We start from the raw sequence: 56,788 nt of genomic DNA, 5'->3' as shown, positions 1-56,788 counted from the left end.
GCTGCGGTGACTACGCGGTCCTCGCGGCCGTGCAGGGCTTCATGCCCGAACTGGGGCTGGCCAAGGAGAACATCACGTTCGTCTCCGGCATCGGCTGCTCGTCCCGCTTCCCGTACTACATGAACACCTACGGGATGCACTCCATCCACGGACGCGCCCCCTCCATCGCGACGGGCCTGGCCACCTCCCGCCGCGACCTGTCCGTCTGGGTCGTCACCGGCGACGGCGACGCGTTGTCCATCGGCGGGAACCACCTCATCCACGCCCTGCGCCGCAACGTCAACCTCAAGATCCTGCTGTTCAACAACCGGATCTACGGGCTCACCAAGGGGCAGTACAGCCCCACCTCCGAGGTCGGCAAGATCACCAAGTCGACGCCGATGGGCTCCCTCGACGCCCCCTTCAACCCTGTCTCCCTCGCCCTGGGCGCCGAAGCTTCCTTCGTCGCCCGCACCGTCGACTCCGACCGCAAGCACCTCACGAGCGTGCTGCGCGCGGCCGCCGACCACCCCGGCACCGCGCTGGTGGAGATCTACCAGAACTGCAACATCTTCAACGACGGCGCCTTCGAGGTGCTCAAGGACAGGGAACGGGCCGAGGATGCGGTGATCCGCCTCGAACACGGCAAGCCGATCCGTTTCGGCGCCGAAAGCTCGAAGGGCGTCGTCCGCGACCCCCTCACGGGCGATCTGGCCGTCGTCGCGGTCACCGAGGAGAACCAGTCGCAGATCCTGGTCCACGACGCCCACAACCCCAGCCCCACGACCGCGTTCGCGCTGTCCCGGCTGGCCGACGCCGACACCCTGCACCACACCCCCATCGGTGTCCTGCGCAGCGTGGAGCGTCCGGTCTACGACTCCCTCATGTCGGACCAGCTCGATACCGCGATCGAGCAGCACGGCAAGGGTGATCTGAGCACCCTGCTGGCCGGCAACGACACGTGGACCGTGGTCGGCTGACCCGCGTCACCGCTGTTCTGCGAGGCCCGGAGCCGGCCGGCTCCGGGCCTCGTCGTACGTCTCGCGGGCGCTCTCCACCACGTCCAGGCGCCGCTCCGCCCACCGGGCCAGGCCCCAGACCTGCTCCGCGGCCTCCTTGCCGAGCGGGGTGAGGGAGTAGTCCACCCTCGGCGGGATCACGGGCTTGGCGTCCCGGTGCACCATTCCGTCCCGCTCCAGCGTCTGCAGGGTCTGGGCCAGCATCTTCTCGCTGACACCGCCCACGGTGCGGCGCAGCTCGCTGAAACGGTACGAGCGCTCCAGCAGCGCGGCGAGCACCAGCACCCCCCAGCGGCTGGTGACGTGCTCCAGCACCAGCCGGGAGGGGCACATCGGCTGGTTGACGCCCGGGAACCTGATGCTGCTTACGTTCATACCAGTACCTTACTTCAAAGTGGGTACTTTCGTTATGAAAGTGCACCTCCTAGGGTGAGTGGAAAGAGTCCGAGCCCCAGGATCGGCGCACCAGCCGGCGGACCGGCCGGCACACCAGGAGGAACCCCATGAGCATCGTTGTCACCGGAGCCACCGGCCAGCTCGGCCGTCTCGTCATCGAGAGTCTGCTCGCCGCGGTCCCCGCGGAGTCGGTCGCGGCGGTCGTCCGCGACAAGGAGAAGGCCGCACCGCTCGCCGCCCTGGGCGTGGAGCTCCGCATCGCCGACTACGACCGGCCCGAGACCCTCAGCGGCGCGTTCCGGGCGGGTGACCGTGTGCTGCTGATCTCGGCGAACGAGGTCGGCAGGCGCATCGCTCAGCACACCGCACTGATCGACGCCGCCAAGGCGGCGGGCGTGGCCCAGCTCGCGTACACGGGCGTGCTGGGCGGGCCGGACGCGGACTTCCGGCTGGCCGCCGAGCACAAGGTGACCGAACAGCTGATCCTGGATTCCGGCCTCCCCCACACCTTCCTGCGCAACGGCTGGTACACCGAGAACTACACCGCGAATCTCGCGCCCGTGCTGGAGCACGGTGCCGTCGTCGCGAACGCGGGCGACGGCCGCATCGCCTCCGCCACTCGGGCCGACTACGCGGACGCGGCTGCCGCCGTGCTGACCGGCGAGGGCCACCTCGGCGCGGCGTACGAGCTGAGCGGCGACGTGGCGTGGTCGCTGGCGGAGTACGCCGCCGTGGTGGCGGAGGCGACCGGCAAGGAGATCACCTACAAGAACGTGCCGGCCGCGGTGCACCAGGAGATCCTCACCGGGGCCGGACTGCCCGAGCCCTTCCCCGCGATCCTCGTCGATGTGGACGAGGCCATCGCGCGTGGCCTGCTCGCGGGGACGAGCGGCGACCTGGCCCGCCTGATCGGCCGGCCGACCACTCCCCTGGCCGACACGGTCGCCGCGGCGGTCGCCGCCGCCTGAACGGGCACCCTCGACACCTGTCATGACCGTTTCCATGAGACGGCAATGACAGAGGGCCCTTCCGGCGCTACCGTCGTGCAGTCGGCCGATCGTCGACGTCAGGAGCGCCGGGAGGGCCCGTGAAGGGGAAGAACGAGCAGCGGGCAGGCCTGCTGTACGGAATCGGTGCGTACGGGATGTGGGGTCTCGTACCCCTCTTCTGGCCGCTGCTGGAACCGTCCGGAGCGGTGGAGATCCTCGCGCACCGGATGGTGTGGTCGCTGGGCGTCGTCGCCATCGCCCTGCTGGTCCTGCGCCGCTGGGCCTGGATCGGCGAGCTCCTGCGGCAGCCCCGGCGGCTGGGCCTGATCGCGATAGCCGCGACCGTGATCTCCATCAACTGGGGCCTCTACATCTGGTCCGTCAACAACGGCCATGTCGTCGAGGCGTCGCTCGGCTACTTCATCAACCCGCTGGTCACGATCGCCATGGGCGTCCTGCTGCTCGGTGAACGGCTGAGGCCCGTGCAGTGGACCGCGGTGGCGACCGGGTTCGCCGCGGTCCTCGTGCTGGCGATCGGCTACGGGCAGCCGCCGTGGATCTCACTGGTGCTGGCGTTCTCGTTCGCGACGTACGGCCTGGCCAAGAAGAAGGTCAACATGGGCGGCCTGGAGTCCCTGGCCGCCGAGACCGCCGTGCTGTTCGTGCCCGCGCTCGGCTTCCTGCTGTGGCTCGGGGCGAGCGGCGACGCGACGTTCCTGGCCGGGGGCGCGGGCCACGGGGCCCTCCTCGCCGCGACGGGACTCGTCACCGCGATCCCGCTCGTCTGCTTCGGCGCCGCGGCGATCCGGGTGCCGCTGTCCGTCCTCGGCCTGCTGCAGTACCTGGCACCGGTGTTCCAGTTCGCCCTGGGCATCCTCTACTTCCACGAGGCGATGCCGCCCGAGCGCTGGGCCGGCTTCGCGCTCGTCTGGGTGGCACTGATCCTGCTGACCTGGGACGCGCTGCGGACGGCACGGCGCACGAGGGCGGAGGCCTTGCGTCTGGCCGTGCGGGCGGCGGAGGCCGCGGCGCCCGTCGGGACGGCTTCCGCTTCCGCGCCGGATGCGAGCACCCCGGTCCAGAAATAGTTACTGAGTTGCTTTATTGACTCGGTTGCGTTTTCCTTTCGGTCAGGAGAACGCGAACCGAGGAGCAGGCATGACCGACGTACTGATCGTGGGCGCGGGCCCGACCGGACTGACGCTGGCCTGCGATCTGGCCAGACGCGGCGTCCCCGTACGGATCGTGGACAAATCGCCCGAGTATCCGCGCAGTTCACGGTCCAAGGGCCCCAACCCCCGCTCCCTGGAGGTCCTGGAGGACCTGGGTGTCGTCGAAGCGGTGCTGGCGGCGGGCTCGCCGCCGCTCCCGATGCGCAAGTACCGCGACGGCGTGGCGGTCGCCGACGCCGACCCGTACGCCGGTTCCACGCCGACGCCGGACGCGCCCTACGACCGGGGCCGGCTGATCGCGCAGTGGCGGCTGGAGGAGATCCTGCGCGACCGCCTCGCCGGATTCGGCGTGGCCGTGGAGACGGGCACCGAGGTCGTGGGCCTCACCGACGGCGACGCCTCGGTGGCCGTCGCCTTCGCCGACGGCTCCGGCGCCGACGCGCGCTACGTGGTGGGCTGCGACGGCGCCCACAGCCGCGTACGGAAGCTGCTCGGCGTCGCGTTCGACGGGGAGACCGACGAGGAACAGCTGATGGTCTGCGGCGACGTCGAGATCACCCCGGGCGTCCTGGACCGGGGCATCTGGCACCAGTGGTTCGACGAGGACGGGGCCGTCATGCTCTGTCCCATCCCCGGCACGCGGACGGGCTGGTGGTACCAGTCGGGCCCGGAGCGGGACGCGGAGGGCCGTCCCCTCGCCCCCTCCCCCGACGGCTTCAGGCGGCTCTTCGCCCACCACACCCGGCTGCCTGCCGGCCACCTCACGGAGGCCACGCTCCTCTCGACGTACCGCGTCAACGTGCGCATGGCGGACCGCTACCGCGTGGGCCGGGTCCTCCTCGCCGGGGACGCCGCCCATGTGCACGCGATCGCGGGCGGGCTGGGCATGAACACCGGCATCCAGGACGCTTTCAACCTCGGCTGGAAGCTCGCCCAGGTGCTGCGGGGGCGGGCGGACACCGAGCTGCTGGACACCTACGAGGAGGAGCGGCTGCCGGTCGCCGCGTGGACGCTGGACCTCACCTCGGAGAGGCTGCGGGCCACGCTGGAGGCGATCAGGAAGCCGGGCGGCGGACTCGACAGCGCGATCACCCCGTCGACGACGGGACTCGACCGCGGCTACCGGTGGAGTTCCCTCGCCCACCCCGGGGGCGGGGGCGACGTACGGTCCGGCGACCGCGCCCCGGACGCCCCCTGCGTCGACGCCACGACCGGTGCGCCCACCCGCCTGTTCCGTGTCCTCGCCGGCCCGCACATCACGGTGCTGGGCTTCGGGGCGGGAGCGGAGCCCGCGCTGCGGGAGGCGGCCGCGGCCCACGGCGACGCGGTACGGGCCTTCCGGGTGTACGGCGCCGAGGCCCCCGAGCCCGCGACGGCCGCCGCCCTGCCGAAGGCCCTGCACGACCTGGACGGGCACGCCCACGCGGCGTACGGCATCGGCGGGGACACCGTCGTCGTGGTCCGGCCCGACAACCACGTGGGGCTGATCTCGGACGCGGACGACCGCGACGCCGTACGGCTGTATCTGGACGCGCTGGACGGGAGGCGGGAGCCGGATCCGATGAGTGTGGCAGGCATGGTGGACGGCATCCGCAAAGGCTGATTGAGTGCCCGGATGGGGACGATCCTGAGGGACATGAGGCACGTTCAGTGGCATGAGCTGCGCCATGCCCAGGGCTCCGCGTCCCAGGTCCCCGGGATGCTGTCGCGGATAGCCTGGGGCGACAGCGAGTCGGCCGAGGACGCGCTGAGCGATCTGGGGCAGTGGATAGGCGCCATGGCCGTGTTCGACGCGACCGTCGCCACGGTGCCGTTCCTCTGGGAACTCGCCGCCATGGAGACCGTGAAGGACCGCGCGGGGGTGCTCGGCCTGCTGGGGACGATCCTCGCCCATGACCACGCGCACCACCCGGAGTGGACCAGGGACGCGCATCTCGCGGTCCTGGCCGGCCGGGCGACCGCCGAGCGGCTGGCCGCGGACGGTGATCCGGCGGTGAGCGCGGCGGCCGGAAAACTCCTGACCGCGTGCGGCGGCCACGTCTGCGCGGTCTGCGCGCCCCGGTGAGAACCGCGGGCCGGCCGGCTGCGGTCCCGGCCCGGCCCGCCACCCCCCGCCGCCGGCCGGCGGGGCGCGCGGCGTACGAAGAAGAAGTCCCGGTTCCGGCGTGCCCGTTGCCGCACCATTCACGCAACCAGTACAAACGGCTTTTATGACTCTGCACTGGAAGGTCGTCATCGATGCCAGCGACCCGCACGCCCAGGCCGACTTCTGGGCCGAGACCCTCGGCTACCTCGTGGAGGACAACAGCGCCCTGATCGAAGAACTGCTCGGCGTGGGAGCGGTGACCGAAGCCGCCACCGTCGAGCCGCACGGGCGCCGCGCCTGGCGCGATCTGGCCGCGGTGCGGCATCCGGACGATCCGTACGAGGAGAAGAGCGGGACCGGACTCGGACGCCGGCTGCTCTTCCAGCGTGTGCCGGAGCCCAAGACGGTGAAGAACCGCATCCACCTGGACGTCCACACGGCCCCCGGGCAGCGCGAGGCGGAGGTGGAACGGCTGGTGGGGCTGGGTGCGAGCGTGCTGCGGATGGTCGAGGTGCCGGGCGGGTCGTGGCAGGTGCTCCTGGACCCGGAGAGCAACGAATTCTGCGTCCACTGACGGAGCCGACCGTCCGCGCAGGTCAGCGGCGTACGGCGGGAAAGCGATCTCTCTAGGCTGACCTCATGTTCACGCCACCCGCCGCATACACCCTCGTCGCCACGGATCTGGACGGCACACTGCTGCGTTCCGACGACACCGTGAGCCCCCGCTCCCGCGCCGCCCTCGCCCGTGCCGCGTCGGCCGGCGCTCAGCATCTGATCGTCACGGGCAGGCCGGTGCCCGGCATACGCACCCTGCTCACGGACCTCGCCTACGACGGCCTCGTGGTCTGCGGGCAGGGCGCACAGGTGTACGACGCCGGATCGGCCCGCATGCTGAGCTCGGTGACGCTGGACCGGGACCTGGCCGACACCGCGCTCGGCAAGATCGAGGCCGAGGTGGGGCAGGTCTTCGCCGCGGTGGACCAGGACGGCGCCGACGGCCGGACCCTGATCGAGCCGGGTTACCGCATGCCGCACCCCTCCCTCCCCGCCCAGCGGGCCGGGCGCCGGGCGGAGCTGTGGGCCGCGCCGGTCATCAAGGTCCTGATACGCCACCCCGAGCTGACCGACGACGAACTGGCCGCGGCCGCCCGTGGGGCGGTGGGCGATCTGGCGTCCGTCACGATGGCGGGCCCGGGGACGGTGGAGCTGGCGCCGTACGGCGTGGACAAGGGCACCGGGGTCACCCTGGCCGCCGGGCTGCTGGGCCGCGACCCCGCCGACGCGGTGGCGTTCGGCGACATGCCCAACGACCTGCCCATGTTCCGCCTCGTGGGTCACCGGGTGGCGATGGCCGACGCGCACGCGGAACTGCGTGCCGCGGCCGACGAGATCACGTTCTCGAACGAGGACGACGGGGTCGCGGTGGTCCTCGACCGGCTCTTCCCCTGAGAACACGCCGCCATCCGAGACCTGGCGACCGGAAAACACCTCCCCCAAATTGCATGCACATGCATATGATGCGTACGCAGGTAAAAGTCGTATGCATTTAATTGGGGGGCCACCATGACCGAGCGCAACTTCCTCTTCCTGCTCGGCAGCAGTCGCGCCGACGGCAACACCGAGCTGCTCGCCCGGCTCGCGGCCGAGCAGCTCCCGGCCGGCACGGACCAGCGGTGGCTGGACCTGCGAGACCTTCCGCTGCCCGACTTCGAGGACCGGAGGCACTCGGACGGCCACCACGCCCCCACCGGACACGCCGCGACCTTGCTGGAGGCGACACTCGCCGCCACCGACGTGGTCATCGCCTCACCGCTGTACTGGTACGCGGTCTCCACCTCCACCAAGCGCTACCTGGACCACTGGTCGGGGTGGCTGGAGACCCCCGGTGCCGACTTCCAGCGGCGGATGGCCGGCAAGACCCTGTGGGGGGTCACCGCACTGGCGGACGACGACCCGTCCGTCGCCGAGCCGCTCGCGGGGACCCTGCGGAATTCGGCGCGTTACCTCGGGATGCGATGGGGCGGGGTGCTGCTGGGCAACGGCAGCAAGCCCGGTGACGTGCTGTCCGACACCGGTGCCGCGGCCCGGGCGAAGGACTTCTTCAGCTGAGACGTCCCGGGGCGGGGCCGCCGCCCGGAGCGGACCCGTCGCCCGCCGTGCCCGTCGGACCACTGCCGCCGCCGGCGGTCAGTGACCGCAGGACATGGTCCACCAGCGCGGCGACCGTCGCCTCGTCCTGGGCCGGCTTCCGCAGCACGTGGCGGTAGTAGACGGGGCCGTAGAGCATCTCCACCGCGAGCGGAAGATCGGCGCCGGCCGGTATCTGCCCCTGCTCCTGGGCCCGGCGCAGGCGTCCCACGGCGGCCTCGAAACGGGGGCCGACCAGCTGTTCGCGTACGGCCCGGGCGAGGGCGTCGTCGTGATGCATCTCCGACAGGATCCCGGCGTAGGCAGGGCCGTAGGGCGCCGTGGAGACCACCTTCACCGCGCCGTTGATGTGCCTCCGCAGGTCGGCGGCGACGTCACCGGTGTCGACGAACGGTGTGGCGCCGACGAACACGTCGGCGAACGCCTCCAGCATCACCGCGCCCTTCGACGGCCACCAGCGGTAGATCGTCTTCTTGCTCACGCCGGCGCGGGCGGCGATGGCCTCGACGGTGACCCGGCCGTACCCCTTCTCCGTACACAGCTCCAGAGCGGCGTCCAGCGTCGCCCGTCGTGACCTCTCGCTGCGGCGCAGGGAACTCGGCGATGTGATCATTCGGTGAGCATAGGGGGATTCCGCCCACCGCTTATTGACAGGTCGTCGCCAAAAGTCGAACAATGACCAGGCTGGAAACGGAACGTACCGTGTCGTGACGTTCCGTGCTGTACACCGTTCGTGCCGTTCGTGCCGCGACGAGCCGATCGGGGGACGGCTCGACCGGCCGACGGTACGGACGGCCGGTGCCGGCCCCTCAGACGCTGATGTCCTTCGTCGTGAAGCGCGCCCAGGCCGCAGAGCCGAACACCGCCGCGTACAGCGCCTGCAGACCCAGATTCCTGGTCAATTCGTCCCAGTAGACCGGCTCGCGCAGCAGGTCCGTGAAGGACAGCCAGTAGTGCGGGAAGAGATACGGATGGATCCCGTCCAGCTGCGGCATCGTGTCCAGGATCTGCACGGTGATCAGCACCCCGACGGTGGCCGCCATCGCCGCGATCCCGCTGTTGGTGAGGGTCGAGACGAAGAGACCCAGTGCCGCGAAGCCGATGAGGGACGCCGCCACCGCGACCGCGACCAGTCCGGCCCGCAGGAGTCCCTCGCCGAAGCCGATCCGGGTCCCCGAGATCGTCGTGACGTCCCCGACGGGGAAGAGCAGCGCTCCGACCGCGAGCGCCGATGCCGCCACGACCAGGGTGGCGACCAGGCAGAACACCAGCACGGACGCGTACTTCGCGAGCAGCAGCCGGGTGCGGCCCGCCGGTGCGACCAGAAGGTAGCGCAGGGTGCCGCCGCTCGCCTCACCCGCGACGGAGTCCCCCGCGATGACGCCTACGGCCATCGGGAGGAAGACGGGAAGCGTCGCGGAGAGCGCCGCGAAGACCAGGAACAGACCGTTGTTGGTGACCTGGGAGAGGAAGGCGGGGCCTCCTTCGCCGCCACCGGACCCTCCGCGCGAGCCGTCGCCCGTCTCGATCCGGACGGCGATCCCGATGAGGACGGGCACGGCCGCCAGCACACCGAGCAGGGCCAGGGTGCGCCACCGGCGGAGCGTGGTGGTCAGTTCGGAGCGGAGGATCCCCAGGGTCCACAGCGCGCGGCGCGGTGCGCGGGGTGCGGGGACCGCCGTGAGTTCAGCCTGCGACATCGAATCCCTCTCCGGTGAGTGCGACGAAGGCGTCCTCCAGCGAGGCGCTTTCGACGCCGAAGGCGCGTACGCGGACACCGCCGCGCACCAGGGCGGCGTTGAGGTCCGCGAGTTCCACCTCGCCCGGCGGCGCGTCGGCGCTCACCCGCTCCCCGTCGGTCACGAGGCCCGTCACCCCGTGTGCCGTGAGGATGCGGGCCGCTTCACCGGGGTCGGGGGTGGTGACGGCGAGCCGGCCCCGGGCGCCCGCTGCGAGCGCGGCGACCGGGCCCTGGACGAGGAGCCGGCCGCGGGCCATCACCGCCGCGTGGGTGCAGACCTGTTCGATCTCGTCGAGCAGGTGGGAGGAGAGGAAGACGGTGGTGCCCTCGGCCGCGAGCTCCCGGACCAGGGAGCGGATCTCGCGCATGCCCTGCGGGTCGAGACCGTTGGTCGGTTCGTCCAGCACGAGCAGCCTGCGCGGTTGGAGAAGGGCGGCGGCCAGACCGAGACGCTGCTTCATCCCGAGTGAGTATGCCTTGGCCTTCTTGCCGGCCGCCGCTGCGAGCCCGACCCGGTCCAGGGCGTTCTCCACCCGCGCGCGCCGGGTGCGCGGATCGGCCGACGGGTCGGCGGAGTCGAAGCGTACGAGATTGTCGCGGCCTGTCAGGAACCCGTACAGTGCGGGCCCTTCGATGAGCGCGCCGACCTGCGGGAGCACCGTGCGGGCCGCTGCCGGCATGGGGCGGCCCAGGACGTGTGCGGTGCCGGAGGTCGGGTCGATGAGCCCCATGAGCATCCGGATCGTGGTGGTCTTGCCGGAGCCGTTGGGCCCCAGGAAGCCGAAGACGCTGCCGGCGGGGACGGCGAGGTCCAGGCCGTCGACGGCCAACTGCCCGCCCCGGTAGCGCTTGGTGAGCCCGCGCGTCTCGATCACCGCGCCGGGCTCCGGCTCCGTCTCCGGCCCCGCCGTCGCGGCCGCTGTGTCGGTCATGCGCACTCCCGGTCCTGTCCCGCCGTTTCCCGGCGCCCGCCACGGCCCGTCGCGCGAGCCGCCCCGCCGTACGGAGCGTACGACGGGGCGGGTTGCACGGTGCGTCCTACTTGGCGGTGTCGGCCGCCTTCACCAGCGCGTCCTTGGTGACCGCGCCGACGTAGACCTTGCCGTCGTCCGTCAGCAGCGCGTTGACCAGGCGCGTCTTGAAGACCGTGCCCGAGCCGAAGTCGCCGGTGACCTTGTCGCCGAGCGCGTCCAGGAACTGCTGCGCCTGCGCGGGTACGTCGCCGGAGCCCTGGGCGGGCAGCCCCGCCCCGCCCGGGACCTCGATCTCGGCGACGGCGTTCCAGCCCTCGCCGATGACGTTGAGGCCCTGGAAGTCCTCCAGCGCGCCCAGGTCCTTCCGCACCTTGTCCGCCGCGCCCTTCTTCTCCGCGTCGGCCTCCAGCTCGTCGGCCTCGGTCACCTTCGCGCCCTTGGGCGGGGTGAAGGAGAAGGAGGAGGCATCGGGCTTCGCGAAGTCGACCTTCGTGAAGCCGGCGTCGACCGCGGCCTTGCCGCCGCTGCTCGGGGCCAGCGTGAACTTCAGCGGTACGCCGGTCGAGGCGTCGACGGCGACCGTGACGGAGCCGATCGTCGAACCCGACTGCTTCGGCTTGATCACGAGCTTGTAGGCGTCGCGCCCCGCCACCTGCGCCGTGCCGTCGACGGTGACGGACGTGGTGTCGTCCGCGGCGGCGAGCGCCTCCTCGGCGAGCTCCTTCGGAGTGGCCGGCACTCCCTCGGCCGCCTTGCGCTCCCCGGCCTTGCCGCCCGCAGGCCCGTTCCCGTCGGACTGCGCGTGGTAGACCTCGTCGCTCGCGCTGTCGTATCCCCAGATGTCGTCCCCGTTGTGGACGAGGCTGTACTCCGAGCCCTCGCCGAGGATCGAGAGGCGCTGCTTGTCGGGGCCGTCGACAGCGACGCGGAGCGTGTGCGTCCCGGAGGCGAGCTCCGTCAGCTTGGCTTCGGGGGCCGCGCTCGACTCCCCCGATCCCCCGTCCGGCGCGAAGGAGCCCGCAAGCCCGCCGAGCGACGGGATGCCGAGGTCGGTGCTGACCTTCACCGTGCCGGAGAGCTGCTCCTCGTCCGACGCGGCGATCTTCTCGATGAGTTCCTGCGCGGTGATGTCCGGCAGCTCCGGGTCACCGGAGTCCGCGAGCGCCGGGACGAGTCCGATCGTCGCCGCCGCCACTCCCGCCACCGCGAACGGGACGATGTAGCGCGCCGCCTTCCGACGGCCCACGACAGTGCCCGTGGCCTCGCCGTTGGTCTCTGCGCTGTCGTTCGGTGCCATGTGTGCTCTACCTCCGTGGTCGGCGGCTGCCATCCCGTTGCACTCGTCCACTCCCCGCCGCCATTCTCACCCGATGTGGTCAGGAGTGGTTGTTGTCCATCTGACCAAATCGGGCGGGGACAAGCGTCAGCCCTCGGGAGCAACTGCGCGTACCTCTCCGGGATGACCCCGGGGTGCCGGGTCCCGCCGAGCCCTTAGGGGTCCGCCGGGCCGCTGTGGGCCGACCGGGCCCTCAGGGGTCAGCCGGCGCGGTGCACCACGGCGTCGCACAGCTCTTCGAGTGCGGCCTTGGCGTAGCACTCGGGCAGCGGTGCCAGCGTCGCCCGTGCCTCCTGGGCGTAGCGGACGGTGTCGCGCCGTGCCTGCTCGAGCGCCGGGTGGGCACGGAGCCGTCGCAGCGCCTCCGCGAGCCGGGCGTCGTCGCCGAGGTCGCCGTCCAGCAGCTCCACGAGCTCCTTGTCCTCCGGACGGCCCTCGGCCGCCGCACGCGCGCGCAGGTGGAGGACCGGCAGGGTGGGGATGCCCTCGCGGAGGTCGGTGCCGGGCGTCTTGCCCGACTCGTGGGAGTCGCTGGCGATGTCCAGGACGTCGTCGGCGAGCTGGAAGGCGATGCCGAGGCGTTCGCCGTACTGGGTGAGGATGTCGACGACCGACTCGTCGGCGCCGGCCATCAGGGCGCCGAACCGGCCGGACACGGCGACCAGCGAGCCGGTCTTGCCGCCCAGCACGTCCATGTAGTGGTCGACGGGGTCGCGTCCGTCGCGCGGGCCCGCGGTCTCCAGGATCTGACCGGTGACCAGGCGTTCGAACGCCTCCGCCTGGATGCGGACGGCCTCCGGCCCGAGGTCGGCCAGGATGTGCGAGGCCCGGGCGAAGAGGAAGTCGCCCGTCAGGACGGCGACGGAGTTGCCCCAGCGGGTGTTGGCGCTGTCCACCCCGCGGCGTACGTCCGCCTCGTCCATCACGTCGTCGTGGTACAGCGTCGCCAGGTGCGTCAGTTCGACGACCACGGCGGCGGGGACGACGCCCGGCGCGTCGGGGTCACCGAACTGGGACGCGAGCATCACCAGCAGCGGCCGGAAACGCTTGCCCCCCGCGCTGACGAGGTGCTGCGCGGCCTCCGTGATGAACGGGACCTCACTTTTGGTGGCATCCAGCAGCCCCGCCTCGACAGCGGCCAAACCGGCCTGGACATCGGCCTCAAGTGCCTGGTCCCGCACGCTCAGTCCGAACGGCCCGACGACGGTCACGAGGGGATCTCCTGTCTGCTGACGATCACACGGAATGTCGATGTGTCGTTGTCCTCACTCAACTCAGCGTATCCGGTCCCCTTTGGATCACCGTGGGCGCCTTCCCGCCACCGCCGGTATGTTCGGCATCAGCTCATACGATCAGGAGTTGTCGCTTTGTCCCACACCGCAACCGGTACCGAACCGGCCCAGCCACCGCCCGGAGACGATCACGCGTTCTTCGGCCAGCCACGGGGTCTGATGACCCTGTCCGGGCTGGAGGTCTGGGAGCGATTCTCGTTCCTCGGGATGCAGGCCATCCTGGTCCTCTTCTTCGCCGACACGGTCTCCGACGGCGGCATGGGCATGGACCCGGGCACCGCCGCCTCCGTGTCCGCCGCCTACGGCACCCTCGTCTACCTCGTGTCCGTCGCGGGCGGCTGGCTGGCGGACCGGATCCTCGGTTCGTACCGCGCCGTCCTCTACGGCGGCATCCTCATCGCCTGCGGCCATTACGCCATGGCGGTGCCGACGGCCACGATGACCTGGGTGGGCCTCGGCCTGATCAGCGCGGGCACGGGCCTGCTCAAGCCCAATGTGGCCTCGATGGTCGGCAAGCTCTACGGCACCGAGGACAACCGCCGCGACGCCGGCTTCGCGCTCTACTACATGGGCATCAACATCGGTGCCTTCGCCGGCCCGCTGGTCACCGGCTGGCTGGGTGACCACGCGAGCTGGCACTGGGGATTCTCGGCCGCCGCCTTCGGCATGACGCTCGGCCTGATCCAGTACGTCGCCGGCCGGCGTCACCTGGCCGGGCGAAAGCACGCGGCGGAGTACGCCCTCGCGCCCGGGCCGATGCGCCGGGCCGTGCTGACGATCGTGGCCGGCATCGTGGTGGTGGCCCTGGTGGCGACGGCCCTGGCGCTGGCCGGCTGGCTGACGATGGACCGGTTCGTCGACGTACTCACCCTCGTCTCGGTGATCACGCCCGTCGTCTACTTCGTCGTGATGTTCAGGAGCCCCCGGGTCACTCCGGAGGAGCGCGGCAGGCTCCGGCCGTACGTCGTGCTGTTCCTGGCCTCCGTCGTCTTCAACTTCATCCTCTTCCAGGCGTACTCGACGATGATGCTGCTCGCCTCGACGAACGCCCGCACGGAGATCTTCGGCTTCCACTTCCCGGCGAGCTGGTACGCCTCCGCACTGGGCGCCTTCGAGGTGGCGCTGGCTCCTGTCGTGGCAGCCGTCTGGGCCCGGATGGGGCCGCGACAGCCGCACGCCTCGAACAAGATCGCGATCGGGGTGATCCTCGGCGGACTGTCCTTCCTCCTGATGGTCATCCCGACCTCCGGCCACGCCGACGGCACCTACCGGATGGCCGCCTGGTGGATCGTCGGCTCCTACCTGCTGCTCGGTCTCGGCGACATCCTGCTGGAGACCTCCGGCATGTCCGCCACCACGAAGCTCGCCCCCAAGGCGTTCGCCAGCCAGACGATGGCGCTGTGGTTCCTGTCGCTGGCCCTCGCCAACGGCATCCAGGCACAGATCGTGAAGCTCTACGGCGAGGTCTCCAACCCCGCCTACTTCGGTGTCAATGGCGCTATCGCGGTGGCGGCCGGTGTGGCCGTCATCGCCGCCGCTCCCTGGCTCAAGCGCACCATGCACCCCGTCCACTGAGGTACCGCCATGCACATCCGCACCGATTTCCCGTACGAGACCACCCACGAGGACCTCTACATCCCCCTCGCGGACGGCACCCAGCTGTACGCCCGGATCTGGCGGCCGGTCACCGACGAACCGGTGCCCGCACTGCTGGAGTACCTGCCCTACCGGCTCAGCGACTGGACGGCGCCGCGCGACTGGCAGCGCCACCCCTGGTACGCGGGCCACGGCTACGCCTCCGTGCGCGTCGACGTGCGCGGGCACGGCAACAGCGAGGGCATGCCGGGCGACGAGTACGACGCCACGGAGCTCGCGGACGGGGTCGCGGTCGTGCACTGGCTGGCCCAGCAGGAATGGTGCTCGGGACGGGTCGGCATGTTCGGCATCTCCTGGGGCGGTTTCAACTCGCTCCAGATCGCCGCGCTCGCACCGGAGCCCCTGAAGGCGGTCGTCACCGTGTGCTCGGCCGACGACCGCTACGACAACGACGTCCACTACATGGGCGGCTCCGTCCTCGGTGTGGACATGCACGCCTGGGCATCCACGATGCTGGCCTTCGTCTCCCGGCCTCCGGACCCGGCGGACGTCGGCGACGACTGGCGGGACATGTGGCTGCGGCGGCTCGAGAAGGTTGAGCCGTTCATCCATACGTGGCTGGCGCACCAGACCCGCGACGCATACTGGAAGCACGGCAGCGTCTGTGAGGACTACGGCTCCGTCGAGGCGAAGGTCCTGGCGGTGGGCGGCTGGCACGACCCGTACCGCGACACCGTCCTGAGGCTCGTCGAACACCTGGACCCCGGGCAGGTACGCGGCCTGATCGGCCCCTGGTCGCACCAGTACCCGGACCGCGGCCTCCCTCCGGGACCCGCGATCGGCTTCCTCCAGGAGACGCTGCGCTGGTGGGACCAGCACCTCAAGGACAAGGACACCGGGGTGATGAACGAGCCCCTGCTGCGGTCCTGGATCAGCGGCTCGCACCCTCCGGCCACCGTCTACGAGACGCTGCCCGGCCGCTGGGTCGGCGACGCAAGCTGGCCGTCCGAGAACGTCGCCCCGGTGACGTACGCCCTGGAGGGCGGACCGCAGACCGTCCGCTCGCCGCAGCAGACCGGGCTGGACGCGGGGCGCTTCTTCCCGTTCGGCAACGACGCCGACCTGCCGCCCGACCAGCGGGACGAGGACGCCAAATCGGTGTGCTTCGAGTTCCCCGTCGAAGACGCCCCCATCGAGATCCTCGGCCGCCCACGGGTGACGCTCCTGGTCCGGATGGACGTACCGCGCGGCCAGGTGATCGCCCGGCTCTGCGACGTGGCCCCGGACGGGTCCTCCACCCTGGTGACCCGCGGGGCCCTCAACCTGGCCACCCGTCATGGGCGCGACCGCGCGGAGGACTGGACCGTCGGGGAGACCGAGTACGTGACCTTCGAGCTGAACGGCATCGGGCACACCTTCCCGCGCGGCCACCGGATCAGGGTCGCCGTCTCGTCCTCGTACTGGCCGTGGATCTGGCCCCAGGCCGGTTCGGCGGGCTTCACGCTCGAGGCGGAGGGCAGCCTCGTCGAGCTGCCGGTGCGCCGGCACACCGAGGACCCGGCGATCACCTTCGGCGAACCGGAGCAGGCGGAGCCGCTCGGCGTCGTGTATCCGGTCACGCTCGACGAGCAGCGCCCGGAGCGTCTGGTGGTCCGTGACGTCGCAAAGGGTGAATGGCGCCTGGAGGTCGATCCGCGCTACGGCGGCACGCGGGTCTACCCCGACGGGCTGGAGTTCACCGAGGACGCGCTGGAGACCTACACGATCCAGCAGGACGATCCGCTGTCGGCCCGGGCCCGTTCGGACTGGACGATCCGGCTGCACCGGCCGGAGATGTCCTGGGACGTACGGGTCGAGACGCGTTCGGAGCTGAGCGCGGACGCGGACGACTTCATCACGTCCAACGAGGTCGTGTGCAAGGACGGCGACGAGATCGTCTTCCACCGGACCTGGGAGAAGAGGATCCCCCGGACAGCGGGCTGACCAGGGTTATCACATAACTTTCCGGGCATTACGCCTACTTGAGGCACTGCCGCCGACCGGCGACGCCGACGTACCGTGTCCCTCAAGCGACTGGAAAGGGGCAGCGACAGATGCCCGAGCAGAGCAGCCCGCTCGACCTGGCCGAGGGCGATCCCTTCGGTCCGCACAACCTTCCGTACGGTGTGTTCTCCACCCCCGGGCACCCCGAGGACCGAAGGGTCGGAGTCCGCATCGGCGGACATGTGCTGGACGCCGGAGCGGCGGCACACGCACTCGGTTCGCCGTACGCCAGACTGCTGGCGCAGCCGAGCCTGATGCCGCTGCTGGCGGCGGGGCGCACCGCGTGGCGGGACGTACGGCGGGCACTGACGGCGTGGGTGACGGTCCCGTCCCACCGCCCGGCGCTGGAGCCGCTGCTGCACCCGCTCGGCTCGGTGACCCTGCACCTGCCGTACGAGGTCGCGGACTACGTCGACTTCTACGCCAGCGAGCACCACGCCACCAATGTGGGGCGGATCTTCCGTCCCGACGGCGCGGCCCTCACCCCCAACTGGAAGCACCTGCCGATCGGTTACCACGGGCGGGCCGGCACGGTCGTCGTCTCCGGTACGGACGTGGTGCGCCCCTCGGGGCAGCGCAAGGCACCGGCCGACCCCGCCCCCGTCTTCGGCCCCTCGGTGAAACTCGACATCGAGGCCGAGGTCGGCTTCGTCGTGGGCGTCCCCTCGGAGCAGGGCTCCCCCGTGGCGCTCGGTGACTTCCGTGAGCACGTCTTCGGGCTCTCCCTGCTGAACGACTGGTCGGCGCGGGACATCCAGGCCTGGGAGTACGTGCCGCTTGGCCCGTTCCTCGGCAAGTCCTTCGCCACCTCCGTGTCGGCGTGGGTGACCCCGCTGGAGGCCCTGGACGCTGCCCGCACGGCGCCGCCCGCCCGTGACGCCGAGCTGCTGCCGTATCTGGAGGACGCGGACGACGAGGAGCCGGGCGGCTTCGACATCCGGATCTCCGTGGACATCAACGGGCAGACCGTCTCCGAGCCGCCGTTCGCCTCCATGTACTGGACGGCCGCCCAGCAGCTGGCGCAGATGACGGTGAACGGCGCCTCGCTGCGCACGGGTGACCTGTACGGCTCCGGCACCGTGAGCGGTGCGGAGCCGGGGCAGCGCGGCTCCCTGCTCGAACTCACCTGGAACGGCCGCGATCCGCTGGACCTGGCCGAGGGCAAGCGCACGTTCCTGGAGGACGGGGACACCGTCACCCTGACCGCCTGGGCGCCCGGACCGCACGGTACCCGGGTCGGGCTCGGCGAGGTCACCGGACGGATCACCGCCACGCCGTGAGCGACGCCGCGCCCCCGTCCCAGGACGGGGGCGACGGCGGCGGCGGGTGACGCCACCGGGTGTCCGAGGGATGGTCACCGTAGTGGCAGATCTTCCTCGGCCGAGCGGAAAAGCGCTGATCACAGCGGTGCACCCGGCGTCCTCAGGTGGCGCAACACTGCGGCAACACCATCGCGTGGACCCCGTCTGTATGGTCCAGCGCATGCCAGCCGAACGCACCCGTGAGCACACCGTGCCCGTCGCCGCCGCCCGTCGGCGCCGGCTGCGCGCGGACCATGCCCGGCTGCTGGCCGACCTGCTGCGCCATCACATACGCACCGGTGGCTTCCCGGGCGGTGTCCTCCCCTTCGAGGACGCGATCGGCAGCGACTACCGCGTCTCCCGCAACACCGTCCGCCAGGCCCTGGATCTGCTGCGCGCCGAGGGCCTGGTGGAACGGCAGCCGGGCGTCGGCACCGTCGTGGTCAGCGAGAGGTACCCACACCGCCTCGACCGGCTCCAGGGCCTGGCCGAGACCCTCCGCGAACACGGCCGGGTCACCAACGAGGTCCGCACCGTCGGCCCCGTGCCCGCGCCCGGGCCCGTCGCGCGGCGACTCCGGATCGCGGAGCACACCGATGTGCTCTACATCGAGCGGCGCAGACTGCTGAACGGGCTGCCGCTCTCCCTCGACCTCACCTACGTCCCCATGGACATCGGGACCGGCCTGCTCGGCTGCGACCTGGAGAACACCGACGTCTTCCGGCTGCTGGAGACCCTCACCGGACAGCCGCTCGGCACCGCCGAGATCACCATGGAGGCCGTCAACGCCGACGCGCACTCCGCCGCCGTGCTGGAGACCCCGCACGGCGCCGCCGTCCTGATGCTGGAACGGCTCACCCATCTCTGTGACGGCCGCCCCGTGGACCTGGAGTTCATCCGGTTCCGCGGCGACCGCATCAGCATGAGCGGCCTGCTGCACCGGTCCGACTGAGCCCTCTTCCCCCTTTCCCGGAACCCCCTTCCTGTCTGGATTTCCCACTCTTTCCTGGAGACCGCCATGCCTCTGGCGCCCCAGCGGGCCGACGTGCCCGTGACCATCGACGAGTCCAAGTGCATCGACGGCTGCACCCTCTGCGTCGACATGTGTCCGCTCGACTCCCTGGCCATCCACCCGGACAGCGGCAAGGCGTACATGCACGTCGACGAGTGCTGGTACTGCGGCCCGTGCGCGGCCCGGTGTCCCACCGACGCGGTCACGGTCAACATGCCCTACCTCCTCCGGTGAAAGGCCCCTCCTCCCATGCGACGCACGGCAATCCGTACTGCCGGGGCCCTGCTGGCCTCCGCGCTGCTCGTCCCGCTCACGACGGGCTGCGGCGGCGAGGCGAGCGCGGGTGACGACGACACGGTCACGGTGACCGTCGGCTACCAGTCCAGGACCATCAACACCGTCACGGCGGGCACCCTGCTGCGCTCGCTCGGCTACTTCGAGGACGAACTGCGCGCACGCGGCGAGCGGGACGGCGTCAGGTACGAGGTGAAGTGGCAGGACTACGCGACCGGCGCCCCGATCACCGCCCAGATGACCGCGGGAAAGATCGACATCGGCTCGATGGGCGACTTCCCGTTGCTGATCAACGCGGCTCGCGGCACACAGCTGAAGCGTCCGACCAAGCTGGTGTCGGTCACCGGCTACAACCTGCGCGGCGGCCTCAACACCGTGGTGACCGGGCCTGATTCGGACCTCGGCTCCTTGAAGGACCTACGCGGCAGGAAGGTTTCCACGAGCGTGGGTTCGGCCGCCGACGGAACCCTCGTCCGTGCGCTCCAGCAGGCCGGGCTCGACCCGGAGAAGGACATCCGCAAGCTAAACCAGCAGCCCGCGGTGGGAGCGTCGGCGCTGCAGGCCGGCAGCGCGGACGCCCTGTCGCAGTTCGTGGCGTGGCCGGGACTGCTGGCCTTCCAGGGCCGGGCGAAGGCCCTCTACGACGGGGCGGAGCTGAATCTGCCGACCTTCCACGGGGTCACCGTCGTCGAGGACTTCGCGAAGAAGCGGCCCGCCGTGCTGGAGAACTTCCTCCGGGCGCAGGGGCGGGCGACCGAGTACCTGCACGAGCACCCGGTGGCGGCCTCGGAGTCGGTGGCGAAGGCGACGGGTCTGCCGGCCGAGGTCGTCCACCTCTACAACGGCGCCCAGGGCATCGCCACGTTCGACACGACGGTGAAGCCCGCACTGGTGGCCGCGCTCAAGAAGGACGTCCCGGTGCTGCGTTCGGCGAAGCTCGTCGGGGATGTGGACGTCGACTCCTTCGTCGACGAGACGTATGTGAAGCGGGTGTACGGCTCCGCCTACGCGAAGGCACGGGCCGCCGGCCCGCCCGCCGCACGCGGAGGCGAGGTCTGGCTGAAGGGCGAGGACACCACGTCGGCGTTCGCCACTCCCGCCGAGGTCCTGCGGTACGCCGCCGGGCACAAGGGCGAGGTCCGCGCCGCGTACGTCCCCGACGCGAGCACCGGGACCCTCTGGTTCGCGGACCGGGCGGTCTGGGTGTCGGACGGGACGGAGCTGAGGCCGTACGTCACCGGGTCCGCGGCCCGCGCGGACACCGCCGCGCACCCCGGCGCCCATATCGTCCCGTACGCCACCGCGCTCGAACTGGCCGGCGCCTCGTGAGGGGGCGGCGGTGGTCCTTCGCGCTGCGGACGCTGTCGCTGGTGGCCGCGCTGGGCATCTGGCAGCTGCTGACCTCCTACGACGTCAATCTGTGGCTGCGCTTCGAGCAGTTCCCCACGGTCACCGATGTGGCCGGGGCGTTCGGTGACCGGCTCGGCAGCGACACCTACTGGCAGGACCTCACCGACAGCCTGACCCGGATCGTCACCGGTTTCGCCCTGGCCTCGGTCCTCGGCATCACCGTCGGCACGGCCGTCGCACGGTCCGGGCTGGCCTCGGACCTCCTGGGCCCCGTCCTCGAAGTGATCCGCCCGGTCCCGGCGATCGCCCTGGTGCCCGTGGCGATCCTGCTCTTCCCGAGCAACGAGCAGGGCATCGTCTTCATCACCTGCACCGCGGCGTTCTTCCCCGTCATGGTCTCCACCCGGCACGCGGTGCGGGCGCTCACCCCGGTGTGGGAGGAGGCGGTCCTGACCATGGGCGGCGGCCGGTGGCGGATCCTCGGCTCGGTCGTCCTGCCCGGCGCGCTGCCCGGCATCCTCGGCGGGCTCTCCGTAGGCATCGGGGTGTCGTGGATCTGTGTGATCTCCGCCGAGATGATCTCCGGCGAGTACGGGGTCGGCTACCGCACCTGGCAGGACTACACGGTCGTCGACTATCCGGGGGTCTTCGTCGGCATGGCCACGATCGGCCTGCTGGGGTGGATCACCTCGACGGCGGTGGAGCTGCTGGGCCGCCGGCTCACCCGGTGGCTGCCGCGTACGGAGAGCAGCCGCCCTCAGTCCCCCGCACGGCACCGGAGCCGGGCCGTGCCCCCGGCGGTGGCGCCGGTCCCCCTGGCGAAGGAGCGCGTGCACCCATGACCACGACCACTCCCCCGGGCGTCCGGCTGACCCTGCGCGATGCCGTGCTCGGCCGGGCCGGGGCCCCGGTGCTGGACGGCATCGGCCTGGACGTCGTGCCCGGCGAGATCCTGGCCGTCGTCGGCCCGTCCGGCTGCGGCAAGTCGACGCTGCTGCGCACCCTGGCCGGGCTGCTGCCCGCCCTCGGCGGCGAGGTCACCGAGGACGGCGAGGCGATCACCGCGCCCCGCGCCGAGCGGGCCCTCGTCTTCCAGGACGACGCGCTGCTGCCGTGGCGCACCGTGCGGGCCAACGTCGAACTGCCCCTGGCCATCCGGGGCGTCGCACGAGCCGAACGCAGGACGCGCGCCGAGTCCTGGCTGGCCCGGGTCGGCCTGGACGGCCACGGCGCGAAGCTCCCGCACCGGATCTCGGGCGGTCAGCGCCAGCGCGTCCAGCTGGCCCGTGCCCTGGCGGCGGAGCCGCGCGCGGTCCTGATGGACGAGCCCTTCGGCGCGCTGGACGCCCAGACCCGGGCGGGGATGCAGCAGCTGCTCGTGGACGTCCTCCAGGGCACGGGCGCCACGGTCGTCTTCGTCACGCACGACGTGGACGAGGCCCTGTTCCTCGGCGACCGGGTCGCGCTGCTGCCCACCGGACGCGTCCTGGACGTACCGCGCCCCCGGGAACGCGCCGCGCACACCGACCCCGCGACCGTCGCACTGCGCCGCGAGGTCCTGCAGTCCCTGACTCCCGCCACCTCCTGACGAAAGGCCCGACCGTGCAGATCCCCGCCCTCGCCGACGCCGAGGAACTCTCCTGCGACGTACTGGTCGTCGGGGGCGGCACGGCCGGCACGATGGCCGCGCTCACCGCCGCCGAGCACGGCTCCTCCGTCCTGCTGCTGGAGAAGGCCCACGTCCGGCACTCGGGCGCCCTCGCCATGGGCATGGACGGCGTGAACAACGCGGTGATCCCCGGCCGGGCCGAACCCGACGACTACGTCGCCGAGATCACCCGGGCCAACGACGGCATCGTCGACCAGTCCACGGTCCGCCAGACCGCCGTACGCGGCTACGGAATGGTGCGGAGGCTGGAGTCGTACGGGGTGAAGTTCGAGAAGGACGAGCACGGGGAGTACGCCGTCCGGCAGGTGCACCGCTCCGGCTCGTACGTGCTGCCGATGCCCGAGGGCAAGGACGTCAAGAAGGTCCTCTACCGGCAGCTGAGGCGCCGGGAGATGCGGGAGCGGATCCGGATCGAGAACCGGGTGATGCCGGTCCGGATCCTGACCGGCGAGGACGGCCGGGCGATCGGCGCGGCGGCCTTCAACACCCGTACCGGGGCGTTCGTCACCGTGCGCGCCGGGGCCGTCGTGCTCGCCACCGGACCGTGCGGGCGGCTCGGCCTGCCCGCGTCGGGGTATCTCTACGGCACCTACGAGAACCCCACCAACGCGGGTGACGGCTATGCCATGGCCTACCACGCGGGGGCCGAGCTGACCGGCATCGAGTGCTTCCAGATCAACCCGCTGATCAAGGACTACAACGGGCCGGCCTGCGCCTACGTGGCCAACCCCTTCGGCGGCTACCAGGTGAACCGGCACGGCGAGCGGTTCGTCGACTCGGACTACTGGTCGGGGCAGATGATGTCCGAGTTCGCGGCGGAGGTCGCCTCGGACCGGGGCCCGGTGTACCTCAAGCTGAGCCACCTGCCCGAGGAGTCCGTCAGCGCCCTGGAGGACATCCTGCACTCCACGGAGCGGCCGACGCGCGGCACGTTCCATGCGAACCGGGGTCACGACTACCGCACCCACGACATCGAGATGCACATCTCCGAGATCGGCCTTTGCGGCGGGCATTCGGCCTCCGGCGTCCGCGTCGACGACCGGGCGCGCACGACGGTGCCGCGCCTGTACGCGGCCGGGGACCTGGCCTGCGTCCCGCACAACTACATGATCGGCGCGTTCGTCTACGGCGATCTGGCGGGGGCCGACGCCTCGCAGTACACGGCGTACGAAGGTGAACTGCCCGCCGGTCAGCTGCGCGAGGCCCACGAGCTGATCTACCGGCCGCTGCACCACCCGGACGGGCCGCCGCAGCCCCAGGTCGAGTACAAGCTGCGCCGGTTCGTGAACGACTACGTGGCCCCGCCCAAGTCGGGGGCGCGGCTGTCGCTGGCGCTGGAGTCCTTCGAGCGGATGCGCACGGACATCGCGGAGATGGGGGCGACGACCCCGCACGAGCTGATGCGGTGCGCCGAGGTGAGCTTCATCCGGGACTGCGCGGAGATGGCGGCGCGCTCCTCGCTGGCCCGCACGGAGTCCCGCTGGGGGCTGTACCACGAGCGCACGGACCACCCGGAGCGCGACGACACGGACTGGTTCCACCACCTGGACCTGCGCAAGTCGGCGTCGGGGGCGATGGAGTTCACGGCCCGGCCGGTGGCTCCGTATCTGGTGCCGGTGGACGGGTTCGACCCCGTCGGCGGGGCCTCCAGGGAGCTCGGCGAGGTCGAGGCGGAGCAGGTGGCGACGGCGGGGGCGCGGGAGTCGGCCCCTTCCGGTTCTGCGGCGCCCTCGCGCGCGGGGGTCGCCGCCTCCGCCTCGGCGGGCGGGGCGTCCCCCCGCATCCTGGATCTGCTCGCGCTGGCCGAGGACCATCAGCCGGAGCTGGGGGAGCTCGCGCCGTACCTGGCCGACTCCGATCCGGCGGTCCGACGCGCCGCCGTGGCCGCGCTGAGCGAGTCGACGCCGGAGGGGGCGGGACCCGCGCTGGCCGCCACGCTCGCTGACCCCGCCCCGTCGGTGCGGGCGGCGGCCGCCGCGTCCCTGCGGGAGCTGGTCGAGGTGCTGCCGGCCGAACCGGCCCTGCGCGAGCCACTGGTGGCGGCGCTGGGCTCGGGGGACCCGGTCGTGCGGGCCACGGCGCTGGACACCCTGCGCGCGATGCGGCTGGGGGACGCCGAATTGTTCGCGGGCACGCTCGACGACCCCGACATCGACGTACGGATCCACACAGTGAGCGCCCTGGTCTCCGTGGACGCGGCCGGTCTGCTGGCCCGGGCCGTGGCCGACCCGTCCCGGGAGGTCCGGGTGGCCGTCACGAAGGGCCTGGCGGCCACGCGCTCTCCGGGGCCGGAGCGACTGGCCCCGCTGCTCGACGACCCCGACCTGCTGGTGCGGGCGGCTGCCCTGGGTGCGCTCGCGGCGACAGGGTGCCCTGGGCCGTTTGCCGCCAGGGCGGTCACGGCTCTTTCCGATCCGGCCTGGCAGGTCAGGGCGGGGGCGGCGACGGCGCTCTCCTCGGCCGACCCGGTCTCCGCGATCACCGCACTGACCGAGGCCCTGACCGACCCGAACGCCGACGTACGTAAGGCCGCGGTCCTGGCGCTGCTGCACCACACGTCCCATGACGCGGCCCGGGAGGCCCTGGCCGGGGTGCTCACGGACCCGGACGCGGACGTGCGCGCGTATGCGGCGAGGGGGGCGGTGGTCAACGACGCGTGACTCGTGCACACGTGCGGGTGGGCTTGATCGGGTTGTCGGCGGATACGCTGGACGGACCGGCGAGACTCCTTCGTATGGGAGCACTGATGAGCATCGAACCCGAGGCACCCCAGCCGCGGTGGGCGGTCCCGCCCGTGGGCGGCTGGACCGCCGATGACCTGGACACACTCCCGAATCTGCCTCCGCATACGGAGCTGATCGACGGGAGCCTTGTTTTCGTGAGTCCGCAGACCGTTTTCCATGAGCGTGCGATCGACTACCTGAAGTGGCAGTTGCAGTCGCTCGCACCGCTCGACCTGGAAGTCTTTCGCGAGTTCACCATCGACGTCGACTTCCAGAACCGGCCCGAACCGGATGTCGTCGTCGTGCGCGCGGACGCGGTCGAGAGTCTGCGGCAGACACGGTTCCCTGCGGACAGTGTGCTGCTGGCGATCGAGGTCGTCTCCGACGAGTCGGTCACCCGCGACCGGGAAACCAAGCCGGTGAAGTACGCGCGCGCGAAGATTCCGCACTACTGGCGGGTGGAGAACCAGGGTGGCCGGGCAGTTGTCTACGTCTTCGAGCTTGAGCCCGCCACCGGCGCCTACACCTCCACTGGGATCTTCCACGACCGGATGAAGGTGTCCACCCCCTTCACCGTCGACCTGGATCTGACCGCGATCGTCTCGCGCCGCCGGGCGGCGAAGCCGGAGTAGACCCGGCCCCGGCTCACTCGAACTCCGGTGGCTCCTCGTCCCAGCCGAACCCCGGGTCCGCGTCCTGGACAGCGGGCCGGGCCGCCGGCATTGAGGTCCCGGCCGCCGGTGCGGATTCCGCTTCCGCCTCCGGAGCGGCGGCGGGGGCCGTGTCTCCCAGCCCCGCCAGCACCTCCAGCACTCCCTCGCCGTACGTCGCGAGCTTCTTCTCCCCGAGGCCGCTGACCCCGCCGAGCTCCGCGAGGGAGCCGGGACGCAGCGCGGCGATCTCCCGCAGCGTCGCGTCGTGGAAGATCACGTACGCCGGGAGGCCCAGCTCCTTCGCCGTCGCCCCGCGCCAGGCGCGCAGCGCCTCGAAGACCGGGACGGCCTCGGCGGGGAGGTCGGCCACGGCCGCCGCAGACTTGGCCTTGCGCTCGCCCGAGCCGCCGGACCGCGTCGTGGGCCTCTTCGGCTCCTTGCGGAGCAGCACCTCGCGCTCCCGGCCGAGCACGGAGCCGCTCTCCTCGGTCAGCACCAGCGTGCCGTACTCGCCCTCGACGGCCAGCAGGCCCTGGGCCAGCAGCTGGCGCACGACGCCCCGCCACTCCGCCTCGGCCAGCTCCTCACCGATGCCGAAGACCGAGAGCTGGTCGTGGTCGAACTGGATGACCTTCGCCGTGCGGCGGCCCAGCAGGATGTCGATGATCTGGCCGGCCCCGAACTTCTGATTCCGCTCGCGCTTCAGCCGGACCACGGTGGACAGCAGCTTCTGGGCGACCACGGTGCCGTCCCAGGTCTCCGGCGGGGTCAGGCAGGTGTCGCAGTTGCCGCAGCTCTCGGCGCCGGGCTCCTGGCCGAAGTACGTCAGGAGCTGGGCCCGGCGGCACTGGACGGTCTCGCAGAGCGCCAGCATCGAGTCGAGGTGCGAGGCGGCCCGGCGCCGGAAGGCCTCGTCGCCCTCGCCGCCCTGGATCAGCTTGCGCTGCTGCACGACGTCCTGGAGGCCGTACGCCATCCAGGCCGTGGACGGTGCCCCGTCACGCCCGGCGCGGCCCGTCTCCTGGTAGTACCCCTCGACGGACTTCGGCAGGTCGAGGTGGGCGACGAAACGCACGTCGGGCTTGTCGATGCCCATTCCGAACGCGATGGTCGCGACGACGACCAGGCCCTCCTCGCGCAGGAAGCGCGACTGGTGGGTGGCGCGCGTCCCGGCGTCGAGACCCGCGTGGTACGGCACGGCCTCGATGCCGTTGCGGCAGAGGTACTCGGCGGTCTTCTCCGTCGAGTTGCGCGAGAGGCAGTAGACGATGCCCGCGTCTCCCGCGTGCTCCTCCTTGAGGAAGGTCAGCAGCTGCTTCTTCGGGTCGGACTTCCCCACGACGCGGTACTGGATGTTGGGCCGGTCGAAGCTGGCCACGAAGTGCCTGGCGTCGGGCATGCCCAGCCGCTGGGTGATCTCCTTGTGCGTGGCGTCGGTCGCCGTGGCCGTCAACGCGATTCGGGGTACGTCGGGCCAGCGCTCGCCCAGCACGGACAGGGCCAGGTAGTCGGGGCGGAAGTCGTGGCCCCACTGGGCGACGCAGTGCGCCTCGTCGATGGCGAAGACGGAGATCTCGCCGCGGGCCAGCAGCGCGAGCGTCGAATCGAGGCGCAGCCGCTCGGGGGCCAGATACAGCACGTCGAGCTCACCGGCGACGAACTGGGCCTCCATCGAGCGGCGCTCGTCGAAGTCCTGCGTGGAGTTCATGAAGCCCGCGCGGACCCCCAGCGCACGCAGGGCGTCCACCTGGTCCTGCATGAGCGCGATCAGCGGGGAGATCACGACACCGGTGCCGGGCCTGACCAGGGCGGGGATCTGGTAGCAGAGGGACTTGCCGCCGCCGGTGGGCATCAGCACCACCGCGTCGCCGCCCTCGACGACATGCTCGATCACCGCGCCCTGCTCGCCGCGGAACGCCTCGTAACCGAACACCCGGTGCAGCGTCTGCTGTGCAGCGCTCTCGGTCGTCACACTCATGGTCGCGCCCGTCCGTCCGTCTTCACCCGTCACCGGCAACCATAGGCGCCGCCTACGACAACGCCGGACGGGCTTGACTTTCCAAGGCCCGTCCGGCGTCGCTGCGTACTTTTCCCGTTACCGCACGAACACTCCCGCCTGGCTCGCCAGGTCGAGGAAGTACTGCGGGGCCAGCCCGAGCACCAGGGTCACGGCGACCCCGACCGCGATCGTGGTCATCGTCAGCGGGGACGGGACGGCGACCGTGGGGCCGTCCGCCTTCGGCTCGCTGAAGAACATCAGGACGATGACCCTGATGTAGAAGAAGGCGGCGATGGCCGACGAGATCACACCGACCACGACGAGGCCGCCCGCGCCGCCGTCCGCGGCCGCCTTGAAGACGGCGAACTTGCCGGAGAAGCCCGAGGTGAGCGGGATACCGGCGAAGGACAGCAGGAACACCGCGAAGACCGCCGCGGTCAGCGGCGAGCGCCGGCCGAGACCGGCCCACTTCGACAGATGGGTCGCCTCGCCGCCGGCGTCCCGCACCAGGGTGACGACGGCGAAGGCGCCGACGGTCACGAAGGAGTACACCCCGAGGTAGAAGAGGACCGAGGAGACGCCCTCCGGGCTCGCCGCGATGACACCGGCGAGGATGAAGCCCGCGTGTGCGATCGAGGAGTAGGCCAGGAGCCGTTTGATGTCGGTCTGGGTGATCGCGACGATCGCCCCGCCCAGCATCGTGACGACCGCCACGCCCCACATGACGGGGCGCAGGTCCCAGGTGAGGCCGGGCAGCACCACGTACAGCAGGCGCAGCAGCGCGCCGAAGGCGGCCACCTTCGTGGCCGCGGCCATGAAGCCGGTGACCGGGGTCGGGGCTCCCTGGTAGACGTCCGGGGTCCACATGTGGAACGGGACCGCGCCGACCTTGAAGAGCAGGCCCATGAGGATCATCGCCGCGCCGATCAGCAGCAGCGCGTCGTTGCCCATGGTGTCGGCGAGCGCCGGGTCGATCTGCTGGACGGAGCCGTCGACGACGTTCGCGATGCCCGCGTACGAGACCGTGCCCGCGTATCCGTAGAGCAGGGCGATCCCGAAGAGCAGGAAGGCCGAGGAGAAGGCGCCGAGCAGGAAGTACTTCACGGCGGCCTCCTGTGACATCAGCCGCTTGCGGCGGGCGACGGCACACAGGAGGTAGAGCGGGAGGGAGAAGACCTCGAGCGCGACGAAGAGCGTCAGGAGGTCGTTGGCCGCCGGGAAGACCAGCATGCCGGCCACGGAGAAGAGGGCCAGCGGGAAGACCTCGGTCGTGGTGAACCCGGCCTTGACCGCGGCCTTCTCGCCGTCACTGCCGGGGACCGAACCGGCCTGGGCGGCGAAGGAGTCCACGCGGTTGCCGTGCGCGGCCGGGTCGAGACGCCGCTCGGCGAACGTGAAGACGGAGACCATGGAGACGAGCAGGATGGTGCCCTGGAGGAACAGGGCGGGTCCGTCGACGGCGACGGCTCCCATCGCGGCGATGTGCGCGTTCTTCGTGGCGTACCCGTCGGCCGCGAGGCCCACCACCGCGGCGAACGCGGCGGCGATCGCGACGACCGTCAGGAACACCTGGGTGGTGTAGCGCGCCCGTCGCGGGACGAAGGCTTCGACCAGGATCCCGAGGACGGCGGCGCCGACCACGATCAGGACGGGTGCCAGTTGGGCGTACTCGATGGTCGGAGCGGTGAACCTGTCGCCCGGGGCAGCCGATGTCACCCCGCCCGCCGTCGTCCACAGGCTGTGGACAGCTGTTGCGCTCACTTGGCGGCCTCCACCTCGGGCTGGGGGTCCTTCTTCTGTACGTCGTGCATGGTGTGCTGCACCGCCGGGTTGACGACCTCGGTGAGCGGCTTCGGGAAGACACCCAGGAAGATCAGCAGGGCGATCAGCGGAAGGGCCACCGCCAGTTCACGGACCCTGAGGTCGGGCATGCCCCCGATCCCCTCCCTGACCGGTCCCGTCATCGTCCGCTGGTAGAGGACGAGGACGTACAGCGCGGCGAGCACGATGCCGACGGTGGCGATGATGCCGGCGACCGGGTACGCACTGAACGCGCCGACCAGGACGAGGAATTCACTGACGAACGGGGCGAGGCCGGGCAGCGAGAGGGTGGCCAGGCCGCCGATGAGGAAGGTTCCCGCCAGGACGGGAGCCACCTTCTGCACCCCGCCGTAGTCGGCGATGAGCCGCGAGCCCCGCCGGGTGATCAGGAATCCGGCGACCAGCATCAGCGCGGCCGTCGAGAGGCCGTGGTTGACCATGTAGAGCGTGGCGCCCGACTGGCCCTGGCTGGTCATCGCGAAGATGCCGAGCACGATGAAGCCGAAGTGCGAGATCGACGCGTAGGCGATGAGCCGCTTGATGTCGCGCTGGCCGACGGCGAGCAGGGCGCCGTAGACGATGGAGATCAGCGCCAGGACGATGATCACCGGCGTCGCCCACTTGCTGGCCTCCGGGAACAGCTGGAGGCAGAAGCGGAGCATCGCGAAGGTGCCGACCTTGTCGACGACCGCGGTGATCAGGACGGCCACCGGCGTGGTCGCCTCCCCCATGGCGTTGGGCAGCCAGGTGTGCAGCGGCCACAGCGGGGCCTTCACCGCGAAGGCGAAGAAGAATCCGAGGAACAGCCACCGCTCGGTGGAGGTCGCCATGTCCAGCGAGCCGTTGGCCCGGGCCTCGGCGATCTCGGAGAGCGAGAAGCTCCCCGCGACGACGTAGAGCCCGATGACGGCGGCCAGCATGATGAGCCCGCCGGCCAGGTTGTAGAGGAGGAACTTCACAGCGGCGTAGCTGCGCTGCGCCGCGGCGTTCTCGTCGCTGCCCGAGTGCGCACGGTCCCCGAAGCCGCCGATGAGGAAGTACATCGGGATGAGCATGGCTTCGAAGAGGATGTAGAAGAGGAAGACGTCGGTGGCCACGAAGGAGAGGATCACCATCGCCTCCACCATCAGGATCAGGGCGAAGAAGCCCTGAGTGGGGCGCCAGCGGGAGGAGCTCGTCTCCAGGGGGTCGGCGTCGTGCCAGCCCGCCAGGATGATGAAGGGGATCAGCAGCGCCGTGAGCGCGAGGAGCGCCACCCCGATACCGTCGACGCCCAGTTCGTAGCGGACGCCGAAGTCCGCGATCCAGGCGTGCGACTCGGTGAGCTGGTAGCGGTCGCCGCCCGGTTCGAAGCGGGCGAACACGATGCCGGCCAGGACGAGCGTGGCCAGCGAGACGACCAGCGCGAGCCACTTGGCGGCGGTGCGCCGGGCGGCCGGGACGGCGGCGGTGGCGATCGCGCCGATCGCCGGGAGCGCCGCCGTCGCTGTCAGGAGGGGAAAGGACATGGGATCAGACCGCCCTCATCAGCAGGGTCGCGGCGATGAGTACCGCCGCGCCGCCGAACATCGAGACCGCGTAGGAGCGGGCATAGCCGTTCTGCAGCTTGCGCAGCCGGCCGGAGAGCCCGCCCATCGAGGCGGCCGTGCCGTTGACGACGCCGTCGACCAGGGTGTGGTCGACGTAGACCAGGGAGCGGGTGAGGTGTTCGCCGCCGCGGACCAGGACCACGTGGTTGAAGTCGTCCTGGAGGAGATCCCGGCGGGCAGCCCTGGTGAGCAGGGAGCCGCGCGGGGCGACGGCGGGGACGGGCCTGCGCCCGTACATCGCCCAGGCGATGGCGACACCGATGACGAGCACCACCATGGTGGCGGCGGTGACGGTGGTCGCGCTGACCGGGGCGTGTCCGTGGTCGTGTCCGGTGACGGGCTCCAGCCAGTGCATGAAGCGGTCGCCGATGGAGAAGAAGCCTCCGGCGAAGACCGACCCGAAGGCCAGCACGATCATCGGGATCGTCATGGACTTCGGTGACTCGTGGGGGTGCGGCTCGTGGCCCTCGGCGTCCGGCTGCCAGCGCTTCTCGCCGAAGAACGTCAGCAGCATCACGCGCGTCATGTAGAACGCGGTGATCGCGGCGCCGAGCAGCGTGACGGAGCCGAGGATCCAGCCCTCGGTGCCGCCCTTGGCGAAGGCCGCCTCGATGATCATGTCCTTGGAGAAGAATCCGGACAGCCCGGGGAAGCCGATGATCGCCAGATAGCCGAGGCCGAAGGTGACGAAGGTGACCGGCATGTACTTCCGCAGGCCGCCGTACTTCCGCATGTCCACCTCGTCGTTCATGCCGTGCATGACCGAACCGGCGCCGAGGAAGAGCCCGGCCTTGAAGAAGCCGTGCGTGACCAGGTGCATGATCGCGAAGACGTAGCCGATGGGGCCGAGGCCCGCGGCGAGGATCATGTAGCCGATCTGCGACATCGTCGACCCGGCGAGGGCCTTCTTGATGTCGTCCTTCGCGCAACCGACGATCGCACCGAAGAGGAGCGTGACGGCACCGACCACCACGACGACCAGTTGCGCGTCGGGCGCCCCGTTGAAGATGGCGCCGGAGCGGACGATGAGGTAGACGCCCGCGGTCACCATGGTGGCGGCGTGGATCAGGGCCGAGACCGGGGTCGGGCCCTCCATCGCGTCACCGAGCCAGGACTGCAGCGGAACCTGGGCCGACTTGCCGCAGGCGGCGAGGAGCAGCATCAGGCCGATCGCGGTGAGCTTGCCCTCGCTGGTGTCCCCGGTCGCTTCGAGCACCGGCCCGAAGGCGAACGTACCGAAGGTGGTGAACATCAGCATGATCGCGATGGACAGGCCCATGTCGCCGACCCGGTTCACCAGGAAGGCCTTCTTGGCGGCGGTGGCCGCGCTGGGCTTGTGCTGCCAGAAGCCGATGAGCAGGTACGACGCCAGACCGACGCCCTCCCACCCGACGTACAGCAGCAGGTAGTTGTCGGCGATGACCAGGATGAGCATCGCCGCGAGGAACAGATTCAGATAGCCGAAGAAGCGGCGTCGCCGCTCGTCGTGCTCCATGTAGCCGATGGAGTAGATGTGGATCAGCGTGCCCACACCCGTGATCAGCAGGACGAACGTCATCGACAGCTGGTCGAGCTGGAAGGCCACGTCGGCCTGGAATCCCTCGACGGGGATCCAGCTGTACAGGTGCTGGTGCAGGGCGCGGTCCTCGGCGCTCCTGCCCAGCATGTCGGTGAACAGCACGGCACCGATGACGAACGACGCGGCGGCGAGCGCCGTGCCGATCCAGTGTCCGGCCCGGTCGAGCCGGCGGCCGCCGCAGAGCAGGACCGCCGCTCCGAGCAGGGGCGCCGCGACCAGCAGCGCAATCAGGTTTTCCACGATTCCGACCCCTTACAGCTTCATCAGGCTGGCGTCGTCGACCGAGGCCGAGTGGCGGGAGCGGAACAGCGACACGATGATCGCGAGCCCGATCACGACCTCCGCGGCGGCGACGACCATCGTGAAGAAGGCGATGATCTGGCCGTCGAGGTTGCCGTGCATCCGGGAGAACGCGACGAGCGTGAGGTTGCAGGCGTTGAGCATCAGCTCGATGCACATGAACACCACGATCGCGTTCCGCCTGATCAGCACGCCGGAGGCGCCGATCGTGAACAAAAGGGCCGCGAGGTAGAGGTAGTTGACCGGATTCACTTGGCGACCTCCTCCTCTTCTTCCGCATGGTCACGGGCTGGTCCGCGGTCGCGGCCGAGCCGCTCCCCGGAGCGCTGTTCCAGTGCCTTGAGATCGGCGAGCGACTCGTCGGACACATCGCGGATCTGGCCGCGCTGCCGCAGCGTCTGCATGACGGTGAGTTCGGACGGGGTGCCGTCCGGGAGCAGTCCCGCGATGTCCACGGCGTTGTGCCGGGCGTAGACACCGGGGGCGGGCAGCGGCGGCAGATGACTGCTGCGCACCCGCTCCTGGGAGAGCTCGCGCTGTGTCTTGGCGCGCTCGGTGCGCTCGCGGTGCGTGAGCAGCATCGCGCCGACGGTCGCCGTGATCAGCAGGGCGCCGGTGATCTCGAACGCGAAGACGTACTTGGTGAAGATGAGGTTGGCGAGGCCCTCGACGTTTCCGCCGTGCCGGGCGTTCGCCGCCCCCAGGCCGTTGAACGACTTCAGGGACGCCTGTCCGATGCCGGCGATCAGCAGGATGCCGAAGCCGAGTCCGCAGGCGGCGGCCAGCCAGCGCTGGCCCTTGAGCGTCTCCTTCAGCGAGTCCGCCGCCGTGACGCCGACGAGCATGACCACGAAGAGGAACAGCATCATGATCGCGCCGGTGTAGACGACGACCTGGACGATGCCCAGGAAGTAGGCCCCGTTGGCGAGGTAGAAGACCGCCAGCACGATCATGGTGCCGGCCAGGGACAGCGCGCTGTGCACCGCCTTCTTCATCAGGACGGTGGAGAGTGCGCCGATGACGGCGACGGTGCCGAGGATCCAGAACTGGACGGCCTCGCCGGTCGAGGTGGCCGCCGCGGCCAGGGTGGCGGTCATGCGTCCACCCCCTTGTCCGCTTCTCCCGCGGAGACGGCGACCTGACGCTCCGTACCCGGAGCGGCCTCGGTCACCAGACCGCGGTAGTAGTCCTGTTCGTCCATGCCGGGGAAGATCGCGTGCGGGCTGTCGACCATGCCTTCCTCGAGGCCCGCGAGCAGCTCGTCCTTGGTGTAGATGAGGCTCTCGCGGGTGGTGTTGGCGAGCTCGAAGTCGTTGGTCATGGTCAGTGCCCGGGTGGGGCACGCCTCGATGCAGAGACCGCACAGGATGCAGCGCGCGTAGTTGATCTGGTACACGCGGCCGTAGCGCTCGCCCGGGGAGTAGCGCTCCGCGTCCGTGTTGTCCGCGCCCTCGACGTAGATCGCGTCCGCCGGACATGCCCAGGCGCAGAGCTCGCACCCGACGCACTTCTCCAGCCCGTCCGGGTGACGGTTGAGCTGATGGCGGCCGTGGAAGCGCGGCGCCGTCACCTTCTGCGTCTCCGGGTACTGCTCGGTCAGCCGCTTCTTGAACATGGCCTTGAAGGTCACGCCGAAGCCGGCCACAGGATTCTGGAACTTCTCCCCTGAGGGTTCCGATGCCTCAGACACTGTCGGCCTCCCTTCCGTCACTCGAACTTCCGGCACTCACATGGTCGTCACTCTGAGTATCCGGCCCGCCACTGACAACGAGCTCCCGCTCACGTCGTGGCCTGCGGCGCGGCACCGGCGGCAGGCTCTGGCCGGGCAGCGGCGGCACGGGGAATCCGCCCGCCATCGGGTCGAACGCCGGCTCCGGTCCGGCCGCCTCCTCGGCGGCCTTGGCCTTGCGGTCCCGGAAGATGTCGGCGACGAAGGAGATCAGCAGGACGGCGATGACGGCTCCCGCGACGTACAGCAGGATCTTCGAGTAGTCGTAGCCCTCGTTGTTCAGCGCCCTGACGGTGGCGACCAGCATCAGCCAGACCACGGAGACCGGGATCAGGACCTTCCAGCCGAGCTTCATCAGCTGGTCGTAGCGGACCCGGGGCAGCGTGCCGCGCAGCCAGATGAAGAAGAAGAGGAGCAGCTGCACCTTGATGACGAACCAGAGCATCGGCCACCAGCCCTGGTTCGCGCCCTCCCAGAAGGTGCTGATCGGGTACGGAGCCCGCCAGCCGCCCAGGAACAGGGTCACGGAGACCGCGGAGACGGTGACCATGTTGACGTACTCGGCGAGCATGAACATCGCGAACTTGATCGAGGAGTACTCGGTGTTGAAGCCGCCGACCAGGTCGCCCTCGGACTCCGGCATGTCGAACGGGGCCCGGTTGGTCTCACCGACCATCGTGATGACGTAGATGATGAAGGAGACCGGCAGCAGCAGGATGAACCAGCGGTCCTGCTGCGCCGCCACGATCTCCGAGGTCGACATCGAACCGGAGTAGAGGAACACCGAGGCGAACGCGGCGCCCATCGCGATCTCGTAGCTGATCATCTGGGCGCAGGAGCGCAGACCGCCGAGCAGCGGGTACGTCGATCCGGAGGACCAGCCGGCCAGCACGATGCCGTAGATGCCGACGGAGGCGACCGCGAGGATGTACAGCATCGCGATCGGCAGGTCGGTCAGCTGCATCGTCGTGCGCTGGCCGAAGATCGACACCTGGTTGTCGGCCGGACCGAACGGGATCACCGCGATCGCCATGAACGCCGGGGCGGCGGCCACGATCGGGGCCAGGATGTAGACGACCTTGTCGGCCCGCTTGACGACGACGTCTTCCTTCAGCATCAGCTTGATGCCGTCGGCGAGCGACTGGAGCATCCCCCAGGGGCCGTGACGGTTGGGGCCGATGCGCAGCTGCATCCAGGCGACGACCTTGCGCTCCCACACGATGGAGAACAGCACGGTCACCATCAGGAACGCGAAGCAGAACACCGCCTTGACGACGACGAGCCACCAGGGGTCCGTGCCGAACATCGAGAGGTCCTCGGCTGCGAGCACGGTGCCGTGCGGCGCCGCGGCGAGTCGATCGAGGCCGGTCACTCTCCTACCTCCGTTGTCACGACGTGGGAGCCCGGGGCGGCCGGACCGATCCGGACCAGTCCGCCCGGCTGGGCGCCGGTGTCGGCGGGGACGCCCCGGCCGACGGAGTTGAGCGGCACCCACACCACCCGGTCCGGCATCTCGGTCACCGCCAGCGGGAGTTCGGTGGTGCCGGCGGGCCCGGTGACGGCCAGCAGATCGCCGTCCTTCACGCCGGACTCGGCGGCGGTGACCTGGGACAGCCGGGCGACGGCCGCGTGCCGGGTACCGGCCAGCGCCTCGTCGCCCTCCTGGAGCCGGCCCCGGTCGAGCAGCATCCGGTGGCCCGCGAGGACCGCCTCGCCGTCACCGGGCCGGGGCACCGGGCGGGACGTCGCCCGCGGGTCCTCGGCGTGGCCGCCCTGCCAGCCGCCGAGGCGGTCGAGTTCGCGGCGGGCCGCCCTCAGGTCGGGCAGTGCGAGGTGTACGTCGAGCGCGTCGGCCAGCATGTGCAGCACCCGCGCGTCGGTCGGGCAGAGCGTCCTCGGCATCTGCTCGGGCTTCAGCGCGGCCTCGAACATCCGCGCCCTGCCTTCCCAGTTGAGGAAGGTGCCGGGCTTCTCGGCGACGGCCGCGACGGGGAGGACCACGTCGGCCCGCTCGGTGACCGCGCCGGGCCGCAGCTCCAGGGAGACCAGGAAGCCGACCTCGTCCAGTGCGCGCAGCGCTCCGGCCGGGTCGGGCAGGTCCTCGGGGTCGACCCCCGCGACCAGCAGCGCGGCCAGCTCGCCGGTGGCCGCGGCCTCCACGATCTGGCCGGTGTCACGGCCGAAGCGGGCCGGGAGTTCGGCGACGCCCCAGACGGACGCCACCTCCTCCCGGGCCCGGGGGTCCGTCGCGGGACGGCCGCCGGGCAGCAGCGACGGGAGCGCGCCCGCCTCCAGCGCGCCGCGTTCGCCGGCCCGGCGCGGGATCCACACCAGTGCGGCGCCGGTCGCCGCGGCGGTGCGCACGGCGGCGGTGAGCCCGCCGGGCACGGCGGCGAGCCGCTCGCCCACCACGATCACGGCGCCTTCGCCACGCAGCGCCTCGGCCGCGACGGCCCCGTCACCCTCCAGGCCGACCCCGCCCGCGAGGGCGTCCAGCCATTCGGTCTCGGTGCCGGGTGCGGCGGGGAGCAGCGTGCCGCCCGCCTTCTCCAGGCCCCGGCTGGCGTGCGAGGCGAGCGCGAACGTCCGCTGCCCGTGCTTGCGGTGGGCCTTGCGGAGCCGCAGGAAGACGCCGGGCGCCTCCTCCTCGGACTCGAAGCCGGCCAGCAGGACCGCCGGGGCCTGCTCCAGCGCGGTGTACGTGACCCCGCTGCCGTCGAGGTCCCGGCCGCGGCCGGCCACCCTCGCGGCGAGGAAGTCGGCTTCCTCACCGCTGTGGACCCGGGCCCGGAAGTCGATGTCGTTGGTGTCGAGGGCGACCCGCGCGAACTTGCTGTACGCGTAGGCGTCCTCGACGGTCAGCCGGCCGCCGATGAGGACACCGGTCCTGCCGCGGGCCGCCGAGAGACCGGCCGCGGCGGCTTCCAGCGCCTCGGGCCAGCTCGCCGGCTCCAGCACGCCCTCGGCGTTGCGTACCAGCGGAGTGGTGAGCCGGTCGCGCTGCTGGGCGTAGCGGAAGCCGAAGCGGCCCTTGTCGCAGAGCCACTCCTCGTTGACCTCGGGGTCGTTGGCGGCGAGCCGCCGCATGACCTTGCCGCGCCGGTGGTCGGTCCGGGTCGCGCAGCCGCCGGCGCAGTGCTCGCACACGGAAGGCGTCGACACCAGGTCGAAGGGCCGGGACCGGAAGCGGTACGCCGCCGAGGTGAGCGCCCCGACCGGGCAGATCTGGATGGTGTTGCCGGAGAAGTACGACTCGAAGGGGTCGCCCTCGCCCGTACCGACCTGCTGGAGCGCGCCGCGCTCCAGCAGCTCGATCATCGGGTCGCCCGCCACCTGGTTGGAGAACCGGGTGCAGCGAGCGCAGAGCACGCAGCGCTCGCGGTCCAGCAGCACCTGGGTGGAGATGGGGACGGGCTTCTCGAAGGTGCGCTTCTTCCCGTCGAAGCGGGAGTCGGCGCCGCCGTGCGACATCGCCTGGTTCTGCAGGGGGCACTCGCCGCCCTTGTCGCAGACCGGACAGTCCAGCGGGTGGTTGATGAGCAGGAGCTCCATCACCCCCTTCTGGGCCTTCTCCGCGACGGGCGAGGTGATCTGCGACTTCACGACCATGCCGTCGGTGCATGTGATGGTGCAGGACGCCATCGGCTTGCGCTGGCCCTCGACCTCGACGATGCACTGCCGGCAGGCACCGACCGGGTCGAGGAGCGGGTGGTCGCAGAAGCGCGGGATCTCGATGCCGAGGAGTTCGGCGGCGCGGATGACGAGGGTGCCCTTGGGCACGCTGATCTCGATGCCGTCGATCGTGAGCGTGACGAGGTCCTCGGGCGGAACGGCCGCCTCGCCGCCCCCGGAGGGCGCACTCGTGGTGACTGTCATGCGTTCACCCCCCGGTGAGCGTTCTTGTCGTCTTTGTCGTCGGCCCAGAGGGTCGACCTGGCCGGATCGAAGGGGCAGCCCTTGCCGGTGATGTGCTGCTCGTACTCCTCGCGGAAGTACTTCAGCGAGGAGAAGATCGGCGAGGCGGCACCGTCCCCGAGGGCGCAGAACGACTTTCCGTTGATGTTGTCGGCGATGTCGTTGAGCTTGTCGAGGTCCGACATCTGTCCCTTGCCCGCCTCGATGTCGCGGAGCAGCTGGACGAGCCAGTAGGTACCCTCGCGGCACGGCGTGCACTTGCCGCAGGACTCATGGGCGTAGAACTCGGTCCAGCGGGTGACGGCGCGCACCACGCAGGTGGTCTCGTCGAAGCACTGCAGCGCCTTGGTTCCGAGCATGGATCCGGCGGCGCCGACGCCCTCGTAGTCCAGGGGGACGTCGAGGTGTTCGTCGGTGAACATCGGGGTGGAGGAGCCCCCGGGTGTCCAGAACTTCAGGCGGTGCCCGGCCCGGATGCCGCCGCTCATGTCGAGCAGCTGGCGCAGGGTGATGCCGAGCGGCGCCTCGTACTGGCCGGGGCTGGTGACGTGCCCGCTGAGCGAATACAGCGTGAAGCCAGGGGACTTCTCGCTGCCCATCGACTTGAACCAGTCCTTGCCCTTGTTCAGGATCGCGGGAACCGAGGCGATGGACTCGACGTTGTTCACCACGGTGGGACAGGCGTAAAGACCGGCGACCGCGGGGAAGGGGGGACGCAGCCGGGGCTGGCCGCGCCGTCCTTCGAGCGAGTCGAGCAGCGCGGTTTCCTCTCCGCAGATGTACGCACCCGCACCCGCGTGCACCGTGATTTCCAGGTCGAGCCCCGAGCCCAGGACGTCCTTCCCCAGGTAGCCCGCCTCATAGGCCTCACGCACGGCCTCGTGCAGCCGCCGCAGTACGGGGACGACTTCGCCGCGCAGATAGATGAAGGCGTGCGAGGAGCGGATCGCGTAACAGGCGATCACGATGCCCTCGATGAGGCTGTGCGGGTTCGCGAAGAGGAGCGGGATGTCCTTGCAGGTCCCGGGCTCCGACTCGTCGGCGTTGACGACGAGGTAGTGCGGCTTGCCGTCGCCCTGCGGGATGAACTGCCACTTCATCCCGGTGGGGAAGCCCGCGCCCCCGCGTCCGCGCAGACCGGAGTCCTTGACGTACGCGATGAGGTCGTCGGGCGCCATGGCCAGGGCCTTGCGCAGACCCTCGTATCCGTCGTGCCGGTGGTAGGTGTCCAGCGTCCAGGACTCCGGCTCGTCCCAGAAGGAGGAGAGGACCGGGGCCAGGAGCTTCTCCGGGCTCGTCCCGTTCTTGTCGATCTCGGCTGCCAAGGTCATCACTCCCCCTCCTCGGCGGCAGGCCCGGCCGGGTGCTCCGGGTCGGAGGCCGACGTCTTCTGCGGTGCGTCGTGAGAGCTGAGGTGCTCGGTCGGCGACGGGTCGTGGGGCTGCGCGTCCTGAGGCGTCGCGTCGTCGGGCTGCGCGTCCCGGGGGGTCTCGCCCCTGGGTCCGACCACGCGTGCCTGCGGGGCGGCCTCGCCCCTGGCGAGCTTCAGCCCGACCAGGGAGGCGGCCCCCGCTCCACCGCTCGCCTCGACGGCGCCGGGGCGCCGGTCGGGGAAGCCGGCCAGGATGCGGGCCGTCTCCTTGTAGGTGCAGAGGGGGGCGCCGCGGGTGGGCTCCACGGTCCGGCCGGCGATCAGGTCGTCGACGAGCCGCGTCGCGCTCTCCGGCGTCTGGTTGTCGAAGAACTCCCAGTTGACCATCACGACGGGCGCGAAGTCGCAGGCCGCGTTGCACTCGATGTGCTCGAGGGTGACCTTGCCGTCCTCGGTCGTCTCGTCGTTGCCGACGCCCAGGTGCTCCTTGAGCTGGTCGAAGATGGCGTCGCCGCCCATGACCGCGCACAGGGTGTTGGTGCAGACACCGACCTGGTAGTCACCGCTCGGCCGGCGCCGGTACATCGTGTAGAAGGTGGCGACCGCGGTGACCTCGGCGGTGGTGAGCCCGAGCTGGTCGGCGCAGAACGCCATGCCCGTACGGGAGACGTACCCCTCCTCCGACTGCACCAGGTGCAGCAGCGGCAGCAGCGCGGAGCGGCTGCCGGGGTAGCGGGCGATCACCTCCTTCGCGTCCGCTTCGAGCCTGGCGCGCACCTCGGCCGGGTAAGCGGGGGCGGGGAGCTGCGGCATCCCCAGGCTGACTTCTTGGTTGGATGCGGTCACCGGTCGACGCCTCCCATCACGGGGTCGATGGACGCGACGGCGACGATGACGTCGGCGACCTGGCCGCCCTCGCACATCGCCGCCATGGCCTGCAGGTTGGTGAAGGACGGGTCGCGGAAGTGGACCCGGAAGGGGCGCGTGCCGCCGTCCGAGACGACATGCACGCCGAGTTCGCCCTTGGGGGACTCTATGGCCGTGTACGTCTGCCCGGCCGGGACCCGGAAGCCCTCGGTCACCAGCTTGAAGTGGTGGATCAGGGCCTCCATGGAGGTGCCCATGATCTTCTTGATGTGGTCGAGCGAGTTGCCGAGACCGTCGGGACCCAGCGCGAGCTGCGCGGGCCAGGCGATCTTCTTGTCGGCGACCATGACCGGGCCCGGCTCCAGCCGGGCCAGGCACTGCTCGACGATCCTCAGCGACTGGCGCATCTCCTCGAGACGGATGAGGAAGCGCCCGTAGGCGTCGCAGGTGTCCGCTGTGGGCACGTCGAACTCGTAGTTCTCGTATCCGCAGTACGGATCGGTCTTGCGCAGGTCGTGCGGGAGGCCGGCGGACCTGAGGATCGGGCCGGTGGCGCCGAGCGCCATGCAGCCGGTCAGATCGAGGTACCCGACGTCCTGCATACGGGCCTTGAAGATGGGATTGCCGGTCGCGAGCTTGTCGTACTCCGGCAGGTTCTTCTTCATGGTCTTGATGAACTCGCGGAGCCGGTCGATCGCGCCCATGGGCAGGTCCTGGGCGAGGCCGCCGGGCCGGATGAACGCGTGGTTCATCCGGAGGCCGGTGATCAGCTCGAAGAGATCGAGAACGAGTTCACGATCGCGGAAGCCGTAGATCATGATCGTCGTGGCGCCGAGCTCCATACCGCCGGTGGCGATGCACACCAGGTGCGAGGAGATCCGGTTGAGCTCCATCAGGAGCACGCGCAGGACGGTGGCCCGGTCGGGGATCTGGTCCTCGATGCCGAGGAGCTTCTCGACCCCGAGGCAGTACGCCGCCTCGTTGAAGAACGGGGTCAGGTAGTCCATGCGGGTGACGAAGGTGGTGCCCTGGGTCCAGTTACGGAATTCGAGGTTCTTCTCGATGCCCGTGTGGAGGTAGCCGATGCCGCAGCGGGCCTCGGTGACGGTCTCGCCGTCGATCTCCAGGATCAGCCGCAGCACGCCGTGCGTGGACGGGTGCTGGGGACCCATGTTGACGATGATGCGTTCGTCGTCCGACTTGGCGGCGGACTCGACGACCTCGTCCCAGTCGCCGCCGGTGACTGTATATACAGTCCCCTCGGTGGTGGCGCGGGGCGTTGCATGGGGAGTAGTCATCAGCTGTACGACCTCCGCTGGTCCGGAGCCGGGATCTGGGCGCCCTTGTACTCGACGGCGATGCCGCCGAGCGGGTAGTCCTTGCGCTGCGGGAAGCCCTGCCAGTCGTCCGGCATCATGATCCGGGTCAGGGCGGGGTGCCCGTCGAAGATCAGCCCGAAGAAGTCGTAGGTCTCGCGCTCGTGCCAGTCGTTGGTGGGGTAGACCCCGACGAGGGACGGAATGTGCGGGTCGCTGTCCGGGGTGGACACCTCGAGGCGGATCAGCCGCCCGTGGGTGAGCGAACGCAGGTGGTAGACCGCGTGCAGCTCGCGCCCCTGGTCCCCCAGGTAGTGGACACCGCTGACGCCCGTGCAGAGCTCGAAGCGCAGGGCCGGGTCGTCGCGCAGGGTGCGGGCGACCTGGACCAGGTGCTCGCGGGCGATGTGGAAGGTGAGTTCGCCCCGGTCGACGGCCGTCTTCTCGATGGCGTTGCCGGGGAGAAGGTCCTGTTCCTCCAGGGCCCCCTCCAGCTCGTCGGCCACCTGGTCGAACCAGCCGCCGTAGGGCCGGGAGGCCGCTCCGGGCAGGCTCACCGTGCGGACGAGTCCGCCGTAGCCGGAGGTGTCACCGCCGTTGTTGGCGCCGAACATGCCCTTGCGTACGCCGATGACCTCACCGGTGTCGTCCCGCGGGCTGGGCACCGCCGTGCCGTTCTGCTCGTTGTTGCCGTTTCGTTCGTCGCTCACCGCAGCAGCCCCTTCATCTCGATCAGGGGGAGTGACTTGAGGGCCGCCTCCTCCGCCTCGCGGGCGGCCTCCTCCGCGTTGACCCCGAGCTTGGAGCCCTGGATCTTCTGGTGGAGCTTGAGGATGGCGTCGATCAGCATCTCGGGACGCGGCGGGCATCCCGGCAGATAGATGTCGACCGGGACAATATGATCAACACCCTGAACAATGGCGTAATTATTGAACATTCCACCCGATGACGCACAAACCCCCATGGAGATGACCCACTTGGGGCTCGGCATCTGGTCGTAGACCTGCCGCAGGACGGGCGCCATCTTCTGGCTGACCCGTCCCGCGACGATCATCAGATCCGCTTGCCGCGGTGATCCGCGGAAGACCTCCATCCCGAAACGGGCCAGGTCGTACCGCCCGGCGCCGGTCGTCATCATCTCGATGGCGCAGCAGGCGAGGCCGAAGGTGGCGGGGAAGACGGAGGACTTCCGTACCCAGCCGGCGGCCTGCTCGACAGTGGTCAGCACAAAGCCGCTCGGCAGCTTCTCTTCGAGTCCCATGGTGTGCCCCTCAGCCCCTCAGTCCCATTCCAGGCCGCCCCGGCGCCACACATACGCGTAGGCGACGAAGACGGTGAGCACGAAGAGCAGCATCTCCACGAGCCCGAAGATCCCCAGGGCGTCGAAGGTGACCGCCCAGGGATAGAGGAAGACGATCTCGATGTCGAAGACGATGAACAGCATCGCCGTCAGGTAGTACTTGATAGGGAAACGGCCGCCTCCAGCCGGAGTGGGGGTGGGTTCGATGCCGCACTCGTACGCTTCGAGCTTTGCTCGGTTGTACCGCTTCGGGCCGATAAGCGTGGCCATGACCACGGAGAAGATCGCAAACCCTGCCCCGAGGGCGCCGAGCACGAGGATGGGCGCGTAGGCATTCACGCTCCTCGCTCCTTCCAGTCGTCCTTGACCGTTGGACCGCATCGGGCGACCGGCTCGCCACCTCATCAAGATCGTGCACATGTGAGGCAGTTCACAAGCCCGACTGCCCCGCATCCTATGCCTGCCGTCCTGTGATCTGCGACACGGGGTACACAGACGTCTTTGTGATCTCCACCACCTGACGAACGATCATGAAGTCGGATGAGCGGTGATCTTCACACGCGAAGCGGCCGAGCGGTTACGAGACGTGACATCTCGCGGCGTTACCGCTGGTCAAGGGCGCATGGCTCTATCAATCGACGGCCCGTACAAGCAAATTGGCGATGGACGCCCGGTTGGTGATATAGCAAGCGACCCTGAATGGCAGCCACTCGGACGAGGGGCTTCCGGTACCGATGTGGACAATGCGCGCGCATTCACGATCTTCCGGACGGGCGGGCGGGGCCGCCGACCCGGCGCGCGCCGCGTCCGGGCGCGAGGGACGGCGCCCCTCGGCGACTCCCCGGCCGAGCGGCCGGCAGGCGGGCCGCCGGCTCACCGACGGGCGGCCATGGAATCGGACATGACTCACCAATAGGTCATGCCGTCGCGAGAAGTCGGCCGGTCCCGCCCGGCACGCGACGCGCGGCCGCGCGGTTGCCTCTCACAGAAGAGCCATGCTGTGACCTGCATCACTCCATGCGCGCTTCAAGAAAAGCGGGCTTGGCCAACCGTGTGAACGGATGGTAAGCGACGGGCAATTCGGACCTATTGAAAGAACGCCGTGATCACAGCGGTGCAGCGGTGTGCCCGTTTTGCCCGTTAGGGCGTCAATAAGGGCCCGGAATAAGCGGATTCACAGATTCCGAACGTAACTGTGTCGCAACACACGTTTCTTGATGGGACCCCTACAGCCCTGATAGCGCTAGTACCCATGTCCCACACCGCTCACATACCCAGCCACCGGAAGCCCCGCCAGAGCGCCTCGAAGACGGCGCTGCGGGCAGGAGTTGCCGGTGGCGTCCTCAGCACCATCGCGGTCGCGGGTGCCGCCGGCCCGGCTCAGGCCGAACCGGTGACCCAGACCATCGAGATGCCCACCATCACGGCCGGGCTCTCCACCTCCGTCGCAGCGTCCGCACAGGCGACCCAGGCGGTCGCCCTCGACCTCGAGACGCAGGCCAACGAGGACGCCGCAGCCGCCACCGCCGCCAAGACCGCCAAGACCGCCAAGGCCGAGGCGGTCCGCAAGGCAGAGGCCAAGAAGAAGGCCGAAGCAGCCGCCAAGGCCAAGGCGGAGGCCGCCGAGCGCGCCTCCCGCTCCGCCGAGCGCACCACGCTCAGCGCGTCCTCCGGCCCCTCCGGCTCGTCCTCCTCCTCGTCGTCCTCCAGCGCCACCGGGTCCGCCGCGTCCGTCATCGCGTTCGCGCAGTCCCAGGTCGGCGACGCGTACGTCTCCGGCGGCACCGGCCCGAACTCGTGGGACTGCTCGGGTCTGGTCCAGGCCGCCTTCGGCTCGGTGGGCATCGACCTGCCGCGCGTCTCGCAGAGCCAGTCGACGGCCGGGACCCAGGTCTCGCTCGACAACCTCCAGCCCGGCGACATCCTGTACTGGGGCGGTGCGGGCAGCGCGTACCACGTCGGGATCTACGTGGGCGGCGGCCAGTTCGTCGGCGCGCAGAACTCCAGCACCGGCGTCGTGCAGAAGTCCCTGGACTACGACCCGCCGTCGGGCGCCGTCCGCGTTCTCTGATTCACAAGCACGCCTGAGCACGACCGCGGGCCGTCACTCCACCGTTCGGAGTGACGGCCCGTCATCGTGCGGTGGGTGCGTCCGCTTCCACGGTGGCTTCCGCCGGGCGGCGCTGTGCCGGCACGTGTGCGCGCTCCCGGCCGGCCCGGTCCCTGCGCAGGAGCAGCACGCCCGCCGCGCACGCGAGAGCCGCCAGCACGAAGCCGTACGGCGGGGTCGAGCCCGAGGGCTGCGTCTCGTAGACGAGTGCGGCCGAGAGCACGGTCACCGCGCCCATGGCCCGGCCGCCGCTCGCGGTCGCGGCGATCACCGCCGTCGCCCACAGCAGGTACCACGGCTGCACCATCGGCGAGAGCGCGACCAGGGCCAGCAGTGCGAGGCCCAGGGCGCGCACGGGTTCCGTACGCCCGGTCGTCGCATGCCATGCGAGGCGGGCGATCAGGATCAGGGCGAGCAGCAGACCCAGGTTCTGCACGGCGGCCTTGACCGGATCCGGGTCGGTCCCGGCCAGCAACCGCAGGAGTTCGCCCAGGCCCAGGCCGAGGTCGCTGCTGAAGGACAGCGCGGTGTGGATGCGTCCCGCGACGCTCTGGGTCCCGAGCCAGCCGAAGCCGGTGCCGCCGAGGAAGGTCGCGCCGACGGCGACCGCCCCGGCGACCAGTCCGGGTGCCAGCAGGCCCTTCGCGACGCGCCTCACGACCGGACCGCTCGCGGCCCGGCCCACGACGACGCCGATGAACAGCAGCGCCACCGCCGCGGGCGACTTCACCATCACGGCGAGCCCGACGACCGCCGACCCGGTGACCCACCTCCCGCGCAGGGCGAGCAGCACGCCGGCCAGCATGAGGCCGGTCATCAGCCCGTCGTTGTGGACGCCGCCGACCACATGGATGAGCAGCAGCGGATTCAGCGCTCCGAGCCACAGCGCGGCGCTCTCGCTGCGGCCGTGCTCCCGCGCGAGGTTCCGCAGGGCCCACACGATCAGCACCAGCGCGCCGAGGGCGATCAGGCGCATCCCCAGCACGGCGGGCACGATCGTGCCGCCGGTCGCCCAGGCCACGCCTCGCGCGAGAACGAGGAAGAACGGCCCGTACGGGGCCGGGGTGTCGGTCCAGTGCCCGCCGACGCTCGCCGCCGCGTCGCCACCCGGCCCGTCGGGGTCGAGGACTGACGGCCCCACGCTGTAGACGTCATGGCCTTCGAGGACCATGGCGCCCTGCGCGATGTAGCTGTAGACGTCGGCGCTGTACAGCGGGGGCGCGAGGACCAGCGGGGCCGTCCACCACGCGAGGGTGACGAGGGTGTCGCGTACGGAGGCTCCCGCCCTCCCGTGCAGCCACCAGGCGACGACGAGCACCGTCAGGCCGCCGTACGCCAGCGCGTAGCCCGCGGCGGTCACCGCGGTCCCGTGGGGGACCCACAGTCCCCACGGGTCGTGGGCCGGCAGCGTGCCGACGGCCCAGCCTCCCAGCGCCACCGCAGCCGATCCGGCCGCGCCGAGTCGGCGGTAACCGCCGGTGGTCCATGCCCCTGTTGCCCCCATGGCCCGAACCTATCGCAGGGCAGGCCGCCGCGGTCCGGGGCCCGGGTCGTCCCCGGGCCCGTCCGCTCAGGCCTTCGGAGCGACCTTCGAGAGGCCGTTGATGATGCGGTCCATGGCGTCGCCGCCCGTCGGGTCGGTGAGGTTGGCGAGCATCTTCAGCGTGAACTTCATCAGGACGGGGTGGGACAGACCGCGCTGGGTGGCGATCTTCATGACCTTCGGGTTCCCGATCATCTTCACGAAGGCGCGGCCCAGCGTGTAGTAACCGCCGTAGGTGTCCTTGAGGATCTTCGGGTAGTGCTGCAGGGCCAGCTCCCGCTGGGCCGGGGTGGCGCGGGCGTGCGCCTGGACGATGACGTCCGCGGCGATCTGGCCCGACTCCATGGCGTACGCGATGCCTTCGCCGTTGAACGGGTTGACGAGTCCGCCCGCGTCACCGACGAGCAGCAGGCCCTTGGTGTAGTGCGGCTGGCGGTTGAACGCCATCGGGAGCGCGGCCCCGCGGATGGGCATCGTCATGTTCTCGGGGGTGTAGCCCCAGTCCTCCGGCATGGAGGCGCACCAGGCCTTGAGCACCTCGCGCCAGTCCAGCTCCTTGAAGGCCGACGAGGAGTTGAGGATGCCGAGGCCGACGTTGGACGTGCCGTCGCCCATGCCGAAGATCCAGCCGTAGCCGGGCAGCAGACGGTCCTCGGCGCCGCGGCGGTCCCACAGCTCCAGCCAGGATTCCAGGTAGTCGTCGTCGTGGCGGGGCGAGGTGAAGTACGTGCGGACCGCGACACCCATCGGGCGGTCCTCGCGGCGGTGCAGTCCCATGTTGAGGGAGAGCCGGGTGGAGTTGCCGTCGGCGGCGACGACGAGCGGGGCGTGGAAGGTGACCGGGGTCTTCTCCTCGCCGAGCTTGGCGTGGACGCCGGTGATCCGGCCGGTGCGCTCGTCCTTGATCGGTTCCCCGACGTTGCAGCGCTCGTACAGCCGCGCGCCCGCCTTCTGGGCCTGGCGGGCCAGCTGCTCGTCGAAGTCGTCGCGCTTGCGGACCAGACCGTAGTCCGGGTAGGAGGCGAGGTCCGGCCAGTCCAGCTGGAGACGGACGCCGCCGCCGATGATGCGCAGGCCCTTGTTGCGGAGCCAGCCGGCCTCTTCGGAGATGTCGATGCCCATGGAGACGAGCTGCTTGGTGGCGCGCGGGGTGAGACCGTCGCCGCAGACCTTCTCACGCGGGAAGGCCGTCTTCTCCAGGAGGAGGACGTCGAGTCCGGCCTTCGCGAGGTAGTACGCGGTCGTGGAGCCGGCTGGGCCCGCTCCGACGACGATCACGTCCGCGCTGTGTTCGGAGAGGGGCTCGGTCACGGTCGGATCTCCCGAAGACTCGAATTCGCGTGCCGCGCGGCACATGTCGCGTGCAGTCTATGGGTGCCTGCTGATCAACCTTCCGAAGGGCTCCCCGATGCCGCACGTGCCTGACTCGACTCCGTCCGTACATCTGCGCGTCCCGACCGACGAGGACGCCCTGGCCTGGTACCGGATGTTCGACGATCCGGAGGTGATGGAGTTCCACGGCGGCCGCCCGGCGGAGTACTCCGTGTACGAGGAGTTGACCGCCCGCCAGCGCCGTCACGACGCGGAGCTCGGCCACTGTCTGTGGACGGTGCTGGACGACGCCGGTGCGGTGCTCGGCTTCACGGGCGCCCAGCCGTGGCCCCACGAGTCGTTCGGCCCGGTGGGCGAGGTCGAGATCGGCTGGCGGCTGGGCCGGGCCTCCTGGGGGCACGGTTACGCGACCACCGCCGCGCGCATCACGCTGGAGCGGATAAGGGATCTCGGGGTGCGGGAGGTCGTGGCGATGGTCAACACGCGGAACGCCCGCTCGGTGGCGGTGGCCGTACGCCTCGGCATGCGGCAGGCGGAGACGTACACCTCCCCGGTGACGAAGCAGGAGGCGTACTGCTTCCGGCTGGAGCTCTGAGCCCCTCGCGGGGTCAGTCGCGCACGCCCCGGTGGAGCGCCACCACTCCACCGGTGAGATTGCGCCACGCGACATCCGACCAGCCGGCCTTCTGCAGCAGTGCGGCGAGGCCGGCCTGGTCGGGCCAGGCGCGGATCGACTCGGCGAGATAGACGTAGGCGTCGGGGTTGGACGACACCGCCCGCGCCACCGGCGGCAGCGCCCGCATCAGGTACTCCGTGTAGACGGTCCGGAAAGGCGTCCACGTCGGCTGGGAGAACTCGCAGATCACCACCCGGCCGCCGCGCCTGGTGACCCGGTACAGCTCGCTCAGCGCGGCGCCGGTGTCCTGGATGTTGCGCAGCCCGAAGGAGATCGTGACCGCGTCGAAGGTCTCGTCCTTGAACGGGAGCTTCGTGCCGTCGCCCGCGGTGAACGGCATCCACGGGTGGCGCTCCTTGCCGACCCTGAGCATCCCGATCGAGAAGTCGCAGGGCACCACGTAGGCGCCGGCCCGGGCGAACGGCTGCGATGAGGTGGCGGTGCCGGCCGCAAGGTCGAGGATCTTCTGGGCCGGACGGGCGTCGACGGCCCGGGCGACCTCCTTGCGCCAGAGCCGCGCCTGTCCGAGCGACAGCACGTCGTTGGTGAGGTCGTAGTTCGCCGCCACGTCGTCGAACATCGAGGCGACTTCGTGCGGCTGCTTGTCCAGGGATGCTCGGGTCACCCTCCCATTCAAGCAGCCCCGCCTCCGGTCTCTCGCGGCGGCTTGGAACGGCTTCAACCTTTCGGCGCCGGCAGCGCTCGTAAAGGGGTGAGACCCACCGGAGAACGGGAGAGGGGGCCGGATGTCCGTTCAGCACGGCCGGGACTCCACCGGCGTGAGCGGCTTCGAGAACAGTTTCGAGGACTTCGCCCGAGCCGGCCAGCAGCGTCTGTACCGCACGGTCGGCTCGACGGAAACGACGTCCACATCGATCTCCTTCGTTTTCGGGAACAGCACCGCCCTGATCGACGTCTCACCGGACGAGGGGAAAGGGGTTTCCGCACCGGTGACCACCCAGCAACTCCTGGACGGCGTAAGGGAGAGCGGGCTGCTGGAGGTCGTGCGGTACGCGGACGAGCACCCGGTGCTCGAGAAGCAGGACAGCGTGCGGGGCGGGTGATCCATCCGTCCTGGACGACCACACCGAGACCACGGATACTCACCAGAACATGCACAGTGACGACACATACCGAATACGGAGCGCCACCGGGCACGGCCGGGGGGCCGGAGCACCCGCTCCGGGGGCGCGGCCCACCCGCGCACAGTCCAGGAAGCGGTCCATGGCCCGACAGAGACGGAAGCGGCGACGGCGTGCGGGTTTCACCGGAGCGGTGCTCGCGGCGGCGGCCGCCGCGTTCCTCTACGTCTCCCCGCCCTGGCAGGACGACGGCGCCGCGGTCGCGGCCGATCGGGAGCCGGCCCGGCCCTCCGCGGCCGGGACCACCTCGCCGCCGGCCCCCGCCCCACCTTCGCCGAAGGCATCGGTGAGCCCGAAGGCCTCGAAGTCCCCCGCGGCCTCGGCGAGCACCGAGAAGTCCGTGGATCCGGACTCCGTGCCGGCCTCGGGTCCGGGCACCTTCGAGGTGGCACGCGAGAGCGTCTCGTCCGACGGCGGTGGCAGCCGCTACCGCGTCGAGGTGGAGGAAGGCATCGGCGTGGACCCGGACGGGGCCGCCGAGGACATCGCGAAGATACTCGCCGACCCACGGGGCTGGAGCAAGGGCGGAAGCCGCACCTTCCGCCAGGTCGCCGACGGATCGGCCGGGCTGGTGATCCGGATAGGGACACCGAAGACCACCGACCGGCTCTGCGGGCAGTACGGGCTGAACACCGGGGGCGAGGTGAACTGCCGCGGCGGGAAGAACGTCATGGTCAACCTGGCCCGGTGGCAGCTGGGTTCACCGACGTTCGACGGTCCGGCGTCCGAGTACCGGGCCCTGATCATCAATCACGAGGTGGGCCACTGGCTGGGCCACGGCCACGAGACCTGCCCCGGCCCCGGCAAGCCGGCCCCCGCCATGATGCAGCAGATCAAGGGGCTGAAGGGCTGCAAGTCCAACGCCTGGCCGTACGACGGGAACGGCCGCTATCTGGGCGGACCCTCCGTGCCGTGAGGCCGTGCGGGCCCCGGGCCGCCGCGAGGTCGGTCCGGGTCGCCCGCGGTGCACGTCCGGAACGCACCGGGAGGCGTCCTCACCGCCGCCGGTACACCAGCCGCCCGCCGAGGACGGTGGCCACACACGTCACGGCGCCCGCCGCGCACAGCGCCGCCTCGTCCGGTACGTCGAAGACCGCGAGGTCGGCGCGGCCGCCGACGGTGAGCGGGCCGTGCGCGGATCCCGCCAGGTCGCTCCCCCGCGCGAAGGGGTCCAGGCCCGGTTCGCCGGCCGGGGCCCCGGCCGGCGGGACCACCGTCAGTCCCGCGCGGGCGACCGCGGTGCGTACGGCGGGTTCGGCGAACCCGCCCGCGACGTGAGTGGTGCCGTGGCGCAGCATGCGCTGCAGCCCGCGGCGTACGCTGCCGGCCCGGCGGGGCTCGTCCATCCGTGCGGCCACCCGCTCGAAGTCCGCCCCGGTCAGCGGCTGTTCGCCGAGCTCGTCCGCCTCGCGCGGATCGGGGTGGTACCAGCGGGTCAGCAGCGGGACGCCGTCCCACTGGCGCAGGCCGGGGGTGAGGACGCCCGGCCACTGCCGGACCCGGGCGGCCGGGTGCGCGGCCGTCACCTCGTCGTACGTCCCGAGGGCCACGACGCGGTCGCCGTCCACCGCGACCGCGCCCTCGTCGATGCCCGCCGCAGCGACCGGCAGGACCAGCGGCGCGGCGTGAACGGTCAGCATCGGTAGCTCAGTTGGCGTTGAGGAGCTTCAGCTCCGGGTGCGCCGTGCCGCCCGCGATCGCGGTGGAGGAGATGTGCGAGACGACGCGCTCGTCGACCGGGTCGTTCGCCGGGTCGTCATGGACGACCAGGTGCTCGTAGGTCGTGGCGCGCTGGGCGGGGACGCGGCCCGCCTTGCGGATCAGGTCGATGATCTCGAGCCGGTTCGAGCGGTGCTTGGCGCCGGCCGAGGAGACGACGTTCTCCTCCAGCATGATGGAGCCGAGGTCGTCCGCGCCGTAGTGCAGGGACAGCTGGCCGACCTCCTTGCCCGTGGTCAGCCAGGAGCCCTGGATGTGGGCGACGTTGTCGAGGAAGAGCCGGGCGATGGCGATCATCCGCAGGTACTCGAAGAGCGTTGCCTGCGTCTGTCCCTTCAGCTTGTTGTTCTCCGGCTGGTAGGTGTACGGGATGAACGCGCGGAAGCCGCCGGTGCGGTCCTGGACGTCGCGGATCATCCGCAGGTGCTCGATGCGCTCGGCGTTCGTCTCGCCGGTGCCCATCAGCATGGTGGAGGTGGACTCGACGCCGAGGCCGTGGGCGATCTCCATGATCTCCAGCCAGCGCTCGCCGGACTCCTTGAGCGGGGCGATCGCCGTACGCGGCCGGGCGGGCAGGAGTTCGGCACCCGCGCCTGCGAAGGAGTCGAGACCGGCGGCGTGGATCCGCTGGATCGCCTCCTTCGCGGAGACGCCCGAGATACGGGCCATGTGCTCGATCTCGGAGGCGCCCAGCGAGTGGATGACCAGCTGCGGGAACGCCTTCTTGATGGCGGAGAAGTGCTCCTCGTAGTACTCGACCCCGTAGTCCGGGTGGTGGCCGCCCTGGAACATGATCTGGGTGCCGCCCAGCTCGACGGTCTCCGCGCAGCGGCGCAGGATGTCGTCGAGGTCGCGGGACCAGCCCTTGCCGGTGTCCTTGGGCGGCGCGTAGAACGCGCAGAACTTGCACGCCGTGACACAGACGTTGGTGTAGTTGATGTTGCGCTCGATGATGTACGTCGCGATGTGCTCCGTACCGGCGTAGCGGCGGCGGCGCACGGCGTCGGCCGCGGCCCCCAGCGCGTGCAGCGGTGCCGACCTGTACAGGTCGAGCGCCTCCTCCGGGGAGATCCGCCCGCCTTCGGCGGCGCGGTCGAGGACGGGCTGAAGGTCGGCCTTCTCGGTCACCGGGCTGTCACCTTTCGGCGGTTCTTCTGCGGTTCCACGGACCGATCCAGCCTACGCCAGCCCCTGCCGGGGTCAGCCGTCGGACCGGGTGAGCGTGCCCTTGGGCGTGCCCGCGGCCTCCTCGTGGGACTCGTAGCGCAGGGCGCTGCCGGAGGTGAGGGTGAAGACCAGGTCGGCTTCACCGCCTGTGCACATGGCGCCGGTGCGGGCGTCCGGGTCGGCGCGCTCCCGGATCTTCAGCTCGGTGGCCGTGCCGGAGACCAGCGTGCCGATGCCCTTGCAGACGACGGTCGTTCCGAGCGCGTCGAACCGGTACGACAGCCGGACCACCTCCTCGCCCTTCCTCCCCTCGACGAACACGGCGGTGACCGTGCCGTGCGGCGCGCCGCTGCGTTCTGTCGCGGAGCCCTTCCAGGTGCCGGCGAACGCCTTGGGCAGCGCGCTCACCGCGGCGGACGCCGGGGAGGACGGCTTTCCGGAGGCCGACGGGGCCTGTGACCCGGTGGCCGCCGGAGGCTGCGCGGCGTCGTTGCCGTGACCGTTGTCGCCTCCGCCGCCCGTGAACAGGTCCCCCATCGTCGCGGCGCCGACGGTGACCGCCGCGAGCGCGCCCGCGACGGCGAGCGCGACGGTGCAGCTGACCCGCCGCCCCCGGCGCGGACCGGGCTGCGGGCCGGTGTCCATGGTGAGGGCGATACGGGCGCCCGGTTCGCGCTCCCCCGACCGGTCCGCGGCCGCCGGGGGTTCGGTCGGCGGGAGCGGTGGGGGCGGGCCGAAGGCGCCGGGCGTCGCACTCCCCAGTGACGCGTTGCTGAACGGCACCGGCCCGGACTGCACCGGCGCGTCCTGCGGTTCCAGGTCGAGCAGGGCCACCGCGGACCTGCTGACCTCACGCACCAGGGGGCCCGGCAGCCAGCCCTGCGCCACCAGCGCCGCGGCCCCGCCGGGCGCCAGCCTGCGGGCGAGCTCGGCCGGGGCGGGCCGGCCGGCGGGGTCCTTGGCGAGGCACCCGGCGACCAGCTCGCGCAGCTCGCCCTCCAGGTCCCCGAGTTCGGGCTCCTCGTGCACCACCTTGTAGAGGAGTACGGCGGAGGAGTCGCCGGGGAAGGGCGCGGTGCCGGTCGCCGCGTAGGCGAGGACCGCCCCGAGCGAGAAGACGTCGGCCGCGCCGGAGATGTCCAGGCCGCGGATCTGCTCCGGCGCCATGTAGCCGGGCGAGCCGACGGAGACGCCGGTGGAGGTGAGGGAGACGGTGGCGCCGAGGGCCCGGGCGATGCCGAAGTCGATCAGCCGGGGGCCGTCGAGGGCGAGCAGGACGTTGGACGGCTTGACGTCCCGGTGGATGAGGCCGTGCGCGTGCACGGCGTCGAGTGCCTCGCCGAGCCCGGCCCCCAGGGTCCGCACCGCGTACTCGGGCAGCGGACCGTAGCGCGTCACGGCATCGGACAGCGGCGGCCCGGCGACGTAACCGGTCGCCACCCACGGCACCGCCGCGTCCGGGTCGGCGTCCAGGACCGGGGCCGTCCACTGCGCGCCGAGGCGCCGCGCGGCGTCCACCTCACGCCGGAATCGCGCGCGGAACTGCTCGTCCAGGGCGAAGTGGGGGTGCACGACCTTGACCGCGACGGTACGTCCGCCCGCGCTGCGGCCCAGATAGACCCTGCCCATCCCGCCGGCACCGAGCCTGCCGAGCAGCCGGTAGGCACCGATGATGTGCGGTTCGCCGGCTTCCAGCGGCTGCATACGGTCTCCCCCTGTGGGCCCCGGGACTCGGACGGCAGCCTAGGCGGCCCGGGTCGCACGGTCACGAAGGCCCCTTCTGCCGATTTCGCCCCTATGGGCACGAAGCAGGGATTTCGCCACACGGAAAGGCGCGAATACGCCGTTCGTCCGCGCCGATCGGGTTCACGGGAGGGAAACCGGAAGGCGTTCCAAGAGACATCCGCTATTCGTCCGAGCGCCCACGGAGAGGGACTCCGTGACAGAACTCCGACATTCACGCCCTTTCACGGGAACGGAATGCCGGAGTCACGCATCAGGGGTAAAGGACGGCGCGGGGAAGGAAGGCCCGGGAAGGTTCAGGATTCACCTTCTCGCCCGCACCCATTCCCGTACGCCGCCCACCTTCCCGCACGCCGCCCACCGGGACGCCGGCGGTGTCAGCCGCCGAGCAGTTCGACCTTCACGTCCGCCGGGAAGCCGGTCGTCGGACCGGTCCGCCGGGCGAACTCGCGCACGCCCGCCAGCTGGTCGGGCCCGAAGCGGAAGTCCAGAGTGGTGAAGTAGCGCTCCAGCACCTCGGCGTCGAAAGCCTCCCAGCGCGACGCCTGCTCGGCCACCTTGGTGACCTCCTCCAGCGAGAGGTCGCGGGAGGCCAGGAACGCCTCGTGCACCTTCTCCACGTAGTCGGGGTGCGAGGCCAGATAGTCCTTGCGCGCCGCCCAGACCGCGAAGACGAACGGCAGCCCCGTCCATTCCTTCCACATCTCGCCCAGGTCATGGACCTGCAGCCCGAGCCTGGGGGCGTCGTGCAGGTTCGCCCGCAGCGCGGCGTCACCGATGAGGACGGCCGCGTCGGCCTCCTGCATCATCAGGCCGAGGTCCGGCGGGCAGGTGTAGTAGTCGGGTGTGACGCCGTACCGCTCGGCGAGCAGCAGCTGGGCCAGCCGTACGGAGGTGCGCGAGGTCGAGCCGAGGGCCACCCGGGCCCCGTCCAGCTGCTCCAGGGGGAGCTGGGACACGATCACGCACGACATGACGGGGCCGTCGCAGCCGACGGCGATGTCGGGGAGGGCGACCAGTTCGTCGGCGTTGCGCAGGAACTCGACCAGGGTGACGGGACCGATGTCGAGGTCCCCCCTGACCAGCTGCTCACTGAGTCTTTCCGGGGTGTCCTTCGAGAGCTCCAGGTCGAGCAGGGTTCCGGTCCGTGCCAGACCCCAGTAGAGGGGGAGGCAGTTCAGGAACTGGATGTGGCCGACGCGCGGCCTGCTGCGACGGTCGTCGCCTTCTACGGGAGAGACGGTTGAATTGTCCACATCGCGAGGCTAGACCTGTCCCTGTCGGCCGGCATCATCGGGGCGCCCGGACTGCTCCGCGGGGCCTTGTACGTCAGCCCTCCGACGGCTCAATCAAACATCCGGGTGAAGTGATCTTTCCCTCTACCGCTCCCCACAGACTGCGTGCTAGGCTCGCCGCAAGTTGCAGTTTGGTTTCCCTTGCAGTACAGAGCCTGCGGAGCATGTAACCCGCAGGCTTTTGTAGTTTTCAGACTTGTTTGCAGGTTCTGGAGCAGGGCAACCCTTTGGCCCAAGGAGGGCTTATGGCTACCGGAACCGTCAAGTGGTTCAACGCTGAAAAGGGCTTCGGCTTCATCGCCCAGGACGGCGGCGGCCCGGATGTCTTCGTCCACTACTCCGCGATCAACGCGTCCGGGTTCCGCTCCCTCGAGGAGAACCAGGTCGTGAACTTCGACGTCACTCAGGGACCCAAGGGTCCGCAGGCTGAGAACGTCACCCCGGCCTAGTTGCCCGGGTCGGCCGATCGCGGCCGAGTGAGCAGTACCCAAGGAGCCCCGC

General features: G+C 70.7%; 51 protein-coding genes (1 of these 51 cut by a window edge). 23 read left to right on the top strand and 28 right to left on the bottom strand.

From position 1 onward, the window contains the following. Positions 1-959 carry the 3' portion of a 2-oxoacid:ferredoxin oxidoreductase subunit beta gene (locus ACFWFI_RS05455; protein WP_387385780.1) on the top strand. 100 nt of this gene lie to the left of the window's left edge, so 959 of the gene's 1,059 nt are visible here — the last part of the coding sequence; its start codon lies off the left edge, out of view; it ends in the stop codon at positions 957-959. Between the two features lie 6 nt (positions 960-965). Here the strand turns inward: ACFWFI_RS05455 and ACFWFI_RS05450 are convergent, their stop codons facing one another. Beyond that, the gene (locus ACFWFI_RS05450; protein ID WP_387385777.1) at positions 966-1,373 is read right to left on the bottom strand and encodes a winged helix-turn-helix transcriptional regulator; all 408 of its coding nucleotides are present in this window, start codon (positions 1,371-1,373) and stop codon (positions 966-968) included. Between the two features lie 128 nt (positions 1,374-1,501). Between ACFWFI_RS05450 and ACFWFI_RS05445 the strand changes: the two genes are divergently transcribed. The 7 genes from ACFWFI_RS05445 to ACFWFI_RS05415 all read left to right on the top strand — a co-directional run bounded on the left by ACFWFI_RS05445 (position 1,502) and on the right by ACFWFI_RS05415 (position 7,750). Beyond that, entirely contained in the window at positions 1,502-2,362 is an 861-nt protein-coding gene (locus ACFWFI_RS05445) for an SDR family oxidoreductase (protein ID WP_387385774.1), read from the top strand. A gap of 119 nt (positions 2,363-2,481) precedes the next feature. Further along, positions 2,482-3,471, top strand: a complete 990-nt coding sequence (gene rarD / locus ACFWFI_RS05440) for an EamA family transporter RarD (RefSeq protein WP_387385773.1) — start codon at positions 2,482-2,484, stop codon at positions 3,469-3,471. A gap of 70 nt (positions 3,472-3,541) precedes the next feature. Continuing rightward, entirely contained in the window at positions 3,542-5,158 is a 1,617-nt protein-coding gene (locus ACFWFI_RS05435) for an FAD-dependent monooxygenase (protein ID WP_387385771.1), read from the top strand. A gap of 12 nt (positions 5,159-5,170) precedes the next feature. Beyond that, the gene (locus tag ACFWFI_RS05430) at positions 5,171-5,620 is read left to right on the top strand and encodes a hypothetical protein (RefSeq protein WP_387385769.1); all 450 of its coding nucleotides are present in this window, start codon (positions 5,171-5,173) and stop codon (positions 5,618-5,620) included. 145 nt (positions 5,621-5,765) lie between these two features. Beyond that, positions 5,766-6,215: a VOC family protein gene (locus ACFWFI_RS05425; RefSeq protein WP_387385766.1), complete on the top strand. Its 450-nt coding sequence runs from the start codon at positions 5,766-5,768 to the stop codon at positions 6,213-6,215. 65 nt (positions 6,216-6,280) lie between these two features. Continuing rightward, the gene (locus ACFWFI_RS05420; RefSeq protein WP_387385763.1) at positions 6,281-7,090 is read left to right on the top strand and encodes an HAD-IIB family hydrolase; all 810 of its coding nucleotides are present in this window, start codon (positions 6,281-6,283) and stop codon (positions 7,088-7,090) included. Positions 7,091-7,204: 114 nt separating this feature from the next. Continuing rightward, on the top strand, positions 7,205-7,750 hold the full coding sequence (locus tag ACFWFI_RS05415) for a flavodoxin family protein (RefSeq protein ID WP_387385761.1): 546 nt from the start codon (positions 7,205-7,207) through the stop codon (positions 7,748-7,750). Here ACFWFI_RS05415 and ACFWFI_RS05410 read toward each other — a convergent pair. From ACFWFI_RS05410 to ACFWFI_RS05390, 5 genes are all read right to left on the bottom strand, one after another. Further along, positions 7,743-8,402, bottom strand: coding sequence for a TetR/AcrR family transcriptional regulator (locus tag ACFWFI_RS05410; RefSeq protein WP_387385758.1), 660 nt, complete (start codon positions 8,400-8,402; stop codon positions 7,743-7,745). The two genes, ACFWFI_RS05415 and ACFWFI_RS05410, sit on opposite strands and share 8 nt — an antisense overlap. A 196-nt stretch (positions 8,403-8,598) precedes the next feature. Next, a complete protein-coding gene (locus ACFWFI_RS05405) occupies positions 8,599-9,489 on the bottom strand; it encodes an ABC transporter permease (protein WP_387385755.1) in 891 nt (296 codons plus the stop codon). Continuing rightward, a complete protein-coding gene (locus tag ACFWFI_RS05400; RefSeq protein ID WP_387385754.1) occupies positions 9,476-10,462 on the bottom strand; it encodes an ABC transporter ATP-binding protein in 987 nt (328 codons plus the stop codon). The genes ACFWFI_RS05405 and ACFWFI_RS05400 overlap by 14 nt, the downstream gene beginning before the upstream one ends. A gap of 106 nt (positions 10,463-10,568) precedes the next feature. Then, positions 10,569-11,801 (bottom strand): LolA family protein, encoded by a 1,233-nt coding sequence (locus ACFWFI_RS05395; RefSeq protein WP_387385752.1) that lies wholly within the window; start codon positions 11,799-11,801, stop codon positions 10,569-10,571. Positions 11,802-12,040: 239 nt separating this feature from the next. Beyond that, positions 12,041-13,051, bottom strand: coding sequence for a polyprenyl synthetase family protein (locus tag ACFWFI_RS05390; protein ID WP_387385749.1), 1,011 nt, complete (start codon positions 13,049-13,051; stop codon positions 12,041-12,043). A gap of 156 nt (positions 13,052-13,207) precedes the next feature. On the opposite strand from ACFWFI_RS05390, the gene ACFWFI_RS05385 reads away from it, so the two are divergent. The 10 genes from ACFWFI_RS05385 to ACFWFI_RS05340 all read left to right on the top strand — a co-directional run bounded on the left by ACFWFI_RS05385 (position 13,208) and on the right by ACFWFI_RS05340 (position 25,752). Continuing rightward, complete coding sequence (locus ACFWFI_RS05385) at positions 13,208-14,707, top strand: peptide MFS transporter (RefSeq protein ID WP_387385747.1); 1,500 nt, start codon at positions 13,208-13,210, stop codon at positions 14,705-14,707. Between the two features lie 9 nt (positions 14,708-14,716). Next, positions 14,717-16,711 (top strand): CocE/NonD family hydrolase, encoded by a 1,995-nt coding sequence (locus ACFWFI_RS05380; protein WP_387385744.1) that lies wholly within the window; start codon positions 14,717-14,719, stop codon positions 16,709-16,711. A gap of 110 nt (positions 16,712-16,821) precedes the next feature. After that, positions 16,822-18,051 (top strand): fumarylacetoacetase, encoded by a 1,230-nt coding sequence (gene fahA / locus ACFWFI_RS05375; protein WP_387385742.1) that lies wholly within the window; start codon positions 16,822-16,824, stop codon positions 18,049-18,051. Between the two features lie 202 nt (positions 18,052-18,253). Continuing rightward, positions 18,254-19,024 (top strand): GntR family transcriptional regulator, encoded by a 771-nt coding sequence (locus ACFWFI_RS05370; protein WP_387385740.1) that lies wholly within the window; start codon positions 18,254-18,256, stop codon positions 19,022-19,024. Positions 19,025-19,090: 66 nt separating this feature from the next. Continuing rightward, positions 19,091-19,318 (top strand): 4Fe-4S dicluster domain-containing protein, encoded by a 228-nt coding sequence (locus tag ACFWFI_RS05365; RefSeq protein ID WP_033297536.1) that lies wholly within the window; start codon positions 19,091-19,093, stop codon positions 19,316-19,318. Between the two features lie 15 nt (positions 19,319-19,333). Next, complete coding sequence (locus ACFWFI_RS05360; protein WP_387385736.1) at positions 19,334-20,707, top strand: ABC transporter substrate-binding protein; 1,374 nt, start codon at positions 19,334-19,336, stop codon at positions 20,705-20,707. Next, the gene (locus ACFWFI_RS05355) at positions 20,704-21,570 is read left to right on the top strand and encodes an ABC transporter permease (RefSeq protein ID WP_387385734.1); all 867 of its coding nucleotides are present in this window, start codon (positions 20,704-20,706) and stop codon (positions 21,568-21,570) included. The genes ACFWFI_RS05360 and ACFWFI_RS05355 overlap by 4 nt, the downstream gene beginning before the upstream one ends. Then, positions 21,567-22,316: an ABC transporter ATP-binding protein gene (locus ACFWFI_RS05350; protein ID WP_387385732.1), complete on the top strand. Its 750-nt coding sequence runs from the start codon at positions 21,567-21,569 to the stop codon at positions 22,314-22,316. The genes ACFWFI_RS05355 and ACFWFI_RS05350 overlap by 4 nt, the downstream gene beginning before the upstream one ends. Positions 22,317-22,330: 14 nt before the next feature. Further along, positions 22,331-25,057: a fumarate reductase/succinate dehydrogenase flavoprotein subunit gene (locus tag ACFWFI_RS05345; protein ID WP_387385729.1), complete on the top strand. Its 2,727-nt coding sequence runs from the start codon at positions 22,331-22,333 to the stop codon at positions 25,055-25,057. A gap of 86 nt (positions 25,058-25,143) precedes the next feature. Continuing rightward, on the top strand, positions 25,144-25,752 hold the full coding sequence (locus tag ACFWFI_RS05340) for a Uma2 family endonuclease (RefSeq protein ID WP_387385727.1): 609 nt from the start codon (positions 25,144-25,146) through the stop codon (positions 25,750-25,752). 13 nt (positions 25,753-25,765) lie between these two features. On the opposite strand, the gene recQ is transcribed toward ACFWFI_RS05340, so the two are convergent. From recQ to ACFWFI_RS05265, 15 genes are all read right to left on the bottom strand, one after another. Continuing rightward, positions 25,766-27,751 carry a DNA helicase RecQ gene (gene recQ / locus ACFWFI_RS05335; protein ID WP_387385725.1) on the bottom strand — a complete coding sequence of 662 codons (1,986 nt, stop codon included), beginning with the start codon at positions 27,749-27,751 and terminating at the stop codon, positions 25,766-25,768. A 117-nt stretch (positions 27,752-27,868) separates the two neighbouring features. After that, complete coding sequence (nuoN, locus tag ACFWFI_RS05330) at positions 27,869-29,533, bottom strand: NADH-quinone oxidoreductase subunit NuoN (protein ID WP_387385723.1); 1,665 nt, start codon at positions 29,531-29,533, stop codon at positions 27,869-27,871. Further along, positions 29,530-31,101 carry an NADH-quinone oxidoreductase subunit M gene (locus ACFWFI_RS05325; RefSeq protein WP_387385721.1) on the bottom strand — a complete coding sequence of 524 codons (1,572 nt, stop codon included), beginning with the start codon at positions 31,099-31,101 and terminating at the stop codon, positions 29,530-29,532. Before ACFWFI_RS05325 ends, nuoN begins: the two co-directional genes overlap by 4 nt. Positions 31,102-31,105: 4 nt before the next feature. Further along, a complete protein-coding gene (nuoL, locus tag ACFWFI_RS05320; protein ID WP_387385719.1) occupies positions 31,106-33,001 on the bottom strand; it encodes an NADH-quinone oxidoreductase subunit L in 1,896 nt (631 codons plus the stop codon). Positions 33,002-33,013: 12 nt separating this feature from the next. Beyond that, complete coding sequence (nuoK, locus tag ACFWFI_RS05315) at positions 33,014-33,313, bottom strand: NADH-quinone oxidoreductase subunit NuoK (protein WP_099173920.1); 300 nt, start codon at positions 33,311-33,313, stop codon at positions 33,014-33,016. Further along, positions 33,310-34,158, bottom strand: coding sequence for an NADH-quinone oxidoreductase subunit J (locus ACFWFI_RS05310; RefSeq protein ID WP_387385717.1), 849 nt, complete (start codon positions 34,156-34,158; stop codon positions 33,310-33,312). Before ACFWFI_RS05310 ends, nuoK begins: the two co-directional genes overlap by 4 nt. Further along, on the bottom strand, positions 34,155-34,751 hold the full coding sequence (gene nuoI / locus ACFWFI_RS05305) for an NADH-quinone oxidoreductase subunit NuoI (RefSeq protein WP_387385714.1): 597 nt from the start codon (positions 34,749-34,751) through the stop codon (positions 34,155-34,157). The genes ACFWFI_RS05310 and nuoI overlap by 4 nt, the downstream gene beginning before the upstream one ends. Beyond that, positions 34,744-36,162 (bottom strand): NADH-quinone oxidoreductase subunit NuoH, encoded by a 1,419-nt coding sequence (gene nuoH, locus ACFWFI_RS05300; protein ID WP_387385711.1) that lies wholly within the window; start codon positions 36,160-36,162, stop codon positions 34,744-34,746. The genes nuoI and nuoH overlap by 8 nt, the downstream gene beginning before the upstream one ends. Next, positions 36,159-38,666 (bottom strand): NADH-quinone oxidoreductase subunit G, encoded by a 2,508-nt coding sequence (locus ACFWFI_RS05295; RefSeq protein WP_387385709.1) that lies wholly within the window; start codon positions 38,664-38,666, stop codon positions 36,159-36,161. Before ACFWFI_RS05295 ends, nuoH begins: the two co-directional genes overlap by 4 nt. After that, positions 38,663-40,036, bottom strand: coding sequence for an NADH-quinone oxidoreductase subunit NuoF (gene nuoF, locus ACFWFI_RS05290; RefSeq protein WP_387385707.1), 1,374 nt, complete (start codon positions 40,034-40,036; stop codon positions 38,663-38,665). The genes ACFWFI_RS05295 and nuoF overlap by 4 nt, the downstream gene beginning before the upstream one ends. Further along, positions 40,036-40,890 (bottom strand): NADH-quinone oxidoreductase subunit NuoE, encoded by an 855-nt coding sequence (nuoE, locus tag ACFWFI_RS05285; protein WP_387385785.1) that lies wholly within the window; start codon positions 40,888-40,890, stop codon positions 40,036-40,038. The genes nuoF and nuoE overlap by 1 nt, the downstream gene beginning before the upstream one ends. 29 nt (positions 40,891-40,919) lie before the next feature. After that, positions 40,920-42,242, bottom strand: coding sequence for an NADH-quinone oxidoreductase subunit D (locus tag ACFWFI_RS05280; protein ID WP_387385705.1), 1,323 nt, complete (start codon positions 42,240-42,242; stop codon positions 40,920-40,922). Next, positions 42,242-42,970 carry an NADH-quinone oxidoreductase subunit C gene (locus ACFWFI_RS05275; RefSeq protein WP_387385704.1) on the bottom strand — a complete coding sequence of 243 codons (729 nt, stop codon included), beginning with the start codon at positions 42,968-42,970 and terminating at the stop codon, positions 42,242-42,244. The genes ACFWFI_RS05280 and ACFWFI_RS05275 overlap by 1 nt, the downstream gene beginning before the upstream one ends. Beyond that, on the bottom strand, positions 42,967-43,521 hold the full coding sequence (locus ACFWFI_RS05270) for a NuoB/complex I 20 kDa subunit family protein (protein ID WP_387385702.1): 555 nt from the start codon (positions 43,519-43,521) through the stop codon (positions 42,967-42,969). Before ACFWFI_RS05270 ends, ACFWFI_RS05275 begins: the two co-directional genes overlap by 4 nt. Positions 43,522-43,539: 18 nt before the next feature. Continuing rightward, complete coding sequence (locus ACFWFI_RS05265; protein ID WP_003992243.1) at positions 43,540-43,899, bottom strand: NADH-quinone oxidoreductase subunit A; 360 nt, start codon at positions 43,897-43,899, stop codon at positions 43,540-43,542. Positions 43,900-44,812: 913 nt separating this feature from the next. Between ACFWFI_RS05265 and ACFWFI_RS05260 the strand changes: the two genes are divergently transcribed. Beyond that, the gene (locus ACFWFI_RS05260; RefSeq protein WP_387385699.1) at positions 44,813-45,631 is read left to right on the top strand and encodes a C40 family peptidase; all 819 of its coding nucleotides are present in this window, start codon (positions 44,813-44,815) and stop codon (positions 45,629-45,631) included. A gap of 61 nt (positions 45,632-45,692) precedes the next feature. On the opposite strand, the gene mptB is transcribed toward ACFWFI_RS05260, so the two are convergent. Both mptB and ACFWFI_RS05250 read right to left on the bottom strand, forming a co-directional pair. After that, a complete protein-coding gene (gene mptB / locus ACFWFI_RS05255) occupies positions 45,693-47,174 on the bottom strand; it encodes a polyprenol phosphomannose-dependent alpha 1,6 mannosyltransferase MptB (RefSeq protein ID WP_387385696.1) in 1,482 nt (493 codons plus the stop codon). A 66-nt stretch (positions 47,175-47,240) separates the two neighbouring features. Next, entirely contained in the window at positions 47,241-48,524 is a 1,284-nt protein-coding gene (locus ACFWFI_RS05250; protein WP_387385694.1) for a geranylgeranyl reductase family protein, read from the bottom strand. Positions 48,525-48,621: 97 nt separating this feature from the next. Here ACFWFI_RS05250 and ACFWFI_RS05245 point away from each other — a divergent pair, with 97 nt between their 5' ends. Beyond that, on the top strand, positions 48,622-49,140 hold the full coding sequence (locus ACFWFI_RS05245; RefSeq protein ID WP_387385692.1) for a GNAT family N-acetyltransferase: 519 nt from the start codon (positions 48,622-48,624) through the stop codon (positions 49,138-49,140). Positions 49,141-49,153: 13 nt separating this feature from the next. Here the strand turns inward: ACFWFI_RS05245 and ACFWFI_RS05240 are convergent, their stop codons facing one another. Continuing rightward, a complete protein-coding gene (locus ACFWFI_RS05240) occupies positions 49,154-49,846 on the bottom strand; it encodes a demethylmenaquinone methyltransferase (protein WP_387385690.1) in 693 nt (230 codons plus the stop codon). A 121-nt stretch (positions 49,847-49,967) separates the two neighbouring features. Here ACFWFI_RS05240 and ACFWFI_RS05235 point away from each other — a divergent pair, with 121 nt between their 5' ends. Both ACFWFI_RS05235 and ACFWFI_RS05230 read left to right on the top strand, forming a co-directional pair. Continuing rightward, on the top strand, positions 49,968-50,285 hold the full coding sequence (locus ACFWFI_RS05235; protein WP_387385688.1) for a hypothetical protein: 318 nt from the start codon (positions 49,968-49,970) through the stop codon (positions 50,283-50,285). A gap of 160 nt (positions 50,286-50,445) precedes the next feature. Continuing rightward, positions 50,446-51,279: a DUF3152 domain-containing protein gene (locus ACFWFI_RS05230; protein ID WP_387385686.1), complete on the top strand. Its 834-nt coding sequence runs from the start codon at positions 50,446-50,448 to the stop codon at positions 51,277-51,279. 79 nt (positions 51,280-51,358) lie between these two features. On the opposite strand, the gene ACFWFI_RS05225 is transcribed toward ACFWFI_RS05230, so the two are convergent. From ACFWFI_RS05225 to ACFWFI_RS05210, 4 genes are all read right to left on the bottom strand, one after another. Then, entirely contained in the window at positions 51,359-52,003 is a 645-nt protein-coding gene (locus tag ACFWFI_RS05225; protein WP_387385683.1) for an imidazolonepropionase-like domain-containing protein, read from the bottom strand. Between the two features lie 7 nt (positions 52,004-52,010). Then, positions 52,011-53,210, bottom strand: coding sequence for a cyclic dehypoxanthinyl futalosine synthase (gene mqnC / locus ACFWFI_RS05220; protein WP_387385681.1), 1,200 nt, complete (start codon positions 53,208-53,210; stop codon positions 52,011-52,013). Between the two features lie 72 nt (positions 53,211-53,282). Then, positions 53,283-54,953 carry a serine/threonine-protein kinase gene (locus ACFWFI_RS05215; RefSeq protein WP_387385679.1) on the bottom strand — a complete coding sequence of 557 codons (1,671 nt, stop codon included), beginning with the start codon at positions 54,951-54,953 and terminating at the stop codon, positions 53,283-53,285. A gap of 416 nt (positions 54,954-55,369) precedes the next feature. Continuing rightward, a complete protein-coding gene (locus tag ACFWFI_RS05210) occupies positions 55,370-56,248 on the bottom strand; it encodes a menaquinone biosynthetic enzyme MqnA/MqnD family protein (RefSeq protein WP_387385677.1) in 879 nt (292 codons plus the stop codon). 284 nt (positions 56,249-56,532) lie between these two features. On the opposite strand from ACFWFI_RS05210, the gene ACFWFI_RS05205 reads away from it, so the two are divergent. After that, on the top strand, positions 56,533-56,736 hold the full coding sequence (locus ACFWFI_RS05205) for a cold-shock protein (protein WP_003967102.1): 204 nt from the start codon (positions 56,533-56,535) through the stop codon (positions 56,734-56,736). Positions 56,737-56,788 lie beyond the last annotated feature (52 nt).

The organism is Streptomyces sp. NPDC060209, assembly GCF_042728155.1.
In the GTDB taxonomy this organism is placed as follows: domain Bacteria; phylum Actinomycetota; class Actinomycetes; order Streptomycetales; family Streptomycetaceae; genus Streptomyces.
Note: the sequence above shows the minus strand (reverse complement) of the source record. Positions and strands in the feature narration are given on the sequence as shown.

Coding starts and splice junctions, on each gene's coding strand:
- ACFWFI_RS05450 (WP_387385777.1), bottom strand. CDS start 1,373: ATGAACGTAAGCAGCATCAGGTTCCCGGGCGTCAACCAGCCGATGTGC.
- ACFWFI_RS05445 (WP_387385774.1), top strand. CDS start 1,502: ATGAGCATCGTTGTCACCGGAGCCACCGGCCAGCTCGGCCGTCTCGTC.
- ACFWFI_RS05435 (WP_387385771.1), top strand. CDS start 3,542: ATGACCGACGTACTGATCGTGGGCGCGGGCCCGACCGGACTGACGCTG.
- ACFWFI_RS05430 (WP_387385769.1), top strand. CDS start 5,171: ATGGGGACGATCCTGAGGGACATGAGGCACGTTCAGTGGCATGAGCTG.
- ACFWFI_RS05425 (WP_387385766.1), top strand. CDS start 5,766: ATGACTCTGCACTGGAAGGTCGTCATCGATGCCAGCGACCCGCACGCC.
- ACFWFI_RS05420 (WP_387385763.1), top strand. CDS start 6,281: ATGTTCACGCCACCCGCCGCATACACCCTCGTCGCCACGGATCTGGAC.
- ACFWFI_RS05415 (WP_387385761.1), top strand. CDS start 7,205: ATGACCGAGCGCAACTTCCTCTTCCTGCTCGGCAGCAGTCGCGCCGAC.
- ACFWFI_RS05410 (WP_387385758.1), bottom strand. CDS start 8,402: ATGATCACATCGCCGAGTTCCCTGCGCCGCAGCGAGAGGTCACGACGG.
- ACFWFI_RS05405 (WP_387385755.1), bottom strand. CDS start 9,489: ATGTCGCAGGCTGAACTCACGGCGGTCCCCGCACCCCGCGCACCGCGC.
- ACFWFI_RS05400 (WP_387385754.1), bottom strand. CDS start 10,462: ATGACCGACACAGCGGCCGCGACGGCGGGGCCGGAGACGGAGCCGGAG.
- ACFWFI_RS05395 (WP_387385752.1), bottom strand. CDS start 11,801: ATGGCACCGAACGACAGCGCAGAGACCAACGGCGAGGCCACGGGCACT.
- ACFWFI_RS05380 (WP_387385744.1), top strand. CDS start 14,717: ATGCACATCCGCACCGATTTCCCGTACGAGACCACCCACGAGGACCTC.
- fahA (WP_387385742.1), top strand. CDS start 16,822: ATGCCCGAGCAGAGCAGCCCGCTCGACCTGGCCGAGGGCGATCCCTTC.
- ACFWFI_RS05370 (WP_387385740.1), top strand. CDS start 18,254: ATGCCAGCCGAACGCACCCGTGAGCACACCGTGCCCGTCGCCGCCGCC.
- ACFWFI_RS05365 (WP_033297536.1), top strand. CDS start 19,091: ATGCCTCTGGCGCCCCAGCGGGCCGACGTGCCCGTGACCATCGACGAG.
- ACFWFI_RS05360 (WP_387385736.1), top strand. CDS start 19,334: ATGCGACGCACGGCAATCCGTACTGCCGGGGCCCTGCTGGCCTCCGCG.
- ACFWFI_RS05350 (WP_387385732.1), top strand. CDS start 21,567: ATGACCACGACCACTCCCCCGGGCGTCCGGCTGACCCTGCGCGATGCC.
- ACFWFI_RS05340 (WP_387385727.1), top strand. CDS start 25,144: ATGAGCATCGAACCCGAGGCACCCCAGCCGCGGTGGGCGGTCCCGCCC.
- recQ (WP_387385725.1), bottom strand. CDS start 27,751: ATGAGTGTGACGACCGAGAGCGCTGCACAGCAGACGCTGCACCGGGTG.
- ACFWFI_RS05325 (WP_387385721.1), bottom strand. CDS start 31,101: ATGTCCTTTCCCCTCCTGACAGCGACGGCGGCGCTCCCGGCGATCGGC.
- ACFWFI_RS05310 (WP_387385717.1), bottom strand. CDS start 34,158: ATGACCGCCACCCTGGCCGCGGCGGCCACCTCGACCGGCGAGGCCGTC.
- ACFWFI_RS05295 (WP_387385709.1), bottom strand. CDS start 38,666: ATGACAGTCACCACGAGTGCGCCCTCCGGGGGCGGCGAGGCGGCCGTT.
- nuoF (WP_387385707.1), bottom strand. CDS start 40,036: ATGACCTTGGCAGCCGAGATCGACAAGAACGGGACGAGCCCGGAGAAG.
- nuoE (WP_387385785.1), bottom strand. CDS start 40,890: ATGCCGCAGCTCCCCGCCCCCGCTTACCCGGCCGAGGTGCGCGCCAGG.
- ACFWFI_RS05280 (WP_387385705.1), bottom strand. CDS start 42,242: ATGACTACTCCCCATGCAACGCCCCGCGCCACCACCGAGGGGACTGTA.
- ACFWFI_RS05270 (WP_387385702.1), bottom strand. CDS start 43,521: ATGGGACTCGAAGAGAAGCTGCCGAGCGGCTTTGTGCTGACCACTGTC.
- ACFWFI_RS05260 (WP_387385699.1), top strand. CDS start 44,813: ATGTCCCACACCGCTCACATACCCAGCCACCGGAAGCCCCGCCAGAGC.
- mptB (WP_387385696.1), bottom strand. CDS start 47,174: ATGGGGGCAACAGGGGCATGGACCACCGGCGGTTACCGCCGACTCGGC.
- ACFWFI_RS05245 (WP_387385692.1), top strand. CDS start 48,622: ATGCCGCACGTGCCTGACTCGACTCCGTCCGTACATCTGCGCGTCCCG.
- ACFWFI_RS05235 (WP_387385688.1), top strand. CDS start 49,968: ATGTCCGTTCAGCACGGCCGGGACTCCACCGGCGTGAGCGGCTTCGAG.
- ACFWFI_RS05230 (WP_387385686.1), top strand. CDS start 50,446: ATGGCCCGACAGAGACGGAAGCGGCGACGGCGTGCGGGTTTCACCGGA.
- ACFWFI_RS05225 (WP_387385683.1), bottom strand. CDS start 52,003: ATGCTGACCGTTCACGCCGCGCCGCTGGTCCTGCCGGTCGCTGCGGCG.
- ACFWFI_RS05215 (WP_387385679.1), bottom strand. CDS start 54,953: ATGCAGCCGCTGGAAGCCGGCGAACCGCACATCATCGGTGCCTACCGG.
- ACFWFI_RS05205 (WP_003967102.1), top strand. CDS start 56,533: ATGGCTACCGGAACCGTCAAGTGGTTCAACGCTGAAAAGGGCTTCGGC.